The sequence below is a fragment of the Nostoc sp. UHCC 0870 genome (assembly GCF_022063185.1).
Classification (GTDB): Bacteria; Cyanobacteriota; Cyanobacteriia; order Cyanobacteriales; family Nostocaceae; genus Trichormus.
In genome coordinates, this window is record NZ_CP091913.1 from 1,412,559 (window position 1) to 1,470,229 (window position 57,671).

The 57,671-nt window shown below is 38.7% G+C and carries 48 protein-coding genes, 1 tRNA gene and 2 pseudogenes (2 of these 51 cut by a window edge); 15 read left to right on the plus strand and 36 right to left on the minus strand.

Annotation, left to right across the window (positions count from 1 at the left end; translation table 11 throughout):
- Both L6494_RS06310 and L6494_RS06315 read right to left on the minus strand, forming a co-directional pair.
- Positions 1 to 304, minus strand: partial view of a tetratricopeptide repeat protein gene (locus L6494_RS06310; protein ID WP_442947006.1) — the 5' end (the start) only. Its footprint begins 2,006 nt before the window's first position; the window shows 304 of its 2,310 coding nt (coding positions 1-304); it begins with the start codon at positions 302 to 304; the stop codon falls past the left edge of the window.
- 72 nt (positions 305 to 376) lie between these two features.
- Positions 377 to 835, minus strand: a complete 459-nt coding sequence (locus L6494_RS06315; RefSeq protein ID WP_237992605.1) for a hypothetical protein — start codon at positions 833 to 835, stop codon at positions 377 to 379.
- 376 nt (positions 836 to 1,211) lie between these two features.
- Between L6494_RS06315 and L6494_RS06320 the strand changes: the two genes are divergently transcribed.
- Complete coding sequence (locus L6494_RS06320) at positions 1,212 to 2,549, plus strand: hypothetical protein (RefSeq protein ID WP_237992608.1); 1,338 nt, start codon at positions 1,212 to 1,214, stop codon at positions 2,547 to 2,549.
- Between the two features lie 305 nt (positions 2,550 to 2,854).
- Here L6494_RS06320 and L6494_RS06325 read toward each other — a convergent pair whose 3' ends face one another.
- Positions 2,855 to 3,562 (minus strand): ROK family protein, encoded by a 708-nt coding sequence (locus tag L6494_RS06325; protein ID WP_237992610.1) that lies wholly within the window; start codon positions 3,560 to 3,562, stop codon positions 2,855 to 2,857.
- Between the two features lie 253 nt (positions 3,563 to 3,815).
- Between L6494_RS06325 and L6494_RS06330 the strand changes: the two are divergent.
- Positions 3,816 to 4,614: pseudogene (locus L6494_RS06330) on the plus strand (creatininase family protein).
- Positions 4,615 to 4,639: 25 nt separating this feature from the next.
- Here L6494_RS06330 and L6494_RS06335 read toward each other — a convergent pair.
- Entirely contained in the window at positions 4,640 to 8,155 is a 3,516-nt protein-coding gene (locus L6494_RS06335; protein ID WP_237992612.1) for a choice-of-anchor Y domain-containing protein, read from the minus strand.
- 574 nt (positions 8,156 to 8,729) lie between these two features.
- On the opposite strand from L6494_RS06335, the gene L6494_RS06340 reads away from it, so the two are divergent.
- A complete protein-coding gene (locus L6494_RS06340; RefSeq protein ID WP_237992622.1) occupies positions 8,730 to 9,233 on the plus strand; it encodes a 2TM domain-containing protein in 504 nt (167 codons plus the stop codon).
- Between the two features lie 64 nt (positions 9,234 to 9,297).
- Here the strand turns inward: L6494_RS06340 and L6494_RS06345 are convergent, their stop codons facing one another.
- Positions 9,298 to 10,488: an MFS transporter gene (locus L6494_RS06345; protein ID WP_237992624.1), complete on the minus strand. Its 1,191-nt coding sequence runs from the start codon at positions 10,486 to 10,488 to the stop codon at positions 9,298 to 9,300.
- A gap of 126 nt (positions 10,489 to 10,614) precedes the next feature.
- Entirely contained in the window at positions 10,615 to 12,465 is a 1,851-nt protein-coding gene (modB, locus tag L6494_RS06350) for a molybdate ABC transporter permease subunit (RefSeq protein ID WP_237992636.1), read from the minus strand.
- Between the two features lie 473 nt (positions 12,466 to 12,938).
- Here modB and L6494_RS06355 point away from each other — a divergent pair, with 473 nt between their 5' ends.
- Positions 12,939 to 13,256: an RNA recognition motif domain-containing protein gene (locus L6494_RS06355; protein WP_237992638.1), complete on the plus strand. Its 318-nt coding sequence runs from the start codon at positions 12,939 to 12,941 to the stop codon at positions 13,254 to 13,256.
- Positions 13,257 to 13,541: 285 nt separating this feature from the next.
- Here the strand turns inward: L6494_RS06355 and L6494_RS06360 are convergent, their stop codons facing one another.
- The gene (locus L6494_RS06360) at positions 13,542 to 13,988 is read right to left on the minus strand and encodes a TOBE domain-containing protein (RefSeq protein ID WP_237992640.1); all 447 of its coding nucleotides are present in this window, start codon (positions 13,986 to 13,988) and stop codon (positions 13,542 to 13,544) included.
- 98 nt (positions 13,989 to 14,086) lie between these two features.
- Between L6494_RS06360 and modA the strand changes: the two genes are divergently transcribed.
- The 3 genes from modA to L6494_RS06375 all read left to right on the plus strand — a co-directional run bounded on the left by modA (position 14,087) and on the right by L6494_RS06375 (position 19,275).
- A complete protein-coding gene (gene modA, locus L6494_RS06365; RefSeq protein WP_237992642.1) occupies positions 14,087 to 14,884 on the plus strand; it encodes a molybdate ABC transporter substrate-binding protein in 798 nt (265 codons plus the stop codon).
- A 176-nt stretch (positions 14,885 to 15,060) separates the two neighbouring features.
- Entirely contained in the window at positions 15,061 to 15,840 is a 780-nt protein-coding gene (locus L6494_RS06370) for an MBL fold metallo-hydrolase (RefSeq protein WP_237992644.1), read from the plus strand.
- Between the two features lie 489 nt (positions 15,841 to 16,329).
- On the plus strand, positions 16,330 to 19,275 hold the full coding sequence (locus L6494_RS06375) for a PAS domain S-box protein (protein WP_237992646.1): 2,946 nt from the start codon (positions 16,330 to 16,332) through the stop codon (positions 19,273 to 19,275).
- A gap of 211 nt (positions 19,276 to 19,486) precedes the next feature.
- On the opposite strand, the gene L6494_RS06380 is transcribed toward L6494_RS06375, so the two are convergent.
- Positions 19,487 to 21,349 (minus strand): response regulator, encoded by a 1,863-nt coding sequence (locus tag L6494_RS06380; protein WP_237992655.1) that lies wholly within the window; start codon positions 21,347 to 21,349, stop codon positions 19,487 to 19,489.
- Between the two features lie 553 nt (positions 21,350 to 21,902).
- Positions 21,903 to 23,849: a serine hydrolase gene (locus tag L6494_RS06385; protein WP_237992657.1), complete on the minus strand. Its 1,947-nt coding sequence runs from the start codon at positions 23,847 to 23,849 to the stop codon at positions 21,903 to 21,905.
- Between the two features lie 325 nt (positions 23,850 to 24,174).
- Between L6494_RS06385 and L6494_RS06390 the strand changes: the two genes are divergently transcribed.
- The 6 genes from L6494_RS06390 (at position 24,175) to L6494_RS06415 (ending at position 30,727) form a co-directional block, all read left to right on the plus strand.
- Positions 24,175 to 25,218 (plus strand): nitrilase-related carbon-nitrogen hydrolase, encoded by a 1,044-nt coding sequence (locus L6494_RS06390; RefSeq protein ID WP_237992659.1) that lies wholly within the window; start codon positions 24,175 to 24,177, stop codon positions 25,216 to 25,218.
- Between the two features lie 131 nt (positions 25,219 to 25,349).
- Complete coding sequence (locus L6494_RS06395) at positions 25,350 to 26,768, plus strand: aldehyde dehydrogenase family protein (protein ID WP_237992661.1); 1,419 nt, start codon at positions 25,350 to 25,352, stop codon at positions 26,766 to 26,768.
- Positions 26,769 to 26,846: 78 nt separating this feature from the next.
- Complete coding sequence (locus tag L6494_RS06400; protein ID WP_237992663.1) at positions 26,847 to 27,293, plus strand: DUF3598 family protein; 447 nt, start codon at positions 26,847 to 26,849, stop codon at positions 27,291 to 27,293.
- Positions 27,294 to 27,543: 250 nt separating this feature from the next.
- Positions 27,544 to 28,932 carry a histidine--tRNA ligase gene (gene hisS / locus L6494_RS06405; protein WP_237992665.1) on the plus strand — a complete coding sequence of 463 codons (1,389 nt, stop codon included), beginning with the start codon at positions 27,544 to 27,546 and terminating at the stop codon, positions 28,930 to 28,932.
- Positions 28,933 to 28,954: 22 nt separating this feature from the next.
- Positions 28,955 to 29,785 carry an alpha/beta fold hydrolase gene (locus L6494_RS06410; protein ID WP_237992667.1) on the plus strand — a complete coding sequence of 277 codons (831 nt, stop codon included), beginning with the start codon at positions 28,955 to 28,957 and terminating at the stop codon, positions 29,783 to 29,785.
- Between the two features lie 24 nt (positions 29,786 to 29,809).
- The gene (locus L6494_RS06415; RefSeq protein WP_237992670.1) at positions 29,810 to 30,727 is read left to right on the plus strand and encodes a DUF4437 domain-containing protein; all 918 of its coding nucleotides are present in this window, start codon (positions 29,810 to 29,812) and stop codon (positions 30,725 to 30,727) included.
- A 1-nt stretch (position 30,728) separates the two neighbouring features.
- Here the strand turns inward: L6494_RS06415 and L6494_RS06420 are convergent.
- Positions 30,729 to 31,379 (minus strand): annotated as a pseudogene (locus tag L6494_RS06420) (amidohydrolase family protein); the annotation flags it as partial.
- Between the two features lie 100 nt (positions 31,380 to 31,479).
- On the opposite strand from L6494_RS06420, the gene L6494_RS06425 reads away from it, so the two are divergent.
- Both L6494_RS06425 and L6494_RS06430 read left to right on the plus strand, forming a co-directional pair.
- The gene (locus L6494_RS06425) at positions 31,480 to 32,481 is read left to right on the plus strand and encodes a zinc-binding dehydrogenase (RefSeq protein WP_442946983.1); all 1,002 of its coding nucleotides are present in this window, start codon (positions 31,480 to 31,482) and stop codon (positions 32,479 to 32,481) included.
- 12 nt (positions 32,482 to 32,493) lie between these two features.
- Positions 32,494 to 32,892 (plus strand): nuclear transport factor 2 family protein, encoded by a 399-nt coding sequence (locus tag L6494_RS06430; protein WP_237992674.1) that lies wholly within the window; start codon positions 32,494 to 32,496, stop codon positions 32,890 to 32,892.
- 16 nt (positions 32,893 to 32,908) lie between these two features.
- On the opposite strand, the gene L6494_RS06435 is transcribed toward L6494_RS06430, so the two are convergent.
- From L6494_RS06435 to L6494_RS06560, 26 genes are all read right to left on the minus strand, one after another.
- Positions 32,909 to 33,373, minus strand: a complete 465-nt coding sequence (locus L6494_RS06435; protein ID WP_237992677.1) for a hypothetical protein — start codon at positions 33,371 to 33,373, stop codon at positions 32,909 to 32,911.
- A gap of 151 nt (positions 33,374 to 33,524) precedes the next feature.
- Positions 33,525 to 33,597 (minus strand) — tRNA-Ala (locus L6494_RS06440).
- A gap of 174 nt (positions 33,598 to 33,771) precedes the next feature.
- Positions 33,772 to 34,137: a hypothetical protein gene (locus tag L6494_RS06445; protein ID WP_237992679.1), complete on the minus strand. Its 366-nt coding sequence runs from the start codon at positions 34,135 to 34,137 to the stop codon at positions 33,772 to 33,774.
- A gap of 54 nt (positions 34,138 to 34,191) precedes the next feature.
- Positions 34,192 to 34,584, minus strand: a complete 393-nt coding sequence (locus tag L6494_RS06450) for a hypothetical protein (RefSeq protein ID WP_237992681.1) — start codon at positions 34,582 to 34,584, stop codon at positions 34,192 to 34,194.
- Between the two features lie 49 nt (positions 34,585 to 34,633).
- Positions 34,634 to 34,912, minus strand: coding sequence for a hypothetical protein (locus L6494_RS06455; RefSeq protein WP_237992683.1), 279 nt, complete (start codon positions 34,910 to 34,912; stop codon positions 34,634 to 34,636).
- Between the two features lie 28 nt (positions 34,913 to 34,940).
- Complete coding sequence (locus tag L6494_RS06460; protein ID WP_237992685.1) at positions 34,941 to 36,050, minus strand: hypothetical protein; 1,110 nt, start codon at positions 36,048 to 36,050, stop codon at positions 34,941 to 34,943.
- Positions 36,051 to 36,062: 12 nt separating this feature from the next.
- Positions 36,063 to 37,202, minus strand: a complete 1,140-nt coding sequence (locus L6494_RS06465; protein WP_237992695.1) for a phage tail protein — start codon at positions 37,200 to 37,202, stop codon at positions 36,063 to 36,065.
- 27 nt (positions 37,203 to 37,229) lie between these two features.
- Positions 37,230 to 38,558, minus strand: coding sequence for a hypothetical protein (locus L6494_RS06470; RefSeq protein WP_237992697.1), 1,329 nt, complete (start codon positions 38,556 to 38,558; stop codon positions 37,230 to 37,232).
- 29 nt (positions 38,559 to 38,587) lie between these two features.
- Positions 38,588 to 42,400 (minus strand): phage head spike fiber domain-containing protein, encoded by a 3,813-nt coding sequence (locus L6494_RS06475; protein ID WP_237992706.1) that lies wholly within the window; start codon positions 42,398 to 42,400, stop codon positions 38,588 to 38,590.
- Positions 42,401 to 42,406: 6 nt separating this feature from the next.
- Positions 42,407 to 43,030, minus strand: a complete 624-nt coding sequence (locus L6494_RS06480) for a phage tail protein (RefSeq protein ID WP_237992708.1) — start codon at positions 43,028 to 43,030, stop codon at positions 42,407 to 42,409.
- Between the two features lie 2 nt (positions 43,031 to 43,032).
- On the minus strand, positions 43,033 to 44,214 hold the full coding sequence (locus tag L6494_RS06485; protein ID WP_237992710.1) for a baseplate J/gp47 family protein: 1,182 nt from the start codon (positions 44,212 to 44,214) through the stop codon (positions 43,033 to 43,035).
- 13 nt (positions 44,215 to 44,227) lie between these two features.
- Positions 44,228 to 44,560, minus strand: coding sequence for a GPW/gp25 family protein (locus tag L6494_RS06490; RefSeq protein ID WP_237992712.1), 333 nt, complete (start codon positions 44,558 to 44,560; stop codon positions 44,228 to 44,230).
- A 348-nt stretch (positions 44,561 to 44,908) separates the two neighbouring features.
- Positions 44,909 to 45,640, minus strand: a complete 732-nt coding sequence (locus L6494_RS06495; RefSeq protein WP_237992714.1) for a hypothetical protein — start codon at positions 45,638 to 45,640, stop codon at positions 44,909 to 44,911.
- A gap of 5 nt (positions 45,641 to 45,645) precedes the next feature.
- Entirely contained in the window at positions 45,646 to 48,651 is a 3,006-nt protein-coding gene (locus L6494_RS06500) for a peptidoglycan DD-metalloendopeptidase family protein (protein ID WP_237992716.1), read from the minus strand.
- Positions 48,652 to 48,671: 20 nt separating this feature from the next.
- Positions 48,672 to 49,133, minus strand: a complete 462-nt coding sequence (locus L6494_RS06505; protein WP_237992726.1) for a LysM peptidoglycan-binding domain-containing protein — start codon at positions 49,131 to 49,133, stop codon at positions 48,672 to 48,674.
- Entirely contained in the window at positions 49,133 to 49,930 is a 798-nt protein-coding gene (locus L6494_RS06510) for a hypothetical protein (RefSeq protein WP_237992728.1), read from the minus strand. The genes L6494_RS06505 and L6494_RS06510 overlap by 1 nt, the downstream gene beginning before the upstream one ends.
- Positions 49,931 to 49,988: 58 nt before the next feature.
- Positions 49,989 to 52,028 (minus strand): hypothetical protein, encoded by a 2,040-nt coding sequence (locus L6494_RS06515; protein ID WP_237992730.1) that lies wholly within the window; start codon positions 52,026 to 52,028, stop codon positions 49,989 to 49,991.
- Positions 52,029 to 52,243: 215 nt separating this feature from the next.
- Positions 52,244 to 52,657, minus strand: coding sequence for a hypothetical protein (locus tag L6494_RS06520; protein ID WP_237992731.1), 414 nt, complete (start codon positions 52,655 to 52,657; stop codon positions 52,244 to 52,246).
- A gap of 20 nt (positions 52,658 to 52,677) precedes the next feature.
- Positions 52,678 to 53,139 (minus strand): hypothetical protein, encoded by a 462-nt coding sequence (locus L6494_RS06525; RefSeq protein WP_237992733.1) that lies wholly within the window; start codon positions 53,137 to 53,139, stop codon positions 52,678 to 52,680.
- A 32-nt stretch (positions 53,140 to 53,171) separates the two neighbouring features.
- On the minus strand, positions 53,172 to 54,653 hold the full coding sequence (locus L6494_RS06530; protein ID WP_237992750.1) for a phage tail sheath subtilisin-like domain-containing protein: 1,482 nt from the start codon (positions 54,651 to 54,653) through the stop codon (positions 53,172 to 53,174).
- A gap of 5 nt (positions 54,654 to 54,658) precedes the next feature.
- Positions 54,659 to 55,273, minus strand: a complete 615-nt coding sequence (locus L6494_RS06535; RefSeq protein ID WP_237992760.1) for a hypothetical protein — start codon at positions 55,271 to 55,273, stop codon at positions 54,659 to 54,661.
- Entirely contained in the window at positions 55,270 to 55,746 is a 477-nt protein-coding gene (locus L6494_RS06540) for a hypothetical protein (protein ID WP_237992762.1), read from the minus strand. Before L6494_RS06540 ends, L6494_RS06535 begins: the two co-directional genes overlap by 4 nt.
- Positions 55,747 to 56,061 (minus strand): HK97 gp10 family phage protein, encoded by a 315-nt coding sequence (locus L6494_RS06545; protein WP_237992764.1) that lies wholly within the window; start codon positions 56,059 to 56,061, stop codon positions 55,747 to 55,749.
- A gap of 4 nt (positions 56,062 to 56,065) precedes the next feature.
- The gene (locus L6494_RS06550) at positions 56,066 to 56,413 is read right to left on the minus strand and encodes a hypothetical protein (RefSeq protein ID WP_237992766.1); all 348 of its coding nucleotides are present in this window, start codon (positions 56,411 to 56,413) and stop codon (positions 56,066 to 56,068) included.
- Between the two features lie 20 nt (positions 56,414 to 56,433).
- Complete coding sequence (locus L6494_RS06555) at positions 56,434 to 57,390, minus strand: phage major capsid protein (protein WP_237992775.1); 957 nt, start codon at positions 57,388 to 57,390, stop codon at positions 56,434 to 56,436.
- 31 nt (positions 57,391 to 57,421) lie between these two features.
- Positions 57,422 to 57,671, minus strand: the final stretch of a protein-coding gene (locus L6494_RS06560; RefSeq protein WP_237992777.1) for a hypothetical protein. It continues 371 nt past the right edge of the window; 250 of the gene's 621 nt are visible here — the last part of the coding sequence; its start codon lies beyond the right edge, outside the window; it ends in the stop codon at positions 57,422 to 57,424.

Below are 57,671 nucleotides of genomic sequence, written 5' to 3' on the forward strand. Positions count from 1 at the left end.
TACCCTCACGCCAATTCCGCCAGCAGTATTGTACTTGTGCAGGTAAATCAACATCTTCTGGTGGGTTTAAATCAAGCTGAGTCCTGGCAAACCGCACCAATTGAACGCCCACATCCTCAACTTTCGCCTGTAACCAGCACAGTCCACCTTTGTAGTTTTCGCGCTGTGTCATGGCATATTGCAAGGCGAGTTCTGTTTTACCCAGTCCACCCATTCCCAAAATAGCCGCAATAGCTACTTGGTTATTTTCCTGCAATAGTTCATGGAGTTCTTGCAGTTCTTCATCACGTCCCACAAATTTCACCACCCCACTCAGGGGTAAATTTTGCGGTATTTCAGGATTTGACTTTACCCGTTCCTGTCCGGGCGACTGTAGTCAGTTGTATGTGTTGTGCTGTTCCCCAATTGTGATTTGTTGAGCAACCATTGCCCCTTTTTCAGCTTGGATACTTTCTGCTAACTTGGCAAAGTTATTAACAATTGATGGCTGCGCTTGAATTTCTGCGGCTAATTTTTGAATCTCCTCAGCACTCTGGGACTGATCTTGATTGATTGTTGCTTCTACTTCCCGTACTGATTGAGCAATATCGTCATCTGTATCGGCTGCGGCTTTCAACTCCAACACAGCTTTACCATAATCTAACGCCTGCTGTGTGTTTTCCTGTGACGTATTCGCTAACAAGGGCAGCTTATTTTTCTGGCGTAGCTTTGCGATTAACTCGTTACTTTTTTCTAATGCTGCTTCTCCCAGCTTTTCGCCTGTTTTTTCTAAAGCCTTAGTTAAAACTATAGTAGCGATCGCAGTTCCTACGGCTGTTAATGTTACTGCTTCCATAAGTTAACAATAATATTACGAGATTATACTGATTTTTCTCAGCATAACAGTTTTTGAACAGAGAAAAAAGCACAAATTATAACGGTTTGCAATTGAATGGAATACAGACCTAACCCCTTGCCTACAATGGAAGGGGTTGGGGGTTAGGTTTCACGTTCACTTTTCCACATAACATGAAAAGTCAGATAGATACCCCTACACCCCTACACCCCTACACCCCTACACCCCTACACCCCTATTTCAAACTAGAGGGGTGCGGAGATTTTATACTACAGGGTTAGGTTGAGTTTCTCCCGCACGCTGGAAGAGGTTTAATGCCTGGTCAAATGTGCTATTAATACATGACAGAATTATACATTGCAAAATTTTTTGAATTATGAGTATTCTATTCAGCCAAAAACTCAGGGTGACAGTAGGGATTGCTGCATTGTTACTGGTAGGTTTAACTGGTAGTCATCTATATAATCACACCAAAAATCAAGAGCTAGCTAAAAAATCTCAGGATGTTGAAAGTTTACCTGTAACCCAGCAATTAAATAATCCTATTAGTGCATCACGCATTTCTCAGACTTCTCTGCCATCTACGGCTGTTAATGTCAATTTTTTGCAGAGAAACGATGAACAGGTAAATCAATATAATATATCTAAGTCTGACCAAAATCTAGCGACCACATCTGTCAGTTATCCCATTGTTGATGAATGGCGAAAATATAAATATAGTGTCAATGGTAATCAAGTTTTATCAGCAGCAAAACTACCAACCACTAACGTTAAATTTAATCAGTCAGATTTATTAAGCGTACTTGTAAATACGAGAAAATATTTCCAAGAACACGGTGCAGCAGATCCAGATATTTTAAGACCGGGATTGCTAAGTACGCAAAAAGTTACTACAGCAGATATCCTAAAAACTCTAGATTTCATGATTGTAGTTCTTAGAGAGGATATTGCTAATAAGCGCACTACGCGGTTACAAAACCCCGATTTTATCAATAGAAATTTTCGAGTAATTCGATGGACAGCCTATAAACCAGAAGCCCCTAAACAAAAGCAATTACGCATTACTAAATATGCTGTATTTACCCATCCAGGGACACGTAAAAAAACATCAACCTACAATACGCCTATCTACAGTTTAAAAGATAATGCAGCTACAGATAAATTCTACACAAAATATACAAAACAAGATGTTTTATCAGGAATTTATGAACCTGGGGGCAAAGAATTTGGCAAAGTTACACCCTTAGCTTATTTAACCCGCAATGGTTTAGAAGAAGCCTTGATGCAGGGAACAATCCTGATTAATTTTCTAGATGGTTCTCAGGCATTTTTTAACGTCGATAGAAATAATGGCATATCTTACATCCGGGGTTTAAAAGCAACAGCCCAAAAGCGTTATTGGTATTTTAGACAAGTTGATGCCATTAAAGGTTATGGATACAAAATAGATGCCAAGATTTCTATTAAACCAGGAGTAACATTTGCTGGCGATGTCTTGAATATTGGTTTAGGCAGAGTCGTTGTCATTGAACACACTCAAGGCGGACGCAAACAGCTACAAATGGGAGTGATTGCAGATACAGGCGGAGCATTTTTACCCAACCTGTATCAACTAGATTATTTAGCAGGTATTTTCCCTGATCAAAAATCATTCCGGCAACATATCAGTAAACTACCAGAATATGCTAACGCCTATTTTTTAGTTAAGAAATAATGCAAATGGGGCATGGGGCTAATCAATTCAAAATTCAAAATGACGCTCTCTACGAGACGCTGCGCGTTAGCGGAGCTTTCGCTTTAGCGATACGCGGACTCGCTCTAAGCGAAGCTATGCCGTTGGCGAAGCCTCTCGAAGAGAAGGCTTTACGCTGCGCTAACAAAATTCAAAATTAAAGACAATTAGTGGGAAGTTGTAGCTTGCTTGTCGTAGGCTACTCACCACTAATTGTTCGCGTAGCGTCCCGTAGGGAAGACCGCCAAATCATTTTTCACCTGTCACCTGTCACCTGTCACCTGTCTCTACTCTCTCCACAAAGCAATACCACCAAGTAACCCAGTGATATTAGGAATGAGTCGGACATTTAAAGGTAGCTGAAAATTTACTTTGACTGCTTCACCGCCGCCAATATAGAGATAATCATAATTAAACAGCTTTTGCAAAGATGCGATCGCCTTTTCTAAACGACGATTCCATTTTTTTTGCCCAACTTTCTCTAAAGTCGCCCTTCCTAGCTGTTCTTCGTAAGTTTCATCTTTCCGAAACTGATGATGTCCCATTTCCATGTTCGGTACTAATTTACCATCCACAAACAAAGCCGAACCAAAGCCTGTACCTAAAGTAATCACCAATTCTACACCTTTACCTTTAATTGCCCCAAAGCCTTGCATATCCGCATCGTTAATCACCCGCACAGGTTTATTTAGTTGTTGTAACAATGCTGTTTCTAAGTCAAACCCAATCCAATATGAATGTAAGTTGACGGCTGTTTCTGTGACACCACAGCGCACTACACCAGGAAACCCCACGGAAACCCGATGGAATTCACCTTGGGCAGCTGCTAATACCATAATGGCATTGATGACTACCTCTGGTGTTGCAGGTTGGGGTGTATCCACACGCGCCCTTTCTGTCACAGGATTTCCCGCAATATCCAACACCATCGCTTTCACACCACTACCGCCAATATCAACGGATAAAGTACGAATTGAACCATTATCTTCAACCATTGATTATCCTCCTGGTGAATGTTTAAGATTTGGTTATTATGCGCTGAATTAGGGGTTAAGGGATAGAGGACAGGTGATAGGTGACAGGTGACAGGTGATAGGGGATTGGGGACTGGGGACTGGGGATTGGGGATTGGGGATTGGGAAGTAAAAAGGTAAAATGGCAAAGGTGAAAGGTATCAATTCCTATTTCCTATTTTCTGTCACCTATCACCTGTCACCTGTCACCTCTTCCCTGTTCCCTTCCATAAAAATGCACAGTTTTATTCCCCCAGAACGGTTTTTTTCCCTACCTTACCTGGACTGAGATTCAGGCTATGCCAAATAAGGAAAATGTGGTCATCATTCAACCTGTGGGGGCAATTGAACAACATGGGCCTCATCTCCCACTGATTGTTGATGCTGCTATTAGTGTAGGAGTTTTAGGTAAGGCTTTGTCTAAGCTGGATGCTAATATTCCCGCCTATGCTTTACCCACTTTATATTATGGTAAATCTAACGAACACTGGCACTTTCCCGGCACGATTACCCTCAGCACAGAAACACTCACAGCTACAATCATGGAAGTAGCAGAAAGTATCTACCGTTCGGGATTTAGAAAGCTGGTATTGATGAATTCCCACGGGGGACAACCCCAAGTTATGCAAATGGCGGCGCGGGATTTGCACGTTAAGTATGGTGATTTTTCAGTATTTCCGCTTTTTACTTGGCGTGTGCCTCATATCACTAAAGAATTGCTGACACCGAAGGAAGCAACTCAAGGGATGCACGCCGGGGATGCGGAAACTAGTATTATGCTGGCGATTTTACCAGATCAGGTGAAGTTAGATCAAGCTGTAGCTGAGTATCCGCCAGAACAGCCTGAAGGTAGCTTATTGAGTTGGGAAGGGAAATTACCTGTGGCGTGGGTGACAAAAGATATTAGTAAAAGTGGTGTAATTGGTGATCCTACCACGGCGACGAGAGAAAAAGGCGATCGCATTTTAGAATCTGTCTCTGATGGTTGGGTAGCGGTGATTAAAGAAATTTACGCTTTTCGTCAGCCTGGTTAGAAGTAATCGCCCCCAGTGCAGAAGACTAACTTATACTAGTTATACTTAAATCAACTTTAACAATCACGTCATTGTAGTCTTTATCGCCCAGATTAGGTAAATCCTCAAAACCAAAGATATTATTACCTAACAAGCGAATATGGTCACTCTTGTCGGAGTTAGCACCCAAAAAGGGGAAATAAACCGCCGGATCATTACTGGTGTTACTATCTAGTAAAGCTTCGGGTCTACCATTGACAATAATAAATGGAACAAAAATCCCCCCACCCGAAAAAGAACTATTATAAGTGGCGGTAGCTTGGTTATTCACTGTTAAATTTATCCCTGCAACCCGTTGATTGATAGCAGCTTGGATATAACCAGCTTGTCCAGGGAGAATATCCTCTACACCATCATTATTAGTATCAATGCCACCATTAACACCAGTCACCTGATAAAAGCCTACAAAACTGTCATAGGATGCTTCTCGGTAAACGCTAAATTCTGCATTTACAGTACCACTAATCCCCCTTAAATCAATCATCTCACCTTGAGAATTATTTTGCAGCCCTGTACCCAAGGGTAGGAGATTATCTGTAGCTTGAACATTCACCACCAGGTTATTAAATTCACTGACATTGTTATTAGAACTATCCCGCCAACCCAGAGAGAAGACATTATTTCCTAAATCTGTAATCTTTTGGCTAGAGGTATTAGAGAATATGATATCTGCAGAACTGGCAGAACCAGCTTTAACAGCATCAAAAGTATTATTTTTGATCAAAGCAAATCTGAATTTTTCATTGGTAGAAAATTCTAGAGTTCGAGTCAAATTGTTACTATCAAATCCGTTGGGAATATTCGCAATAGCAGAGAAAATTACTGCACTTCTGGCTATAGCTGCTTGAATGTAACCTGCTGCACCGGCAGCAATACCGTTGATTGTGCCATTATCATCATCAACAGTAAACACTGCCAATTCATTCACTAATTGAGAATTTCGTCCTGTGAGGGAAACTTGCAATTTAGTAGTCTTTTGGAAACTACTGATTTGGAAGATATCATTAGTGCTATTAACTAACTGTGTAATTTGGAGTGGTGCAACTGTCAAAACAAACACATCCTCTACAGAAGCATTAGCCTGATCTTTGGCAGTTACTTTGATATTGAAATTACCAGCAGTGGGAGGTGTGCCGGTGAAGTTGCGTGTATTGGAGTCAAAGGTTAACCAATTGGGTAAGGGGTCGCCATTTTCTAGGGTGGCGATGTATATGAGGGTGTCCTGAATATCTACATCATTGAAAGTGTCGGCAGCAAAGGTAAAGTTAAAGGCTGAACCTGCGGTGGCTATTTGATCGGCTATACTATTAGCGATCGCAGGCGCATCGTTGACTGAGTTAACTGTGATGCTAGTAGTCTGAGTATTACTACTAAAAGCTGTGCTACTTCCATTAACCGCAGCATTTACTCCTGTCGTACCGCTTGCAACTCCATTGGACTCATCCCAGGCGCGGAAGGTAAGACTAGCTTGGCCGTTATAGTCAGCGTCGGGGACAAACCTAACTCTGGTTTTTGTCTGTAATTCTATCCGTGTGAGTTCACTAATCGCTGTTGCAGAGGTAGTATTATCGCCAAAGAAAATGAAATTAGGTGTTTCGTAAGCATCGTAAGGTAGAGAATTAATTGGAGATGGTGCGCCAGTAGTATGATTAAACGCACTGTAATCACGGAGATTACCACTCAAAATAGGGTTAGATGAACCCGCAGCGAATAGCGTATAAGTGTTGTTTTCAATGACTAAATCATAACGGGTGGCTGGGGTAGTAGTTGTATCTCTAAATGCCCGTTCCGTTGTGCTGTGGGTAAATAGTGGGGTAGCTGTCTGCGCCCAAATTTCATCTGTCCAGAAGCCAAGTTCAATTGCTTTAGTCTTGTCTTTGGTGACAACAATGACGCTAAATCCAGCACGGTCTATAATACTGTCACCGTTATCATCACTGGTGTTTTGGTTACTGTTAATTTTAACATCAAAGCTAACCGTAAAGCCCTTAACAGGGTCAAGCTCAGGAAAAGATTGGTTAAATAGAACTGGGGTGTAAGAATTATAATTGCTGTAACCAGATGTCCCACTTAATTGTGTGAATGGGGAAGCAGCTGTTGTGTTGCTGTTTAACTGAGTACCACCACTAATCAGAGATTGAATACCGCCAACGCCAAGTAGAGGTGCAATAGCAGCCGAAGTGCCAAACTTAAGCCAGCCTTGGGGAGTGGGTAAACTATTTAATGAGCCGTCGTAGAGTTTTACCCTAGCACTGAGGACTGTAGCTGAGTTATCGGAGACTGTACCAAAGTCTATCCAGTTAGTACCGCCATCTAGAGAGTATTGCCATTTGCCATTGCTGTTGTCTACCCCAGTGACAGCAATACCTTGGGGGTCTGGGTCACTGTCGCTAATTAAGCCATTTATTAGGTCAGCAAGTGAGCTACCCTTGTTACTGATAAGGGGTATATCCTCATCAATATTTTGTAGAGTGGGAGTACCAGCAGTCAGGTTTGGTGCAGTGTCGTTAACGGAAGTAACGGTAATTGATGCTCCTTCGTAGGCTGTACTGAAAGCTGTTGTACCACCTGTACCAGCCAAAATATTCGCTGTGCTACCTGCTATACCTGTTGTTTGATCCCAAGCGTAGAAGTTAATCTCAGAAGTGCCACTGAAGTTGGCGTTGGGAAGAAAGCGAATTTTGGTAGTAGCATTTGCCCCCAGCAACCGGGCTGTAACTAAATTGGGAGTGCCGAAGCTATTCCAAGTAGTGCCATTGAGGGTATATTGCCATGTACCGTTGCTGTTATCGACGTAGGTGACAGCGATGCCTTTGACAGCATTTGTATCAATGTCGCTAATTACACTGTTAATGATGTCAGCAACTATATCTCCTGAGTTATTGTCAGCAAGCACGTCTTCTGTAATTGCTGTGAAGGCTAGATTTCCTGTGTTGTCTAGTATTGGCGCATTGTTAACGATAATTAGGACATTTGGATAATTTTGCTGAACTTCTGGCTTGATCGCTAAACTAGATGATATCAGTCCAATTCTTACTACTAATTCCCAACTTCCCCCCTGTTGGCTATTACCTACTTTCCCTGGGGAGGCGGCGATATTTGCCCCTGTAAGTTGGTGTAGTTGGTTTAAAAAAGTTTTTCCCGTTTCTGCGGCTGCTACTTCACATCCATAAATGAGGATGTCTGCTACTTGCCATTGCTTTAGTTGCTGTTGGTAGGTGTGGAGATTTTCTAAGTTTAGTGCAGTGTTACCTAGTTGCAAGCTGCCAGAACTACCATGTGCTATCAGTTGTAAGCTGGTAATACTGTTTTTATAGATAGCTGTTGTGATTTGAGTAATGCCATCTTGTTGGTTATCCAAGATGATGACTTGTGCTGCTGGCTCAATACCCTCCATTAGCAGTTGATAGTCATTCACTGCTGAGTCAATGACGACTAAGATGTTGTCACGATTGTCTTGGCTTGAGACTGGATATGAATTTAATATTGTGGGAGATGCCATATTTATAAACTGGTTTGTGTTGTATTAAGTAGCTAACTGTGGTTTTTGTAGCAGCATAAAATCTTCTTCTGCCTGCCTAATCAAAGCAGTAATTTATGAAAAAAATAAAGGTTCAAAGCCTCGCCTCTAGTGGGCAAAAAAATCTTTGTTTCCCTTGGCGCAGGCTCTGTCTACGACACGCTCCGCGAACGTAGATAAGGTAGGTATAAACCCCACCCCTTGTGGGTAGCCGTCTTTAATTTTGAATTTTGAATTTTGAATTTTGAATTGATTTATTGCTGGTTATAACTGAGGCATTGTGAAGCGTCAATATAAAAAATAAGTAATTTTACGTAATGCCGCTTAATTTTGTATAAAGCTTTTCGCTCAAAGCCATAGCTTGCTCTTGCTATTGATCAATAATTGAGTTGAATCTATCAAAGCGGATTACTATATAGTCATGAGGGTGTAGAGAAATGCCCATATCTAATGGAGGTACTCCGTTAAATATTTGTTAGTGTAGAAGTAATGCAACCTAGCTTATAACTAGCGGGCGATCAATCTTGATTAAGAAAATACCTAAGAGATAGCAACTATGACGGCCTTTGATCCTCAAAACAACCGTTCCTATAGCCAAGACGATATACAAAAAATTTTACAGCTGGCGATCGCCCGTCAAGCTGACGACCAAGATAAAGAGTTTAGCTATGAGCAAATCTTAGAAATTGCCCAGGAGTTAGATATCTCCCCTGAGACTGTAAACTTAGCAGAGAAAGACTGGCGATCGCAACACAACGAAATCCAGCAACGCCAAGCATTTAATACCTACCGTCTCACACGATTTAAAAAACGGTTGGGCAATTACACGATTTTTAATGCTTTTTTAATCTTGGTAGATTTTTTAGGTGGCGGTACTATTTCATGGTCGCTTTACCTATTACTATTCTGTGGTTTAGCCGTTGGGCTTGATGTTTGGAATACTTTTCTCACTCAAGGCGAAGAGTATGAAATGGCTTTCCAACGCTGGAATCGCAAACATCAAATTAAGCAAACTATTAATACTTTTGTTAATAAGTGGTTTAAAGCAATACAGATTTAGTAATTGGACATGGGGAAATGCTGTAAACATCTCCCCTATATGTCTACACCCATAAATGTCTGTCTTATACTTCTTTTGTCAGCACTATATTACTACTATCAGCCTGTAATTTCACCCAGGTAAAGAAGACTATTGCTAACAGTTGAGTAGCTGAAGAAAAGACTATGAGCATAGTAATTGCATGGTCATATAAAACACCCATCAAGGTACTACCTAAGAACCAAGCTAGACCATAACCAGTGCTGAAAATACCGTAGGCTGTGGCGCGTTTGTGCTTGGGAACTATCCCTGCGATCGCTGCTTTTAAAACTGATTCTTGCGCCCCCATACCAATACCCCAAAATGCTATTCCTAAAAGCGCAAGTTGGGTGTTTCCTAAAAATACTAATGGCGCAAATAAAGACGACAGCAAAGCAGCAATAATTAACACAAAAATGCCAATGCGGTCAAAGTAATAGCCAAATATTAATGCTGCTACTGCGTCTACTGCCATCGCCAAGGCATAGAACAGAGGTATGGTTTGCCCAGTCGCAATACCTTGTTTTTGAAAATGAAAAGCAATCAAAGGAAAATCTGCATACCCGGCGGCGATAATTGCCACAGCACCGAGATAAATCCAAAATATACGGGGTAATTTTTCCTCTTTGGGACTCTCTTCAGTTTCTTCTTCAAAATCACTAGGATTAGGATAAATAAATTGCAAAACTCCTAGTACAACTAATCCCAAAACCGCAGGCACAATTAATACTGTAAAACCGTTGCGATATTCTCCCTGAAAATAAACCATCGCCGCCACAGCTAAAGGCCCCATGACAGCACCAGTTTGATCCATTGCTTCATGCAAACCGAAGCCAAAGCCTCTACCAATCTGACTCACGCCGTGGGAAAGTAGCGCATCTCGTGGGGGAGTACGAATAGCTTTACCGGTGCGTTCAACCATCATTAAACCTGCGGCTACTTCCCACCTACCAGCTAAGGCTAACAGTGGTACAACGGCAGTATTCACAAAGTAACCCAAAGTTGTGATTCCCCAATATTTACCTGTTTGGTCGCTGAGATAACCAATTACTAAGCGAAAGCCATAGCCAATCAGTTCTCCAAAACCAGCTACCAAGCCCACCACAGTGCCGCTAGCTCCCAAAACTTCTAAATAAGCCCCCGTGATACTACGCGCTCCTTCATAGGTCGCATCGGCACAGAGGCTAACAAAACCCAATAAAATGACAAACCTTAAAGCGGCTGCTTTCTGTGGCATACTCCATCACATCATTAAAATCGCTTTCATATTGAAGCATAGGATTTTGGGGACTGGGGATAGGGGACTGGGGACTGGGGGAGAAAAACTAATTACAATTACGAATTACGAATTACGAATTACGAATTACGAATTATTTTGACTGTCCATCAAAATCAGGCGGAGGGGATCTAATCGCACATACCAGGGAAAAGGTTGATCTTTGATAGTCACCCATTTCTCTTTGAAGACTTCTGCTTGCAGGTGGTAATCCTGTGAATGATTGGCTGGAGAATTGAGTTTTAAGAACAGTGTGATGCGGTGGGGTGTTTCACTAGTTCGTGTTAACCAGCAAGGAAAGGTATTGGCTTGGATTGGGTCTTTGGTAAATATAATATGATGGGCGCGGATGCCAACATGGCTGATTTCTTGGGGAATTTGTTCCCTCACTTGCAACCGACAACCCCAATCAACTGCTTCTATCTCTTGCGATGAGTGAACGATCGCACCAGAAAAATTCTTACACCCAGTTATTTGGGCTACACTCACAGTAGCTGGATGCTCAAAAATATCATATTTAGAACCATGATGGACGGCTCTACCATGCTCCATCACCAATAAATTAGGGCAAACTCGATAAGCTTCTTCCATATTATGGGTGACAAATAAAGTCACACCTGGATATTCAGCTAGAGTTTTGGTCATTTGCTGTTCTAGTTGACTACGCAGATGTGTATCGAGTGCAGAAAAAGGTTCATCTAAAAGTAAGGCTTCTGGAAGACTTGCTAAGGCTCTGGCTAAAGCTACTCGTTGTTGCTGTCCGCCAGAAAGCTGGTTTGGGTATCGTTCGCCTAATCCGTTTAACTGTATGGCTATCAGTAACTCTTCAATTTGTGATTGCACTTTCCCCTTGGAAATTCCTTTGGGTAAGCCAAAACCGATATTTTGCGCCACTGTCATATTCGGGAATAGAGCATAATTCTGCACTAAAAAACCGACCTGGCGATCGCGGCTAGGTAGATTAATGCCTTTTTCTGAATCAAATAACACTCTGTCATTTAAAACTATACGCCCTTTCGTGGGTGTCTCAATTCCCGCAATACAGCGCAAAATCATACTCTTACCCGCTCCTGAACCCCCCAACAATCCCAAGGGTTGCTCATCAGTATTAAATACCACCTTCAGATTAAAACTCGGCAATCTCTTCTCAATATCCACAAACAATTTCACGTCCCCAGCCACAGGCGACAACACAGAAATTTCCTTTCCCTGTCCCCTGTCCCCTGCCCCCTGCCCCCTGCTCCCTGCACCCTGCCCCCTGCCTCCTGCCCCCTGCCCCCTTCCCCTCAATTCCTGCCAAAAGTTAACAGCAATAATCCCCGATAGCGAGACAATCATAATCGCCAGTGACCAAAACCAAGCCTCATCTGTCGCGCCTGCTTCCACAGCAAAATAAATCGCCATCGGGATTGTCTGGGTTTGTCCGGGAATATTACCAGCTAACATCAACGTTGCACCAAATTCACCCAAGGCGCGGGCAAAAGCCAAAGATGCCCCGGCGACAATCCCAGGGAAGGCTAGGGGCAAACTGATGCGCCAAAAAATTGTAACCTCATTAGCACCAAGGGTTCTGGCTACCTGGAGGAGACTACTATCAATCTGTTCAAACGCCCCCAAAGCAGTTTTATACATTAAAGGGAAGGAGACAACTGTAGCTGCGATCGCTGCCCCATACCAAGTAAATACTATACTTAAATCAAAAGGCTGCATGAGTTTCCCCATCGGGCCATTTTTGCCAAAAAACAGCAGCAACAAAAAGCCGACAACAGTAGGGGGTAAAATCAAGGGAGCTACAAACATCCCCTCAATCAAAGATTTAGCCTTGCCACGATATCCCAACATCCAATAAGCAGCCCCAATTCCCAAAAAGAAAGTAATAAATGTGGCAAATAAGGAGGTTTTGAGGGATATCCAGAGAGGTGAAAAGTCCAGTGGCATGATAATTCTAGACAAGAGTTAATGTGAAAGTGTTGGCTACTCAAAAGAGCCTCATCAAGATTCCTATTTGTTGGTAATTAAAACTATACCAACTTTATACCAATAAAATTGGTATGTAACTATAAATGACTGAATAATGCAGCAAAGCTAGTTTGTAGTAAGGACTTTACTCCTGCTCATCTTTTGGCGTAAAAATATTTGTTTAAAATAATACCAAAGCAGTTATAATTCAGTATTATTGACTACATATTTAACCCAGCTTTTTCAGTACAAGTATGTTTATATTTCTTTCCATAACATTTTCTCAAGTTTCTCCCTCATAACAAAAAATGTATGTTAGGATATGCTCTGAGAATTATATTCGGTTATAGTGTTTGTTTTTAGTATTGACAGGCTTTTCCCTTTTGGTATTTGCAGACCATCTCCGAAATCTAAATCTCTACAAACTGACTGATGATTTTGGAGACATATAAATGTCAATTTATGTAGGCAACCTCTCTTACGACGTTACACAAGACAGCCTGACTGCTGTTTTTGCAGAATATGGTACTGTAAAGCGCGTTCAAATACCTACTGACCGCGAAACAGGTCGTTTACGTGGTTTTGCCTTTGTAGAAATGGATTCTGAAGCGGAAGAAACAGCAGCCATTGATGCTCTTGATGGTGCTGAATGGATGGGTCGTGATTTGAAAGTAAACAAAGCCAGACCCAAAGAAGACAGAGGCGGCTCATTTGGTGGTAATCGCGGCGGCGGCGGTGGCGGCGGCGGCTACAATCGTAACCGCTACTAAGCTCGATAAAATAAATTAAATTGAGTGAATGCTTAAGCTGTGATGCTTGAGCATTTCTTTTTTGGTAGTAGAGGTGCAAATTATTGCGCCTCTACAAACTTATTTTTATCAAAAAGTGAAGGTTCAAAACCGTACTTCTCTCCGAGACGCTGACGCGAACGTCCCGCTCCGCTAACGCCCCTGGTGGGCGAAACAGTCCTTGTATCGCAAGGTAGGTAAAAACCCCACCCCTTGTGGGTGGCTTAGTTTAATTGCGAATTGCGAATTGCGAATTGCGAATTGGTTTTATTCTCTGGCAATCACAATATCATTTGATTTAATGACCGCATAAGCTTCTGCACCTTCAACCAGTCCTAATTCTTCAGCTGACATTTTGGTGATAATAGAGGTTAACTCTACTCTGTGAACAATCTCTAGAGTCACTTCACTATTCACAGCACCAAAGACAACTTTTTTCACCACACCTTTAAGAATATTGCGAGAGCTAACTTTTAAGGATTTTTTAGGAACATTAACTTCTAATTCCAAATTCTGAGTATCTTTTTTTTCTACTTTGTCTTCCTCTGTGGTTGGTAATGATTTTGATAGTGCGGGTTGCTGATGAAGACCACGCACAAGTTCCCTCAAAATCTCAGTTTTAGTACGCTGAGACTGTTGACAGAAGTCTTCTAGAAGTTTGCGCTCGTCTTCCGATGTTTGAAAAGTGATCCATCCTTGTTCTTTTCGTGGCATAATCTTACCAATTTGGTTGGTAAATATCGAATTTATACAGGTACGATCCTACCAAGCCTCAATTCTTGGAGAAGAATCTATCTAAACCTAATTTTCCTATGAAACGAAGACAAATTCTTGCTTTTATTGGTGCGGCAGTTGCTAGCTGTGTGATAGCAGTTGGCTGGCCTTTTATGACACCATCCCCTGTAGTAGCGCAATCTAATGTTAATTTGCTGGTATCGGCGGCTGCCAGTTTGAAAGATGCACTAGAAGAAACTAAACCTCTTTATCAAAAGAATCATCCTAATATTAATATTAGTTATAACTTTGGTGCATCTGGTGCTTTGCAGCAACAGATTGAACAGGGTGCGCCAGCAGATGTGTTTATTTCTGCGGCTAAAAGACAAGTAGATGCTTTAGAGCAGAAAGGGTTGTTGCTTCCAGGTACAGGAGCTATCCTAGCAAAGAATCGCCTCGTTTTGATTGTGCCAAAAAACAAGACTGGCGTTACTAGCTTCTATAATTTGAGAGATGCCAATATCAAGCGGGTTGCGATGGGTGAACCGAGGAGTGTACCCGCAGGACAATACGCTCAACAGGTGTTGCAGAAACTGAAACTATTAGCAGATATCAAGCCAAAACTAGTCTATGGCAATAATGTGCGTCAGGTCTTATCTGTGGTGGAAAGTGGCAATGCAGATGCAGGTCTAGTTTACTCAACTGATGCTAAGATTTCTGACAAAGTAAAGGTTGTAGTAGCTGCTGATGAAAAATACCATTCGCCGATTATTTATCCCCTAGCTGTGGTCAAAAGCAGTAAAAACCCTAATGCAGCTAAGGAGTTTATTCAATTTTTAACTACTGATAATCAAGTCAAGGCGGTACTGCGGAAGTACGGGTTTATTCTGCCTTGAAAGTGCTGAGTTGTGAGTGCTGAGTTGTGAGTTGTGAGTTGTGAGTAATGAGTAATGAGTGCTGTTAGCGCGGCGTTTAGTCGGTTTTGAGTGTTGATACCTCCAATTCCCCATGCTCAATGCTCAATCCTCGATAATGTCACAATGAAGGCAGGTGTTATTTTGAATCTTTGACTATGTATTTAACTTGGTTAGACAGCAACAGTTGGCTGTTGGAAATTGGTCAACATAAAATACTTATAGATCCTTGGTTGGTTGGTTCGCTAACTTTTGCTAACTTAGATTGGCTATTCAAAGGTTCACGGACTAAAGAGCGTCCTATACCAGAGAATATTGATTTAATTGTGCTGTCCCAAGGTTTGGAAGACCATGCTCACCCACCGACACTAAAGCAGCTTGACAGAAATATTCCGGTGGTGGCTTCTCCTAATGCGGCGAAGGTGGTGCAGGAGTTGGGTTATACTTCTGTGACAACTTTGGCGCATGGGGAAACTTACAAGTTAAATCAGCAATTGGAAATTACTGCTGTTCCTGGTTCTCCCATTGGACCAACGTCAATAGAGAACGGTTATGTTTTCAAGGAGTTGGCAACAGATTTAAAGCTATATTATGAGCCTCACGGCTATCATTCTCCCCAACTGAAGCAGTTTGCACCGATAGATGTAGTAATTACCCCTCTGATTGATTTAAGTTTACCTGTGGTGGGGGCGATTATTAGAGGACAACAGAAGGCTTTGGAAGTTGCAGAGTGGTTGCAACCGCAAGTGATGCTTCCTACCGCGTCCCCAGGTGATGTGATGTATGAGGGATTGCTGGTGAAGTTTCTCAAGGCTGTGGGTAGTGGGGATGAAATGCGATCGCAATTAGCAAAACTTCAACTCTCTACTCAGATAATTGAACCACAACCAGGCGATCGCTTTGAAATACCCTTACAACAGCGTCGCTTAACTGTTTAAAGGTGAAGTACCCCTTTTTACTTTCCTGCGGAACGCTAGCGCGAACGCTGAAAAAGGGGCTTCCATGTCAAAATTAATACTAATTTGTGTTTAAGCATAATATTTTTACTGCCTACTCCCAAGCAAAAGTAAGTAGAACGACTTGAAAAAACCAAACTATGTAAAGTAATGTAAAAAAAATTGCATTTAGTTCGTAGTAAGGACTTTAGTCCTCTCATAAGGACTAAAGTCCTTACTACAAACCTTTAATTATTTACACCGTTCTACTTATCAAAGAAATTTTAATATTACTCAGATTTTCCTCATTTTTCAATTTTAAATTAGATTATCTAGTAGTTAATACTGCATATAAATACATTTGGATTATAAAATTAGATTCAATAAATTTACTTAAATGCTTCAAGTATGGTAAAAACATATACTTCAAACAAGCCTCAGTATAATCAAAACCAACAGCAATATCATATATCTACAGAGTGTAAAATCTCAATGTTTAACGCTATATCTGACGCGATTTTTGTGAAAAATCGTCAACATAGATTGATATTAGTTAATGATGCCTATTGTCAGTTAATGGGATATAGTCGGGAAGAATTAATTGGTAAAACTTATGATAATTTTCTGCCAGAAATAGAAGCTGATATATTACGGAAAAACGACGAATTAATTTTTACACAACATATTAATTCAGAACAGGAAGAAAAGTTGACTGATGCTTATGGCATGACACACTGGGTAGTCACTAAAAAATGTTTATTTCAGGATAAAGCAAACAATAAATTTCTGGTTGGTACTATTCATAACATTACAAAATATAAGCAAATATCAGATGAACTCCACGCTTCCAAACAGCTATTACAAGCCGTAATGGATGGTATTCCCCAAGGGATTTTTTGGAAAAACCGTGATTCTGTATATTCAGGCTGTAACCAAAAATTTGCTGAGGTAGTAGGGATAAGTTCCCCCAGTGAAATTATAAATAAAAGCGACTACGAACTACCTTGGATCACAGAAGAGGCTGATTCGTTTCAGAGATGTGTACGCCTAGCCTGTGCAAAAGACTTGCAGTCATTGATGTATTCTCATACTGCCGAATCTGAGATTGTCGAGTGTCAACAGCCAGTCGATGGCAGACCATTGTGGTTAGAAACTAATAAAATCCCCCTCAAAGATACTGAAGGTAATGTTGTAGGAATTTTGGGGACAGTCCAAGATATTACTATACGTAAACAAGCAGAAGTGGCATTAACTGAAAAAGCATCTTTAGCAGCTTTTCGGGTGGAGATAAATCATGCAATCACCCAAAGTTACAATTTACAAACAACTCTCAAGTGCTGTACCGATGCAATGGTACAGCACCTAAATGCTGCCTTTGCCCGCATTTGGACACTGAACGAACTAGAAAACGTGCTGGAACTCCAGGCTAGTTCGGGAATGTATACTCATATTGATGGCGCACATGGTCGTGTTCCCGTGGGTATGTTCAAAATCGGATTAATTGCCCAAGAACGCCAACCTCACCTGACAAATGAAGTTTTAACAGACCCCCGCGTAGGTGATAAAGCCTGGGCAAAACAGCAGGGTATGGTTGCTTTTGCCGGATATCCTCTAATTTTGGATGGTAATTTGATTGGTGTAATGGCGATGTTTTCTCGTCAAGCTTTGCCAGAATCAGTTCTAGACGCATTAAATTTAGCTGCTAATGAAGTGGCTTTGGGCATTAAGCGTATACAGACTAAACAAGCTTTACAAGCAAGTGAAAGCAAGTATCGCAACTTGGTAGAAACCTCACAAGATGTGATTTGGTCAATAGATGCTCAAGGATACTGGACATTTGTAAATCCAGCCGTGAAAAACATCTATGGTTATGAGCCAGAAGAAATGATTGGTCGTCATTATAGTGAATTTGCGCCATCAGAAAAACTTCATAATGACCTAGATATTTTCCCCCGCCTATTAGCAGGAGAGTCATTATCTCAATATGAAACCGTTGTGTTAGCAAAAGATGGTAGTACGCTAAATCTACTATGTAATGCGATCGCCATCAAAGATGAAAACGGCAGTATTATAGGTATAACTGGTACAGCAACTAACATCACTGAAATTAAACAAGCCGAAGCAGCTATGCAACGGACTAATGCTGTACTGAAAGCACAACAAGAGGCTTCTATTGATAGTATTTTGGTGATTGACGAAAACCGCAACATCGCCTCATACAATCAGTGCTTTCGTCAATTATGGCAGATTCCTGGGGAGTTAATGAACACTGGTTGCGATCGCCAAATTTTAGGATGGGTATTAAACCAACTGGAAAACCCAGAGGAATTTTTAGCTAAGGTAGAGTATCTATATGAACATCCAGAAGAACGTAGTCATAATGAAATAAAGTTAAAGTCGGGAAAGATATTTGAGCGATATTCAGCACCTGTATATTCTAGTGCAGGAGACTATTACGGCAGAATTTGGTATTTCCGTGATATTACTGAACGCAACCAAGCAGAAGTAGCCTTGCGGGACTCAGAAGCCCAACTCCGCCAACAAGCGCGACAACTTAAGCAAGCACTCCAAGAATTACAACATACCCAAACTCAGTTAATTCAAAGTGAAAAAATGTCTAGTTTGGGTCAACTAGTTGCAGGGGTAGCACATGAAATTAACAACCCCGTCAATTTTATTTATGGCAATCTCAATTGCATTAATGATTACACACAAGAGTTACTTTTATTATTGCAACTCTACCAAAAAAATTATCCCTCCCCTGTCAAAGAAATTGAGGATTTCACAGATTTTATTGAACTAGAATTTTTAATATCAGATTTACCGCGAATGCTAAAATCTGTCAAACATGGAGCAGAACGTATCCGAGACATTGTGTTGTCTTTACGAACTTTCTCCCGTTTAGATGAAGCCGAGATGAAAGCTGTTAATATCCATGATGGTATTGATAGCACTTTGATGATTCTACAAAGTCGCCTCAAAGAAAACCATCAACACCCAAAAATTCAGATAATTAAAGAGTACGGTGAGTTCCCTTTAGTTGAATGTTATGCTGGGCAGCTAAACCAAGTGTTTATGAATATTCTGGCTAATGCAATTGATGCTTTGGAAGAGTCAAGCATCAAAAATACTGCACAATTAGCTATAGACGATGAAATTTTAAATCAACCACAAATTCATATTCGCACGCAACTAATAGAGTCAAATCAAGTCAAAATCAGCATTACAGATAATGGGTTAGGGATACCAGAAGCATTCAAACAGCAAATATTTGATCCTTTCTTTACTACTAAAGATATAGGGAAAGGTACAGGTCTGGGGTTAGCAATCAGTTACCAAATTATTACAGTAAAACATGGTGGTTCTTTGGAATGTTGCTCAACCCCAGGAGAAGGGAGTGAGTTTGTCATCACCATCCCTTTAAATCAACATAAGTAGAACGGCGTAAATAATTAAAGGTTTGTAGTAAGGACTTTAGTCCTTATTTTTTACATTACTTAACATAGTTTGGTTTTTTCAAGTCGTTCTACTTATTTCTCCTGGTAATTTGTAACCATAAAAAGATAATCTATGATTGATGTAGAAAAAGCATACTCTGACAGAGAAGCAAGCTACAACATGACAAAGAAACAGAATTTTCAAACATCCTCTAATGTTTATTTTCTAATTTCTGTCTGAGCCGTGACCGTTCTAATCGATTTAAGACACGAGAAATTAATTCCGGTTCTACAATTGGTTTCTTGATGTAGTCATCGCCTCCTACTGCGTAAACTTGATAGAGAATTTCTATATCTGTATGAGCCGAGAGAAACAGCACAGGTAAGGGACTCCACAGATGGTCATTACGTACTGCTTGACAAATTTCTATACCATTGAAATATGGCATCTCTATATCTAAAATCAACAGTTCAGGTCTAGTAGACTCTAATACCTCCCAGAATTTTTGAGGACTTGATAATGTTGTTACTTGTAGTCCCCAAGGTGATAGTAAACTACTAACCTGATTGAGGATTGTTAGATCATCATCTACGATGAGAATTTTAGTATTAGTTGTGATGGTATTTTGATTGAGTGCTGTGTGGACAGCAGTCAGCACTTCAGCCCCAGACATGGTTTTTTGTAGGAAGCTATGCGCTCCTAAACGTGCGGCTTCTATCCGCTTAGATAATTGATTGTTGCTAGTAAAAACCAAAACAGGAATTTCCGGTTGATTCTGACTCAGTTCTGCTAAAAAGGTTAAACCACTTTCATTGTCATCAGCAAAAGATAAATCTAATAAAACAACATCAGGGCAATTTAAGGCTATTAAAGTTCTGGCTGTTTTGGGATTTGCTGCGACCTCTACGTGAAAACCCCAAGCTACGGCCTCTAGTCGAAGTCGTTCAGTTAATACCCTGTCATCATCAATAATTAGCAGTCGGGCTGATGTCATGGTAGATGGCTGAGGTGTGACAGGTGAAAAAGGTTGTTGCTGCAATGTTTGTTTGAGTAATTTGACTAACTCTGCCAACTGCACAGATGTATCCTGCGATGACAGAGTGTGTTTTTCTAATAAATACTCCATCTCCCGTGCTATTTTTGAACCTTCGGGGTAGCCATAACACCCTAACGAACCTGCTAGGCGGTGTGCTTCCATTTGGGCTTGTTGAATGATTTGCTCTTCTGGGATGACACTTGCTAATTGAACAATTGCCAATTCTAATACCTGAAATTTTTCTCCCAAGCTTTTCAGTAATTCTTCCCGCATCTCTGCTACTATCGCCATAATATTGGCTTCAGCTTGGCGTTTTTTGACTAAATCAGAACTAGAAATTGTTTGAATATGCAGTGTGGATTTTTCTTCTTGCTTGAGCCGATAACCTAAACCATAAACGGTTTCAATCAAATCTGCGGTCATGCCTATTGCTTTTAACTTTTGCCGCAAACCCTTAATTTGGGTTGTCACAGCTTCTTCTCCAGGAAATTCCCCAGATGACCAAATTCTGTCTAGCAATACACTTCTACTAAATATTCTGTGGGGATTTTGCAGAAAAATTTCTAATAACCCATACTCTTTAGGAGTCAGGTGCAGACGCTGATGTGCATAATTGACTTCTTTGGTATTGGTATCTAACTGTAACTTTTCCCAGGTGAGAACTGTTGTTAAAATAGCTCTACTACGGCGCAGTAATGCCCGAATGCGTGCCATGAGTTCTGAGACATCAAAAGGTTTAACAATATAGTCATCTGCACCAGCTTCTAAACTGGTGACGCGCATATTGGTGTCTTCCTTGTCCGTCAGCATGAGAATGGGGCTTTGATACCTGTCTTGTCGCAGTTGGCGACAAATTTTAATTCCATCTAATATGGGCAGCATTACATCTAAAATCAACAAGTCATAATTAAATGTTTTTGCTAACTCCAGTCCAGTTTGACCATCTTTGGCTATCTTTATTTGGTAATTAAAAGTTGAAAGTGCTTCTAAAAGTAATGAAATTGTATGTTCGTCATCTTGTACCAACAGAATTTTCACTTTATATATTCCGGTTTTTTAGTATAAATTTTAACTTTAATTTAAATATTAACTCATCAAAGTTAGCATACAGAACCCCAGTTTCTTGAAGAAACCGGGGTTCTGTATGCCTAAATTACGGGTGTAGGGTTGTAGGGTAAAAAAACTAGAACTCCACCCCTCTAAGAGGCAGCGAGGAAGGGGCTATTATATACCTCATGTGATTAGGAAACGCTATCGTACTTATGCTGAGAACCTCCGGCTTCTAGCCGGGGGATGAAAGCTAATTGTCTAATAAATTAGACAACATGATAAAATCAAATAGCGTGAATATAGGATGAAAAACTCCGTAACAAAAACGTATTCACGCATTTCACCTAACATTCAAGTAGCCATACAACTAGATTTAATCTAGTCGAGGTGGGTAGGGCATTTTGACAGTGCCAAAGCTAATTGAGTTATTTAACAATCAATTAGTAAACGTTGCGGAGAGGGTCTTTCAGACCCCGTAGCAACATCAGTTTAGAATCCTCCTGACTTCCAGTCGGAGGAGATGTCAAATATACACCTATGTTTAAAACAAATCAAAGGATGGCCAATTGGTGACTTTGCTTTTAATTTGCCACATAAGTTTATCGAAGTCACTGCCGAAGCCTGATTTTTTACTGCGAGTATTAACTAGCACTGCCCAAGAGAACCCATCGTTAGTATTAACCATCAATGCTTGCTCTCCTGGTAAACTGCCGCCATGCCAATGGTTGTTGGACTTGTTCACAGACCATCCTTTGGCGTAACCAGAGTTGACACTTGAGCCTTGATACATAGTAGCGATCGCACTAGCACTAAGAATATCAGGTTTAGGATTTAAACCATCTACCCGCACAGACAAACGAACTAAATCAATCGGTTTAGCAATCCAGCCGCCGTGGGCATCCATGCGTGCTACTTTCATCCCATAGGGATTTTCGTCATTTTGACCGTAATAGGTAACTTCGTCGGCTTTTTTCTGGGCTAGGGTATCGCCGCTAATTTGCACATCGGTGACACCGGATGGCTTGAGGATATTAGTTTTCACATAATTTTCGTAGGTTTGTCCTGTGACTTTTTCAATTACTCGCCCCAAAACACAATAGCCAAAATTAGAGTAAGCATATTTAGTTCCAGGCGCGTCATCTAAAGGACGGTTATCTAATACCCAACTAATCAATTGAGTTTGATTCATTGAGGGATTAGAAAACATCGGGTCATTACTACTGTTAGACCAACCGCCAGCTAAATGGCTGAGTAAATGTTCTAGGGTGATTTTATCGATATTGGTCTTATAGGGTGTTGTGCCGTAGGTAGTGCCTAAAATGCCACCTTGACCGAAAATGCGATCGCTTAATTTTAGCTTGCCTTGCTCCACCAGTTTCATAATTGCGATCGCAGTGATGGGTTTTGACACACTAGCAATGCGGAAACGGTGACGGGGTGCGACTCTTTCTTTTGTAGATTTGTCAGCCAAGCCGTAGGTTTTAGCTAATACCAAGCGACCATCTTTAGCTATTGCTAAGGAAAGACCAGGAACATCATAATTTTGCATAAACTGAGCCACAGTTTGATCAATAGCTTGCAGTTCTGAAGACTTATAACCGTTTTTGCTTTCCCAGATGGCTGCATATCTGTCTTCACCATTGACAGTGTAACCATTTACCGACACCGGACGATAGCCTTGATAAAAGTAGCGTTCAAATTCGTCTTGATATTCTTGGGAATTCATCCCATGACGCGCTACCCAAGCACCACTACCAGATTTTTCCCAAAGGGCTGCATATCTATCTTGACCGTTGAGGCTATAACCACTGACTTTAATTAAGCGGTAGCCTTGAGATGTGAACTTGTTAAATTCACTTTGATATTGCGCGGAAGTCATTCTGTGACGTGCTACCCAAGCCGGCGCATTGGCTGTTTTTTCAAAGATGACAGCATACAAGTCTTGATTGCCCACAGTGTAACCGCTAACGTCTACAGGACGATAATCTTGGGCTGTATATTTATTAAATTCACTTTGATATTGTGCCGAAGTTAACCCGTGACGCGCCACCCATGCGGGTGCATTAGCTGTTTTCTCAAAGATGACAGCATAGCGGTCTTGATTACCGACAGCATAACCACTTACCTGCACCGGACGATAACCTTGGGCGGTGTATTTGTTAAACTCACTTTGATATTGTGCCGAAGTTAACCCGTGACGCGCCACCCATGCGGGTGCATTAGCTGCTTTCTCAAAGATGACAGCATAGCGGTCTTGATTACCCACAGTGTAACCACTTACCACCACCGGACGATAACCTTGAGCAGTGTATTTATTAAACTCACTTTGATATCGTGCCGAAGTTAACCCATGACGCGCCACCCATGCAGATGATGCTGCTACTGCTACTGAGTGCTGATTGGGTAATAAATCACCCAATACTATTGCGGCTGAACTCATCCCCATCAACTGCATAAAGCGACGACGGCTTTTTATAGACAAAACCATATTGAATATCTCCTGAAATAAATCATTTATACGTAAAGCCTGATCATAAAAGCTTGTCTACTATACAGGCTATTTAGTAGAAACTACTGAAAGTTTAATCATTGAATTCTATCTCTGAATATTTATATGGCGTAAGTCCAAGATTTATGCAGTTGTAAATTTAACAGTTGAGTAGATACAGCAGAAATAATTAGAGAACTTCCGACACAGGCGAGATGTTAGGTAAAGAATTAGCCGATAAACTGGTGCGATCGCTCTGCGGTAGAAAATAATAAGTTGAAAATAATACCAATCATCGTGTCTCTACTCCCCACTCACAAACAGCATGGCAGATCAAACTCAACCTCTAGACTCATTTCGGGCTTTAGCATTGCAAGTTACTTGTCACGCCGTCAATCAAGCAAGCGATCGCCAGGAGGTCAGCGTACTAATGCAAAAAACTATCACCCGCCTGACAAAGCAAATCGCCGCGAGTCTTGCATTTATTGGTTCTGATTGTCGGTTAATTGTCTTACCAGAATATTTCCTCACGGGTTTCCCGATGGGGGAATCTGTGGAAGCCTGGGCAAATAAAGCTTGTATAGAAATTAATGGTTATGAGTATGAATTACTCAGTAAAATTGCTCAAAAATATAATATATTTTTAGCTGGAAACGCCTATGAACTCGACCCCAATTTTCCGGGGTTATACTTTCAAACCTGCTTTGTCATCGATCCAAGTGGTGTAGTTGTCTTGCGTTATCGGCGGCTAAATTCTATGTTTGCGCCTACACCCCATGATGTCTGGGATAAATACCTGGATTGCTACGGCTTAGAGGGAGTTTTCCCCGTAGCAAAAACTGCGATCGGTAACTTAGCGGCTTTGGCATCAGAAGAAATTTTATACCCAGAATTAGCGCGGTGTTTAGCCATGCGTGGGGCGGAAATTTTCTTACATTCCACCTCCGAAGTTTATAGTAAAAATCTCACCCCTAAAGACGCAGCTAAAATCACCCGCGCCGTCGAGAATATGGCTTATGTAGTCTCAGCCAACACCGCCGGACTAGCTGATAGTCCTATACCCATCGGTTCAGTAGATGGTGGCTCAAAAATTATCGATCATCGCGGCATAATATTAGCCGAAACAGGCGCAGGGGAGAGTATGGCAGCCTTTGCAGAGATAGATTTAGTAGCATTAAGACGCGATCGCCACCGTCCAGGGTTAAATAATATACTTTCCCGTCAGCGATTTGAACTATACGCCCAAAGTTACACCCAATCAACATTTTATCCAGCCAACACCATGTTAAACCAACCAGTAGACCGCAAGCATTTTATGGAAACTCAGCAGAAAACCATTGAACGCCTCAGTGAGTTAGGAATAATTTAAAAGATAGGGATTTGGAGAATAATGAAAAGTGCTGTTAGCGGTAGCGCGGCGTTTAGCCGGTTCCGTTAGCGGTAGCGCGGCTTTTAGTCGGTGCTGAGTTGGTAAAAAATTACGAATTACGAATTAATAAAATGACAAATCCTATAGAAGTACGTAATCCTCGCACGGGGAAATTTGACTATGTGATTATTCCGCCGCCGCCTCGGTTGCTAGCACAACAATGTAACCGGGTGCGGAGGGCGCAAACTCATTGGTATCAGTTGGGTGTAGAAGGTAGAATTGCAGCCTTACAGGAATGGAAGCAAGCGATATTATCTACACGCCAACAACTCACAGACGCGTTGGTAAATGATACCGGCAGATTATCTATATCTATATTAGAAATAGATTCTTTCTTAAGCAGCATTGACCGTTGGTGTGATTTAGCACCAGATTTACTGCAAGAATCCGCTAAAAATACCAGCATTCCCTTTATCGCCCTGCAACAAGCCTCTGTACCTTACTCTGTAGTTGGGGTAATTAGTTCGTGGAATTTTCCCTTGTTGCTATCGATGATTGATGCTATCCCGGCGTTGCTGGCGGGTTGTGCTGTTGTTGTGAAACCTAGTACAACTACACCTCGTTTTGTTGCACCTTTATTGACAACACTGAATAATATTACTCATCTACGGGATGTCTTAATTTTTATTGAGGGAACAGGCGAAACGGGGACAGCTTTAATTGATTATGTAGATTTAATTTGTTTTACAGGTAGTGTCGCCACAGGGCGAAAAGTGGGAGAAGCCGCAGCTAAACGCTTTATACCTGCGTTTTTAGAATTGGGAGGCAAAGATCCCGCGATCGTTTTAGAATCAGCAAATGTAGACTTAGCCACCTCAGCTATTTTATGGGGTGCAGTCGTTAACACTGGTCAGTCATGTGTGTCTATTGAAAGAATTTACGTTGCTGAAGCCATATTTGAAGAGTTTTATCATCAACTAATAGCCAAAGCACATCGTCTTCAGCTAGCCTACCCCACCCTAGAAAGTGGGCAAATTGGGCCAATTATTGCCGAAAGACAAGCCGCAGTCATCAGTGACCATCTCTCGGATGCAGTAGAAAAGGGTGCAGTCATTCACTGCGGCGGTAAAGTTGAGGAATTAGGCGGTGGTTGGTGGTGTCGTCCCACGGTGTTAACCCAAGTCAATCATTCCATGAAAGTGATGACCGAAGAAACTTTCGGCCCTATTATGCCTGTAATGCCATTTCCCAGTGTGGAAGAAGCATTATACTTAGCTAACGATTCCATTTATGGACTAAGTGCAGCCGTGTTTGCTGGTTCAGAAGAGGAAGCCTTAGCCGTTGGTCGGCAAATCAATGCTGGTGCTATTAGTATTAATGATGCGGCTTTAACTGCCATGATGCACGAGGGAGAGAAAAACGCCTTCAAATTTTCAGGACTGGGTGGTTCACGCATGGGTACAGCAGCAATAAAGCGATTTCTGCGAAAACAGGCATTTTTAATTAAAACTAATTCTGTCAATGACCCCTGGTGGTTTGATCATACGTAATAACTCATTTTAAGCAATAGCCCAAGTCATTCAAAAAATCACATAGGATTGCTATAGTTAATCGATAGGAGTCGCATCATGCCTAACATCCGTGAAGGAATGCCTGTACTCGTCCGTCATGAAGGTGATTGGATTGGTACATATACTGTAGTTGATACATCAGGAAAAATTATTGACCAGCATGAATCCCATTTAACTTGTCAATTTCCCGACAATAGCCCCTATCCCTACTACCAAATTAACCGTTATAAGTGGGCTGATGGTAAACAAGAAGAACATCAATTTCCTGGCACATATCATGATCAAGCCCTTTGGTTTGATACAGAACGGGTTCAAGGAAAAGCTTGGGAGATAGATGAATCTACCATAATTTTGTGCTTTTCTTACAAAACAGTACCAGAAATATCTTTATCGGAAATGATTTATATTAGTCCAGATAATAACCATCGCGCCCGCACTTGGCATTGGTTTAAAAATCATCAAATATACCAACGTACTCTAATTCAGGAAGAAAGACTAAAATAAGAAGCTACTATTTTCAGCATTAAATGTAGGTTGGGTTAAGCGCAGCGCAACCCAACATGAATCTCGGAAACCCGCATGGATATGGGTGTTGGGTCTACCTTACGTCAACTCAACCTACAATTTTTGCTAATAGAAACTCAAAGTATTTGAACCCGCGCAGGCGGGTTTTGCTTGTATAGTCGCGACTTCCATTCGCATGGGTACAAAATATCAGTTATAATTTCAAGTCGCAACTTGAAAAGGTAGACTTATGGCAAAAGGTGACAAAATAAACTTTTCTACTCCTAGTGGCTTTCCTGAATTTCTGCCCAGTGAAAAACGCTTAGAATTATATTTATTAGATACCATCCGTAGAGTTTACGAAAGCTATGGATTCACACCTATTGAAACTCCCGCAATCGAACGTTTAGAAGTATTGCAAGCTAAAGGTAATCAAGGGGACAATATTATTTATGGTATAGACCCTATCTTACCGCCAAATCGCCAAGCTGAAAAAGATAAATCAGGGGAAACAGGTTCAGAAGCAAGGGCTTTAAAGTTTGACCAAACTGTGCCTTTAGCGGCGTATATTGCTCGTCACCTCAACGAATTAACCTTTCCCTTTGCCCGTTACCAAATGGATGTAGTTTTTCGAGGGGAAAGGGCAAAAGATGGTAGGTTTCGTCAGTTTCGTCAGTGTGATATTGATGTTGTGGCGCGGCGTGAACTCAGTTTGTTATATGATGCCCAAATGCCTGCAATCATCACAGAAATATTTGAGGCAATTAATATTGGTGACTTTGTAATTCGCATCAATAACCGCAAAGTTTTAACGGGATTTTTTCAATCTTTAGAAATATCAGAAACTCAAATTAAATCTTGTGTTGGTATTATCGATAATCTCGAAAAAATTGGGGAAGCTAAAGTTAAACTAGAGTTAGAGAAAGAAGGGATTAATCCAGAACAGACACAAAAGATTATCGATTTTGTCAAAATTGATGGTGATATTGATGAAGTGTTAAATAAACTTAAGAAGCTCTCTCAAACCTTGCCAGAATGTGAACAATTTAGTTTAGGTGTTAGCGAATTAGAAACAGTAATTGCCGGGGTGCGGAATCTGGGAGTGCCGGATAAACGTTTTTGTATTGATTTAGCGATCGCTCGTGGTCTAAACTACTATACAGGCACAGTTTACGAAACCACCCTGATCGGGCATGAGGCTTTAGGTAGTATCTGTTCTGGTGGCAGATATGAAGAATTAGTAGGGATGTTCTTGGGTGAGAAAATGCCAGGAGTGGGTATTTCCATTGGGTTAACTCGCTTAATTAGTCGTCTGCTAAAAGCTGGTATTCTCAAAACCTTACCTGCAACGCCAACACAGGTAGTAGTAGTGAATATGCAAGAAGACTTAATGCCAACTTATCTAAAAGTTTCCCAACAGTTACGCCAAGCTGGTATTAATGTTGTGACTAACTTTGATAAGCGTCCTTTGGGTAAACAATTTCAAGCAGCAGATAAACAAGGTATTCGTTTTTGTGTAATTATTGGTGCTGATGAAGCCGCAGCAGAAAAATCATCCCTCAAGGATTTGCAAACAGGCGAACAAATAGAAGTAGCTTTAGATAATTTAGCAGAGGAAATAAAACTCAGACTTATGTAAATCATAAATTTATCAGGGTGCTATGAATAAACCAATCAAACGAGCTTTTTTAGATACAGAAGATGGGCAAATCCTTTATAGATTGGGCGGTGAGGGAGAACCTCTATTTTTGCTGCATCAGAACTTCAGAAGTAGCGATGAATTCCGCGAGTTAATGCCAATCTTTGCTCAAAAAAGACTAGTCATCGCTATGGATTTTTTAGGACTAGGAGATTCTGATAAACCGCCGAGAATGTATTCAATTGAGGACTATGCAAAAACTGTTATTTTGCTGATGGACGAATTAGGAATAGAAACTACTAGTATTCTTGGAAATCATACAGGTGCTTGCGTAGCAGCAGAAGTAGCAGCAGCTTATTCTGGGAGAGTTAAAAAAATTATCTTATGCAACATAGATAACTTTAGTGAAGAGGGAAAAGCTGCTTTATCGCATAAATTTGCAAATCTTAAGATAAACTCTGACGGTTCTCATCTCATACAAAGATGGTTAGCAAGAGCAAATTATATAGGTTCTGCTGAGTTAAATCATCGTTGGGTTTTAGATGATTTAAAATGTTTCGGCTATCCTTGGTATGCACCTTTGGCTGTTATCGATTACTGCCAAAGAATGGAAGAAAGGTTACGTTTAGTAAAAGCTCCAACTCTCATATTGTCTGGTACAGAAGATGTAAAACAGTTAGAAAGACTCGGTTTTGCTAATGCAGACAATAGAGAATTCATTGTAAGATCAATTCCTCATGCCAAAATGATTGATATTCAAGGTGGTACTATCTGCATGATGAACCAAATACCTGAAGAAATATCAAAGATAGCAATTGAATTTCTAGATGAAAAATCAGTTGATTTCAGGTAGAAAATATATAAGGGAGAATATGAAGTGGAGAACGAACAAAATAGCGATTTTAATCACGCAGATAAACACAAAATTAATGATTTTCTCTCTGTATTTTCTGTAAAAGAAGATTGGGGTGGAGATGGTACAGGACGTTTGAATTTATCAGGAAGAAGAGTAGCGATATCTAAAGAGTATATACCTCGCAAGTATCATTTTTTTAATACAAATGCTGTGCCTGAAGAAGAAGGATGGCGAATCAATGGAATGCCAGATTATACACTACCAGGCAAACGAAGATTGCTGACTTGGCATGACTGCGGTGCATCTACTTCTAGGGTAGTGCTACCACCACAATTTGAAGCGCCACCTGGTATCTTTACAGCCGATTTGGAAATTTTTATTCTTGCTGGTAAGATTCAAATTGGTGAATGGAGACTAGATAAACATTCTTATTCCTTTATTCCCGCAGGGTTGAAAGTAGAATACTGGAAAGTTTTAGGTGAAGAGGAAGTAGAGATCCTTTGGATGGAAAATGGGCCTGTTCCACTTCAATACCAATATGCAGAAACAAATTATCCAGATGCTAGATTAAGTGAATACATTCCAGTATTAGATAGCAAATTGTTGCCTTGGGGTAAAACAGAGACAGTTCAATTTGAAGTAGCAAAAAAGAAGTTTTTAAGGAAACATAATAACGGTGGTGGAACTTGGCTACTTGCTATCTTGCCACATTATGATGGTCACTATGGAATGATTCAGCAATATAATGAAGAAGCATATGCTATAGCTGGATATTGTGATATAGGAAATTATCAGTTTGCAAAAGATCACCTAGGTTACTGTCCCAGTAATAGCACTTTCCCTAGACATAGAACTGTTGATGGGGGTTTATTTTTTGTCAGAGTTGATAGAGATTTATCAAAAGTTAGTACAGTTTTGTCCTATGCAAATGGGGATTAATCTACCGTCTTTTTAAATAACGCCCACAAGGTGAACCTAAAACTTGTGCATTGTCATAAATCAAATTTCCCCGCAAAAAGGTACTCTTAACTCTTCCTGTTAACTCCATTCCTGCAAAGGGGGTTTAACCTTGTTGTGATTCTGATTCAGCAGCTTTAACCACAAAGCTTTCATCGGGGTCAACTAACACCAAATCAGCATCGTAACCAATAGCAATATCACCTTTAGTTAATAACCCAAAACGCCGTGACGGATTCCAAGATAGTAATTTAGCCATGTGGTTATAAGACATTTCCCGCTTACTACCTTCACTGAATACACCCGAAAGTAAATATTCTGTACCACCAAAACCAGACTTGGCTAACCAAATATTATTCGGGTATTTTGCACTGATTTTTTGTTCCGCAGCACAGCAAGCATGGTCACTAACTATCCAATCTACTTGATGGTTGAGTACCGCTTGCCATAAGTATTCCACATCAACACGGGGACGAATAGGGGGGTTAACTTTTGCCCAAGTCCCATTAGGGGTATCAACATCTAATAGTAAATGCCCAACAGTAACTTCTCGCCGAAAATTAATATGAGGAAAAGCAGTTTGCATAGTTAAAGCTGCTTCCATTGCTTTACGGGAACTCAGATGCAATAAATTATATTAAGTATGGTTTGGCGCATCAGTTGGAGTGGGATAAGGCTTTATGAGTGTTTTTAACGCAGAGTGGCGCGGAGGTTTTTTTTGAGGGTGTTTGAAGATGCAAAGTTATAGGAAGTTGGTTGCTAAACGTCTGGATAAGGATTTTAGTTCGGCTGTGGAGGTTGTGGAAGTTGGTTTTGGTGCAGTGGGGAAAGAGGAGGTTTTGATTTGTAATAAGTTTGCGGGGGTGAATGCGGGGTTTGATACTTTACTCTGTCGGGGTGAAGTTCCTTATGTGAATTTAATTCCACCTTTTGATTTGGGTGTGGAAGCGGTGGGGGAAGTGGTGGCGGTGGGTGCAAATGTCTCTGATTTTCAGGTGGGTGATGCTGTTATCACTACTTTACGGGGTGGGGGTTATCGGGAATATCAGGTGATAGATGCTAGTTTGGGGGTGAAGGTACGGGAAGCAACGCCGGAAGTTCTTAACCTTGTCCCGACGGGTGTATCCGCTTTGGTGGCTTTAGAACAAGTAGGGGAGATGCAACGCGATGAGGTGGTTTTGGTGACGGCTGCGGCTGGTGGTACTGGCCATATTGCGGTGCAATTGGCGAAGTTAGCAGGTAATCATGTGATTGGGACTTGTAGTTCTGAGGCGAAGGGGAAGTTATTAAGGGAATTGGGCTGCGATCGCATTATCAATTATCATAGAGAAAATCTCCATCAAGTCCTCAAGCATGAGTACCCCAAGGGGATTAACTTAATTTTTGAGTGTGTGGGTAAACAGATTTTTGATACCTGCGTTGATAACTTAGCTATTCGGGGACGGTTGGTTAATATTGGCTACATTTCTGAGTATGCTAAAGATGTAGAACGGGTGATGCAACCGCGCATTTATCACCAACTATTTTGGAAGGCGGCTTCCGTGCGGGGGTTTCTCATGCCGCACTATAAAGAATATATCCCAGAAGCATGCGATCGCCTGTTAAATCTTTTCTATTCAGGCAAACTCAAAGTATCTGTTGACTCCACCCCATTCCACGGTCTAGAATCTATACCCACGGCGGTAGAATATCTGCTAAGTGGTCAAAATTGTGGCAAAGTAGTTGTCAGGTTTTAGTATTGTAAATACATGACACAAAATGCGGAAAATACTTTAAAAGTTGCTCACCAAGCATTTGAGCATTTTACCCACGGTTTAGCCACGGGGGAATGGCAAGCATTTCTGGATATGCTGACAGATGATTTTACTTTTTGGTTTCCGGTAGGTAAGTTCCACGGGTTCAATCAAGGTAAAGAACGCGCCAAGGAGTTTTTTGAATATGTCTGTGCATCCTTCCAACCAGGAATCAAACTAGTATCTCTAGACCACATTACCAGTAACGAGACTACTGTAGTCTTTGAATTTCGGGATGAAGGACTTTTGTTAGGACAACCTTACAAAAATCGGATAGCCGTTTCCTTTGATGTGCGAGAAGACAAAATTTGTAGCTATCGAGAATACTTTGGTAGCGATGGTAAATCTTACTAAAACCGATTTACCAAGTTTAATTATTTTGAGCTTTTAATGCTTGAATTTCTTTGCATTTAACTTCAGCCGCTTTATAAGCTTCTAAATATTCTTTCCCTCCCAACATGACATCACCATAATAATCGTAAGGTGCATCACCGTAGATAGGTAATGGATCATCTTCTGGATAATCTTCTTTTGATTCTTCTATCACAGCTTTTAACTTTTTCATACTCAAGCTTTGGGCTGCAAAATACCACATCTCTTGGGAGTTTTTGGGCAAGTACGGTAGAGTCGGATCGATGATTTTATCCTCTATTTCAATCCAACTGTGTTCTATGGGCTTGTGTGGCTTACCCCAACACACTAAAAATCCTTGCACATATTTAGCTCCCTCTGTCGCCAATGCTGCTTTATAAGCATTATTAAAGGGCTTTTTAGCTTTGCTTTTGATGCTTTCCGCAATTTTTATGGAAAGTTCTTCATCCAATGTTTTGTTCATTTACGGATGGTATTGAGAACAGCGACTTTAATATGGTATCACTTTCACACAACACGAAGCTTGAATTTTACAGATAAATTCTTAATGCTTGTTGCACATTTGGCTATTTATATGTTATCCGCAAAATTAAAAACTAAGTTTATCAATAAAATGGAGCTAAGCGGAATCGAACCGCTGACCCCTTCAATGCCATTGAAGTGCTCTACCAACTGAGCTATAACCCCAGACCCTTATATAGCAAGTCTTTCAGCTTCCTGATTAACTCTACAACAGTGCCTCCACTTGTATTTAGTATGCAAGTTTATGCAAGTTTAGTCAAGACAACTGGATTAAGAAATGTTAAATCAGCAGAAAACCTAGTCAGATTCCCCAGGAAGGTGGGTATAATTTGTTTAACGTTAGATACTACCTGAAAGGAAAAACAATAGACTATCCTTCTCCCTGGAGCTTAACCTGGAGGTCTCTTGAATTAATTCTTTAGCTTGATTAAATGTTAAGAAATCCTCCACAAAGGTATCTCCTTCTTCCTCTGAAAGAATAAGGGAATACTCAATGATAAACTTATATTTATTTTTCAATTTCTCCCAAGCAGAGAAAATATTTTTATAATTAAATATTAAAACTAAATCAAGGGCATTGATATATCTGCCTATAATTTTACCTCTTTTATCTGTAGGGATAGCAAAGTGAATAGGATATAAATAATGATTTTTATCAGTAAAGAATTCTGTAAATTCACTAGCAAGGGAAATAGATTTTAACATATTAATTATAAAATTTATTTTAGGGGATTTAATTATAGAAGACTGGACAATAGATTAATTACCCAGTCTTCTCTCAATGTCTCTTAAAGCAGGCATAACATCTTCCTTTATAAGGCTCTTGACCTCTCCAACTTTGTCCAGGATATCTTTATGATCCTTGACATACTTATCATGGTTAAGGTCTAGCTCTTTTGATACTTGATGGATGCTAGTAGCTAGGGAAGTTAGGGATTCTGTACTCTTATCAATTCTCTCTAGAAACTTAACAATAAAGGTTCCTAGCCCCAGCCACTTTGCCATTAGTACGCTAGATATTAAAGATATGAGGATTCCCAGCCCTATTCCTCCACTTTGAATTAGTATTTGTTCTACTACTCTATCCTGCACATTAGGAGATATATTAATTTGAGTTTTGGGCGTAGTTGTTTGATTATTCTCTTGTAACATAATTTTATAGAAAAAACCTAGATTAATGTTTTCTAGGTTTTTGAATTAATTAAATTTCTTCTTCAACTTCGTCTTCTTGAACAGCAGCTTGCATAAGAACTAACTTAGCTTTGATGCTTGTAAACTCAGGTAGAAAACCTAATTCTTCAGGAGTGCCTTCAATTGAGGGTAACTGTTCTACTTTGTACAGTACACCTTCTGCATTCCTATACTCTCTTTGCATGAGTAGTTGGAGTTTAGCAGTTAAGATATCTCCACCCTCTACATCCCCTTGATAACGCCATACTACATCAGTAGGGGTTAATGTTACAGTAATTTGATTAGACATAATATTTATCCTTAATTATTTATTTAAATTACCAAGTTGTTAATGCTGAACGTTTCCAAACATTATTTGCTACACACACATAAATATAATCAGCATCAATTCTTATTTCTCCTAATGTCCCTGTATCTGTTGCACTAGCTGGTGCTGTGTTTAGTGCTGATAGTCTGTATTGTGTGGCTTCTGCTGTACCTGCGACTCTGAGTTTGTTACCATTATCTGTGGTAGTCCCTATTAGGAGGTTTCCTAGCCCAGATAGGCGCATCTTTTCAGTTATGTTTTGAAAAGATGTGCCAGAACTTCCTACATCAGTCGTTGAAAAAGTAATACTACTAGGCGTAACATTACCTGTACTTTGTCCTGGTCTTATTTGTAGATTAGTAGCAGCAATATTTGTGCCAGAGACACTCCTTCCTACTAAAATATCGCCAATAAAGCGGTTGCTAGCATTAATAAAAGGGGCGTTAACAGTACCACCAAACCAACCATCACCAGTAACACCAATTCCCCCCACAAAAGTAGCACAACCCGTAGTAGTTGATGTGGCGGGTGTTGTTCCACTAACTCTTAAGTTGCTTGCACCTGGGTCACTGGGGGATGCACCAATGTGAACTCCGCCACTAGGATAAAAAGTAGCAGCAGCACTTGCACCAGAGAAATCAACAGTAATAGCTGTATTTGCTGCAAACTGCCTAATGATAGAAACCCCACCAGAACTAGCAGTAAAAGCGAAAGTGTGCCCAGTTCTTATAGTAGCTCCAGCAGTAATTGAACGGTAAGAACTAATTCCACCTTTACTCACAAATGACCCGTTAGTGTAGTTTCCTGATTCAGTTGTATCTTCTATTAGAAGTCTGTTATTAAAAGTCTTTATACCGTTAATACTCTGGCTGCCTGTAGTCTTTACAGTCTCGTTATCTAGTTCTTGAATAGCTGCTTGAACATTTGTTGCTGCAATATTTCCAGTGGGGGTGAATATAGTATTGGTAGCAGTTGAAACAATAGGATTACCATCAATATCAACAGGTAAAACAGTTTGAGCATATCGACCATTAGGTAGAGGAAACATTCCACCAGTATCTTCATCAGCAGCCACAATTAAATTAGCATACTGACCATTATTTAAAGCAATTTTTGACATAATTAATTTGATTTATATTTTGATAATATAATTTACTACAATACTTGGTTGAATATTATTATGTGAACCATTACCACCTTGAGAATTAATAGAAATCCCTGTACCAGATCCATTAAGGCTGACACCAGTTTTACTTCCACCAATACCTATACCTGTTCCTGAACCTGCTACTAAATGGACTCCATTAGCATTACTATTGATGTATCCTTTACCCCCAACATCTTCACCAGTAATAGCAACATTAGAAGTTTTAGCTAAGAAACCATCAGTTCTATCTCGTTGATCATTTCCCCCATCAGTTGTATTAGCAAAGATATTATGAGCATGACCAGGGTCATTTAATGCGTGACCATGTGCGGGGTCATTAACACTATGAGAGTGTCCAGGATCATTTATTCCATGAGAGTGAGAAGGTATTTGAGAAGTAATTAAAGCAATACTTTCTTCTCCAAAAGTTTGACCAAGTAATCTATTAGTTAGCCCTGATCCTTGACCAGCACCAACTCCAACTCTTCCTCTTTTATCTGGTACTCTAAACCTTGTTCCAGACTGTCCATAGGTATATCCAATAGCAGCAAACAGAGTAGGATATTGAGAAGGTTCATATAGGCTACCATCTTGCCATAGCCAACCTGAAGGAAGAACACTCCCCCAGAATTCCATCCCTGAACCTGAAGGGATTAGTTGTTGAACTGGAATAGTTGCAGTGCTTATTCTGTCAACTATCTTATCTCTTAAATCTATTACACTACCTGATAAAGTCCCACTATTTGTAATAACTAAAGCTAAGGGGAAACATTCATTAGGTAATTGAGTTGAGGTTTGGACTACACCATTATTTCCTACAAATATATAACTTGTAGTATTGTTAGGAACTGGAATAGAACCTGGGCTAATGGAAGCTGTACTCCCATCACTTAGTAGAACTATTCCTCCTAAATAAGAAAAAGTTAACCCTGTATTGTGGCTAACTTTTAATCTGTCATAGAAATTATAGAATCTTGATTTTAGTTGAGTAGGAGCATCATCTAAATACTCATCAACTACTTTAGGTCCATGACCTAAGAAATCTGCTCCATCAACTATAGGATACGCAATAGCATTAGCAATCTCAGCAGTGAAGACATCACCGTTTTGTAATACAGGTCTCATATTATAATATTTTATAAATAAGTTAAATTAAATAGGTAATCTAAAGCCCCAAAGAGTGCCAGAACCTCCGTTAGCAATAACGCTGTAAGGAAATGAAGTGCCAAAAGTACGGCATATAATTCTAAGGGTGTCCCCAACATTGAGATAAAACATATGTGGGGTTATAGTTGTATGAGAACCCACACTAGGTAATAAATAAGCCTCAGATACACGCCTACTGGGTGTGCCATTAATATGTATTTCTGCACCTATAACTCTAGTTGAGGTATCATTATTTAGTAAATACAAGGAACCTCCAAACATATAAAACCCAGCTATGGGTACTGTAAATGTGTTAGTGTTCCAGGTATTGTCACTATCCATAAACTCAGTAGTAAAATTCACTAAAAGGTTATCAGCACTACTAGACTGGTTTACACTCATCACTACGTTAAATGCAGGTCTAGAAGAATGCTGTACAAAAGCAGTAGTCGCTAACTTTGTACTATCATCTGTACTAGCAGGTGTAGTGGCAGTAGTGTTAGTTAAATTTGAACCATCTAAATTAGCCTTGAGTACTAAACCAGCATCAACATAAGCTGTATTAGCTGCTCTTGTATTATTAGTATTAGCAGCCTGATTAGGAACAATAACATTTCCAGTAAAAGTAGGACTAATTAAGTTAGCTTTTAAGGCAATACTTGAATTGACAGTTTGAATAGCATCATAGACTGCATCCTGTGAGGTAGCTAATCCTGAATCACTCCAGGCAACTCCATAAGGAGTATCATCCCCTAGTATTAGAGTTCCATTAGGCTCAACTGGAATGTTCATCCAGTAGTTAGTATCAGTAGGCAATACTCCTGTGATTGGAGTAATACTTTTAGAAATGTAAGTTCTATTTAGATAATTAACTAAATCTCTATAAATATAGGTTGTACCAGCAGACCAATTACCTTTAGGAAAAGGTCCACCAATGTTAGCAGCTAAGTTAGGATTAGCTGAGATAATTCTAGCTACTCTTAACGCCCCTGTATCTAATACATCATTTACCATTCCTGTAGGAGTTAGGGAGGCAAATTGAATAGGGGATAAGTTGGGAACTAAAGCATAGAAATCTAAAAGAGCAGGCTCAATTAAGTTATCATCTACATCAGTTTCAAAGAATTCAAATCTGTAGGTTACTTTGGAGGTTTCTGATTCATCTAAGTCTATATCAATTTCCCCATCTTCAATATCAAAAAGGTGGGGTTTAGTTAGGTTAATTGAATCTGGGGTATCAATATCATTTACCAGTGTTCCTGTAAGGGAAACCCTCAACTTTCCAGTCAAGGGAAACCCAGCAGAATCTAGTAATGTTCCTAGAATCTGACTCATAATTTATTATTTTAATTAAGTTTAAATAATTAGTTGACTATGCTGTAAGATACTACCAAGTTGCCATTTAAGGCTGCTGAAGCATCCATATTTCTAATAGTGACTGTGATAGTTCCACTTCCAGGTACAGCCCTTAAGAGAACTGGAACACCTGTAGTATTGGTTCCTCCAGTAATGGTTGCTGTGATGGCTGAAGTTGAGGTGACTACAGAGTTAGTAATAGTTAGGGTGTAAGTTCCACCTGCTGCTGTGGTTAGGCTTTCTGTGGTAACTCTACCTATTCTTGAACTTAAGGTGGCTGCACCAGCAGTAGCAGTAGCAGTTCCTACAGTAGGGGTATCTCTACTTACTACAACCCAAGCCCCACCATTACTAACTAAAGTAATGATTTCTCTGTTAGTAGTTAATAAATATGAACTTTGTCCAAGAATATTATCTGTGGTACTAATAGTTACTATGTTGCTACTACCATCTGATTTTCTAAATGTATAAATTACATTAGGGTTAGAGGCTGCTGAGGGTAGGGTCATTGTAAATGCCCCAGAAGTGGCATCACAATCAAATAAAGTACCTTCATCAGAACTTAACACTATATAATTAGATGTTCTGTTTATAATCCTAGATGTTAGAGTTTTTAAATTAGTTTTAGCGGTGATTGTATTAGTTAAATTGGAAAGATTATCTTCGGCATTAAGAAGTGTTCTGGTAACACTAACTCCGTCTTTATATTGAAGAACATTATTTAATCTCCATAAAGAACCAGGATCACCATAAATAGTGGTACTTAAAACTAAAGCTCCTCCTAACTCAACTCTCTTAGTGTTTCTATCTAACTTAATAACATCCCCAAGAGAATTACCTGCATCATTATATGCTCTAAAAGCTAAGTCAGATCCTTGTCCATCACCTGTCTCAACATCTTCGGTTTTAAAAATAACCCAACGTCTTAGTCCAGAATCATTGTTCCATCTAATTTCAGACCTTTGACCACTACTACTATTTAAATTAAGTGGGTTTGTATTAGTAAAAGTTTTAATTCCACTTATAGTCTGATCACTATTAGTATCAACAATTGAACCAGATACATTAGTTAGGGAAGGTATGTACCTGGAAACTACAAACCAAGAATCAGAACCATTACTCATCAAAGTAACAGTTTCTCTAGGTTCAATAAGTATGTAACTTGAAGCACCTAATACATTATCACTACCAACTCGTTGAATAATTACATTATTAACACTACTCGCTGTTTTTCTGAAAGAATAAAACAGTGGGCTTACAGAACCCCCTGCATTAGCTGGAGGAAGGGTGATTATTGCATTACCTCCAGAGGTTGTAATCTCATAATGACTACCTTTCTCTGAAGAAGGTACAGTGTAGTTTCCTGTTCTAGCTATGCGAGTACCTAAATAGTTACCTTGCCCCAAAGAAGAAATATCATCAACATAATCTGTAGGAAAATCTCCTTCCTCAAACTTAATTCCATATAAATATATTGTGCAAGCTTGAAGGTTAGCCCCTAACCCTAATTTAATTCTCCAGTTAGTAAACGTACCTGCCCAAAAATGAGTTAAGGTTACACTATAACGTTTCCAGAAAGTAGTTAATTTAAATTTTCCTGGTTCACTTACTCCAAAAGGAGATAAATCTTGTTGAGTGGAGCAATTAATTATAATTCCATCTACAGAAGATTTAGCCCAAAAAGAAATACTATGTGGTTTGTTATTTCTACTTGAATTAAATGGTAGTAATTGATAAATTTCATTAGTATTAGGTAATCCAGGAGTACCATTATGAGTAAGTGTTAAACTTTGTCCTGTGCAAGTAACATCATAAGGAATAATACCAGAATTACCTAATGTACCTTGATTAGAACCTGATTGTACCCAATTAGAAGTAGTAGTCCAATTTCTTAAAAGATTGGGGCGGATAATTTTGTTGCTAGAAGTTATATCATTAACAATCCTATTAGTTAATAATCTATACCCTTCTGTAAAAGATCTCTTCTCTTCAGGACTATTTAAGTCAAGATAATCGAACTGAGTAGTGTTTTGTTTATTATGAAAGAACCAAGTGTAATAAGCTAACCTTGGAAAGTCTTTTAAGGCATCAAAAGCATTATAAACCCATTGAGGTTTATCTAGAATGATAGGGGTAGCCGTGATGCTAGCCCCACTTCCCCCACCTGGATCTGAAATAACTACTGTAGCTGTAGTGTAATTAATACCTCCATCCACTACATCTACTCCAGTTATTACTCCAGAAGTAATTATAGGAAATATGGAAGCTCCTGTACCATCCCCGTTGATAGTTAAAGTAGTTTGGTTAGTATACTCAGAACCACCATTATTAACAGTGAAACTGATTGGATAGAAATAACCACTACTTAAAACAGAACCTTCAGATATACATAAAGGATTTCTACTAAATCTAGTTGTTTGTTGATAAAAATTCTGAATGCGTTCTCTAAAACTTCTATCACTTAAGGTTGATCTACCTGGAACATTATAAAGACTTAAACCAATTAAATCTACATAGTCATCTCCAGGGTAATAATCAAAGTAATCATTTTGATTGGTACTGGAGCTACCTGTAGTCCATAAAGGCATTACTTGCCATTCAAATAAAACATTAGGTGCTATATTTCTGATTAGATTAACTACATACTGGTAAGCTGGCACAAAGTCAGCAGGATTGTTAGAAGTATTATTAGTTCCTGAATAATTTAAAGCCCAAGAATAGACTGAACTATTGTTAAATTCATGAAGGATTGTTAAATAAATAGGTTTGCCTAAACCAGCTAAAGTATTAGCCATTCTAGTTAGTTCAGTATCAAATTGCCCATTAATTATTTTACTTAAATTAGCTTCTCCAGAAGGGTCTTTTAATTCACAGTTATATAATACTTCTCTATCTTCTAAAAGGTGTCTTTTAATAGAATTTAATATAGAGGGGTTATCAGTAACCCATGCTGAAATATTAGAGAATAATCTACGATGATTAAATTTAACTCCTAATTCATCTTCTTTAGCTTTAGTTGTACCAGTCTCTAAAGAAACCCCTATAGAAACTGAAGCTAAATTAGCTCTAGAATTATTATAGAGCTTAATGGTATTATCCGCAGCATCAATTTGTTTATTCTCTAATCTACCTTTTGATTTATCATAATCTACAGTAATTTGATTAGGGATATCACCTCTATCTAATCTGGGATTAAATAGAAAGAAAGTACCAATTACTCCATTATCTCCTACTCTGATTTCATAACGACAATCATTATAATCTTTAGTAGGAGTAAAGGTAAAAGAATATCTCTTCCATTCAGTAGTAAGTAATTGAGATTGAGAACCTACTGTTTCTTGAGTAGGGTTTATACTCTTCAGTAAACAAGTAATAATTAAATTAGGAACATTACCTTTAGCCCAAACACTAAAAGTATAATCTTGGTCATCTTTAATAATGCCAGCAGGGATAGCTGAATAAATTAAATTAGTATTAGCATTAGCTGAAGTTCCATTATGGGTTAAACTAATACTGTAACCCGATTGAGAATTGGGAATATCTTCTGAAGTGGATAATGTTCCTACATTAGAACCATCTGTAAACCAAGCAGTAATTAGGTGAGATTCAGGGAGTAAGGAACCAGAGATACTAGAGTTAAGAAGACTATTAAAATCTTCTTCTGTTACCATTCCTTCTTTAACTTTAGAAATAGTAGACTTACCAGTTACTCCATCTTGAAAAACAGGGATATTAGCTTCTCCTTTTAGAGTTCCTACACTGGGTAAGCTACCTATTTTTTGAATAAAAATCTCATCACGAGATAAAATTAAATCTGCCATATTTTATTAAATACCAATTATATTATTATCTTCAGTTCCTAATACAGTGTCCTCAGACATACCAATCACTGTGAGGTCTTTGAAGTATTTATCCTCAAATTTAATCTGGGATTTACACCAGCAGGGTCCAAATAATCTATTTAACTTTTCTGTTAATTTAACTTTGTAGTTGCCAATATAAGCAGTAGGGAGGTAAATAGTATATTCCCAAGGTGTAGACCCTAAAATGTCACCTACTTGAGAGGTTCCTAGAATAAAGTCACCCTCACTTAAGATTACGTGCCTAATGCTAAAGCAATTTAATACAAGGGATAAGGTGTCTTGACTTCCCTTATTTGACCAGATGTATTGATAGGAATAAGTTAGTAATCTTCTTTTAGCTAAAGTAGTCCATCCCCTATCCCAGTACTCTCCTGTGAATCCACAAAGAGGGGCAAGAAAATCTAACCAAATGGGGTCACAGGTTTGAGGATTAAGTTGCCTAGGAATATCATCAACTTTAGCTTTAGTTTCTGTTAATAATTCATCAAAGTGTATAGTTAGACAATCTGCAACTTTGTTTTCTTTATAAATCTCTGGGAGTCTACTATAAATAGGTCTATTTGAAGCCCAAGCTTCTTGAGTTTGCATATTTAATATTCACCCCCAAAAACTTCTGACTCGCCAGCCCCAAAGACAGTTTCATAAACTGAACCATCTTCATCTACCAGTTTTATAAATAAACTATAAGGTGTAGGGAGTGTATACCCATTTACTATAGGTATATTTAGAGGCTGTCCATTTAAGGATAGGAATTGAATATCTTTTATAGCCCCAGTTAACCTTAATTGGTACTCTACCTCATTAAGAATAATGTCTTGACCAACTGGATAGGTAGATGGATTTAAGTAGCCTTGATAAGCTTCCCAGAGGTCACTCATAGCTTCTTCTACATCTAAACCAGGGGTTACTTTAGCTATCAGTTCAGCACTAATATTAAGTAATTCCATAGGGCTAGCATATAGCTGAGTTCCTAATTGAATTCTTGAAAGTAAGCTATTTCTAATTTCTGAAGTTTGAGCTAAATTAGCTGGTTCTTGGTTAGCGTTTAGAAGGAATAAATGAACTGCACCTAATTCCTCATTTATCTTATTTTGACCAAGTAAACCTATAGCTTTACATACAGAACCTTCTCCCATTAATTCTTCAGCAGCCTGTTCATAGTCATCTGCTGATACAAGGTTTCTAACTCTTAATTGAATCAATCCTCTATTAATAGCTGAGTCTACAGATTCTTCATCTGTGCCTCCAGTAGAGGGTTCAACATTAGTAACCTGGGATAGGAAAGTTAAGGGTTGAGTTATACCTGTAATAGAGTAAGAGGGTAGGTTATAAATACTACCTACTTTCTCAGCAGTTGCGGTAACTGAACCTGAAGTTAAACCTGGGGGAATTTGTAAGGTAGCATCAGTATAAAATATATAATTACCTGACTCATCTGCTACTTCAAAACCTTCAGGGATAGTAAAAGCAATACCTTGAGGATTAGATAGGGTAAATGTTAAAGTAGTTTTTGCTTGAGTTCCTAGACTTCTAACAACTCCAGTTAATTTAAGAAAGTCAATTACTAGAGCTAGGGGTAATTTATTAACATAATAAAGAAACTCTGCTGCCGCAAATGCTTGACCTTGAATTAAGGCAGCTACAGGAGAGTTTTCACTAAAATCATTTAATAGACCACCTGATTCATTGAAAACCCTAAGTTGAGCTTGTTCTAGGATGCTTTCTTCATTTTGTTCATCAATTAAAATTGACGGGATAAGTTCTTCAGCCATTTAAAAATCTCCATCAAAGTGTAAGGCGGATTGTGGGTTGCTCTTCATCTTCAAAAAGCCAGTATATAGAAATCTCAGCCTCACCTTGGTCATTGATATTTCCAGTGACCTCTAGTTGAATTTCAGGAACATATTGTTGTAAACCTGTTTTGATATTGGCTGCTATTAAAGTAATGTCAGATATAGTTTCAAAAAGGTAATCTTTTAGTCCGTACTGAGGTCTCATTACTCTCTCACGTAACTCAGTTTGTAAGAAAGATAAAATGTGAGCTTTATAGAGATTTCCATCAGTAACAACAGAAAGATTTCCATTTACTATTTGTAAGGGAAAGTTTAAACCATTCATATAAATAATTAGTGTCCAACATGAGGATTTAGAATATAGAAATCTAAACCTAAAGTTTCCTATAAGCCCTAACGGGCAATCAGAGAGAAAGGATTACTACATCCCTGGTTAAATGAGGGGGAATTAAGGGGCTGCTCTAGTGTAGGGGGCTAAATCAGGTTAACTAAAAACCTAAATTCATCCCTAGTTTCTCAAGGGGTGTGACAACCTTGTGTCTAGTTTATATATATAGGAAAAGGTTGTCACAGTAAACTTTACTCTATGATAACTTTACTTTTTAGTTTACTTTATCTATGGTAAACATTAGGTTAGGAGGTAGTAGGTTACTTCTTTCTGCTAGAGGGGCTCCTACCAACCCTTGTCTACCAGTACATCTCCATCAGAGTCTGTAGCCCCAACAACTGAGATTGCTTTACTATTAATATTCATAGTGCCAACATTCACGAAGTTCAGCCCATACCCCCCGCAGTCTATAGTTAGCACTCCTCCACCCATTTCAGTAACACCAGTTGAGAATATTTTAATGAACCAAACCCCTGCTTTTAACATTACATATTGAGCAGCTTGTAAGGTTAATGCTTGAAGTGCATTCATTAATATATTCTGCTTAACTTCTAGTTTAAAATCCTCTTCAGAATTAAACTCAATATCCCCACCATTTGCGGTTATTTTACCCTCCACAGTCTTAGTATCATCCCCTTTGATAGTTAGCTCATTGTTACCAGGAATCTCTCTAGAACAGTCTTTTAGGGGGTCTTCTTTATCCCTTGGAGGATTGACATCATTAGTTAAGGGAAGATACCACATATTTGTATCAAGCCCATCTACATAGAATATAAGAACAGTTTGTCCTATAGCTACAACAGGGTTATCACAATAAGGAGTTACATCAAGTCTTCTTACCCAATCTGACTGTATGCTGGGATTTGAAGGTAAGGCTACTTTAATTCTTCTTCTGTTTTGGTCATCAGCATTTTGCACACAAACTGCAAGTGTGGGATAGGGAGACCTACCTGCTTGATCTAAAGCTACTTGATTTGCTCGTTGACTATTTAATAAGATTTCAAATATTTCTTTCATATAGTTTAAAGAATTGTACTCATTAAAGATGGAAGTTTTATAACAGAAGAAGGGTTAATCTTCCTACCATTTTTTAATACTTCCCAGTGTAGGTGAACTCCATTACTGCCCCCACTATTACCCATAGTTCCTATTAGTTGACCTTGAGTAACCTGAGTATTATTTTCTATATTTATTTCACTTAAATGGGCATATATAGTTTGATAACCATTAGCATGAGTGATAGTAATATAATTACCAAATCCTCCCCCACAACCTCTGTTAATTTTATTATTTCCAGATGGGGAGAACTCACACCCAGATTGATTTATAACTGCTGTACCTGATGCTGCTGCATAAATAGGAGTCCCTAACTTATTAGCAATATCTATACCATTATGGTTTCTCCCTCCTCTAGGTCCAAAAGGAGATGTATATATTCCTTTAGTTGGGAATATAAAACCAACTACCCCATAGAATCCAGCAACATTATCAAATACTTGTCTTACTGCTTTACCAACTGGATTATTGCTATCAGTTTTAATTTCACCATTATTAATATCAGCAGTATCTTTCTTATTTGCTATAGGACTATAGCAACTTAATTTAGTTGATAACTTACCACCTTCATACTCATGGGTTATTGTATCCACTACCCAGAATCTGTCCAAGACAGTTGAGATACCTTCAGTCTTAAAAGGAGTATCAGGGTCAAGTGTTAAAGCTTCTGGAGTAGTAGGGAATTCAGCATTAGCTATAATACCCTTAATTCTGTCTTCATTAGCCTTTCTTTGGGAATCTGAGGCATTAGTATCTCCAGTAGTTTTAGGAGCAGGAAGGGGTAAAGGAGAGCCTGTAGTAGAGGCATCTAAACTATTACCTGTGCCTGTAACATTCTCTTTTCTCTTTTGTTTAATCTGCCCAGAGTCAGGGTCAATTTCAAACTTTCTTTCTCCAGTTGAATTGTTACTCCCTGGTTGAGAAGACCTAGCCCCACCTTTTGAGTCAGTAGAAGCTTGATGAGTAACTTCAAAGAAAGTCCCCATATTCTCCCCATATTGGAGAACAAATATTTGTTGATTAGGGTCAATACCTTTTCTAGGTTGAATGTATAAAGTTGCACCTTTGGTATAAACTCTATAACCAATTCTTCTAGCTTCAATTAGTAAAGCCTCATAATCTGTCTGACTTCTCTGAGGGAAGTATTCATAGAGTGGACCATCTTCAGGCATCTCTAATTTCATCCCATAAGATGAGGTAATTTTCTCAGCTAACTTTTTAAAAGTAATCTTTTGATATGCTGTATTTTTAACTCTTTGAGTTAACACCCAAGAGGCAGATTGACCAGTAAACTCTAAAGCATGAGGTTCAAATAGAGAGTATCTTAGCCCTACATGAATGAAACTGGTAGCGGATATAGTCTTGCCCCCATAACCTAACTCAACAGTTATTTGAGCACCTGTTAGGGTTTTAGCAGCAGAGGTATTCTCAACTTGAGGGGACTTGGCACTATTCACAGAAGAGTTAGCTGCTTCATTACTAACAGCTACACCAGAGGTTACTGTAGTTAAGGCTGCTGCTGCTTTTTGGGCATAAGGTCTGAGAGCATTTCTTAAAGCTTGATAGTTGTTAGTAGCTATAGCACTATCAATTAAATTAGTTAAAGTGCTATTTAAGGGGTCTAACTCTAGTAGTGTTATTCCTCTTGCTGGACCACCTAAAGATTGCCTATGGTAAAAGGAGAATGTACCAAAACTTCTACCCAAAGCTACATCCATTACATTTAAAGAATTACCACTAGAATCATACTTACCTCCAGGGATTACTCCTGATTTACCACCATTAGGGGTATCAAAGTGTAGTTCTAAAGCATAAGCCCCTGTGCTTTCTTTTAGCTGTTTAATTTGCTCATAGTAAGCTGTTCTAGCTGCATTTCCTCTGGCTGAAGGTAATGTAGGGGCATTAATAATAGTAAAACCAGCTTTAGTTAATTCTTCTTTAAATAACTCTACTGATATATCATTAGCTACAAATTCCTTTATTCTGGATTCACCTTTATAAGTTACAGGAGAGACTCCACTTGTACCATTAGTTCCACCTCCTCCAGTAGTATCAGCAGCATGACCAGGGAATACAATAATACTTTTAGTAGCCCCAACTTTAGGGGTAGGCCAGTCTCCTATTTTAAAAGTAATAAAATCAGTTAAAGTTTTCTGAGCTTTTTTAGTTAAGTCAGCAACAATTTGGCTCTTTGGTTGAGGGGTTTGGGAGGCAGTTGTAGATGAAGTAGTTGTACCTGTTTCTAACCATTCAATCTTTACATTAAGTATTCCTGGGGGTTCCTCAGTTAAAGCTTTCCAAGCTCCAGGTGTTAAATCAATCTTTCTATCAGGATGAGGTCTAAGAGGTCTTGCTGCTCTTCCATCAGAACCTAGTGCAAAAGGACCTGTAGTAACTACTGTAACAATGGTTGATTTTTGATTACTTAAATTAGTAACCCTCATTTTTGCATACTTATAATAAGTACGCCATTTCTCAGAGTCAGCAGCCCCTGCCACATAGTTAGGGTGAATCATTGCAGCATACTGACCATTGAAGTCTATTGTGTCCCCATATGCACCTAATGTTCCTCCTTGAGTAGCTTCACCATACCCAAAAGTAGAGGCTATTGTTTTCTCGTATAAAACTTTACCAGAGTTAGAACCATCATCTACAGCAGAGTTAGTAACAGAACTAATTGTAGGGGTTTGTTCTTGGGTTTCTGGAGGAGCTTCTAAAGGAGTTAATCCTCCAACTGATTCAATATAGGCAATATATTTATCAGTCAACTTTTGCTCAGGGTCAAGAACAGTAAATCTACAGTTAGATTGAACTTTACCTTCCCCTAGGGTTACACTTACATTCTTTAAGCGTCCATCACCTATTTCAAAGACATCAGCTTCCTTTGAACCTATACTACCTATAGTCACTTTGCAATAAGGGGAGAGTAAATCCTGACCAGGATTAGGATTCTGATTATTAATATTAGCCATAATTTATTCAATTTAGATATTTATAAAATCCACGAAATAAGATTCCACGCTGGGGTGTCAGTATTATTATTTTCAATGTTAAGAGCTTTTCTTAATCTCTCTTCTTTAGTAGGAGTAGCTAGCCCTTTTGATAAAGAGGATAAGTCCAAGTCTTTTAATAATTGTTCCCTATCTTTATTATCAAAACCTATAAGTTTACTTATTATTTTAGCTTCCCTAGAATCTAATATTTCTTTAACCCTAGTCTGGACAGTTTCATTAACACTTAATATACTTTCAGCCCCTAGATTCTTAAGTTTTCTTTCTGCGGTTTGCTTATTAGGAACTGTTAAGTTTTGACCTATTTCTAATGCTTTAAAAATATCTATATCATTAATAGTAGCTATATCTCTCCAGCCTGAAGAATCCCCTAATACTTCATAAGCAATTTTACTCAAGGAGTCCCCAACCTGAACATTTATTTTATTTGGAAGAATACTCATTAGTTAACCTTCTTTAGTAAAGTTGTTTTGGAAGTATCAAGCTTCCCATCTTTGTAAGTTCCTACAGTTCCTAATACCCCACCTTTATCAGTAAAGATATTGATTACTCCCATAGTTGATTCTTGGGAATATATTGTTAATTTATATTTATTAGAGTTTACTGAATTACTGATATCATCTCTTAACTTCTTTCTATTCTGAATTAGCCAAGTTTTAGCCTTAGCAAGCCCTTCATCCTTTTGTCTGTCTGTTAGTACCTTTGATTTATTTAAGGCAGCTTGTAGACGATTCTCAGAGGACTCTATTTTAGCTTTATTAGGTAATTGACTCTCAGGTATTTCTAATAGGGTTAAATTAACTCTAGCTGATGCTACTTCTCCAGTAAGCCAAGATGTCTCAGTCCAGGAAATATTAGTAATCACAGCAGGTCCAAAAGAATCAGTACCCCATTTAAAATAAACAGGAGAAGGTGTATATTGTCCCTTACTTGGGTCAGCCACCATTAAGGATTGTAATCTCTGTAGTAATAATTTACAGGACTTACCTTGGTTGTAGGTTTCAAGTATTAGATTAGATAACCCAAGAGTTAAACCTGTGGTGTGTTTATAATATTGAGAAGAAATAGAATTTAGTGCAGTAATCCCTTCATCATAATTAGCTGTTCTAGAAAAAGATTTCTGCTCAGGATTATATAAAAATGTGAAAACTGATTTACTGTTTTCATCTACTAAGTAAGCATATATATCACTTACTTTATTGGCATTATTTAGCCCTTCAATAACTTTAGTATTAGGCATATTTATTTAAATAAAAAATAAGACCCCACTAGAAACTAGTAGGGTTAGAATTTATGTTTTAGTTTACTGGTGCAGTTATATAACCTTGAGAGAAGTTATTGTATTCAGAGACAATAGCTCTCATAACATCTCTGGCTATACCTTTAGCATCAGTAGCTTGAGTATGGATATTGATAGAGCCTATACTTAGCCCTGTCCCTCTCCTACCTAAAGAATTAACTAAAGCAGATTGTTGTTGTCTGTTAAGAATAGCTTCTGAAGTATTAGCAACTACTAAACCAGACCCAGGAGGAGAGGCTTTACCTTCTCTAATGGCAGCAGCTATCAATCCATCTACTCTACCCTCTGCTGAGTTAGGTATTAGAGCCCCAAAACCAGGGATAAGCCTAGCTCCAAATTTTAAGGCACTCCCAAAAGTATTAAGTGAGTTACCCACACTCTGTTTCAAAAGTCCAGGATTCTTAGCTTCAGCTTTAGCAACAACTTCCCCAATAACAGGTATTCTCCTAATTATTTCAACAAAGAAGTTTTCTATGTGAGTTTCTACATTATCCCAAAATTGAGATATCTTACCAGTAAATGATTTAATACTATTAGTTAAGTTCTCCCAGTTAGCTGCTACTATTGCTGTTACCCCAGCTATAAGCCCTGCAATAGCTAACCCTAACGTCCCTATACTAGCAACTATTGGGGCTACTAACATAGCTGTAGCTACAGCTACAACACCTAATAAAGCATACCCTATTAATTTACCTAGAGTTAATAATAAAGCTCCCCAATCTAAATTAGATAAGAACTTTCCTAACCCTATAAATAATCCACCAAGGGCTTTTAGAATTACATCTCCTATTTTAACAAAATCTAATTTAATTATAAATCTAAATATTTCATTAAATAATTCAGCTAACTTAGTACCTACAAATCCAAATACTGAACCCCAATCTAAATTACCTAAAAAATCTAAACCTTGATTTGTAAATGCAGCTAATTTAGTTCCTAATCCTTCAAAGTTAAATATTTTACTAAATAATTCCCTAAGCTTTTCCTCTCCATTAACATTGAAGATTACACTATTATTAAAGGATTTTAGAAAATTATTAATTTCTTCTACTCTTTTATTAAAGCCCAGGATTCCATTTCTTAATGTTACCATTGGGTCCCCTAGAGAGATTCCTAATCTACGCAAGCTTACACCCACTGTATTTAGTAATCCATCTTCACCTAATATACCTATTAGTCCATCATTAAGTGCAGTAAAAGCTGACTGAGTACCCTCATCATTAGATAAATCTTTCATAAGCCCAAAGACACCAGTTTGAGGATCAAGTAGAGTGGATTTAAATCCTTCTATTAAACCTGATATTGATGTGGTTGAAGCTTTGATAACTTCGTCTGGAACTTTAAGTGCTCTTTTTAAAACTTCTACCCTTTCTCTAGCTGTTAAATCTTCTACACTTTTACCTAACTTTTGAGCCTCTTGTTCAATAAAAGCTAATGTTGCAGGGTTAGCTTCAAAGAACTTAAGTTTTGTAAGGGAGGCAGTAGAAGCTCCTCCAAGGAATTTACTAATACCTAAACTAGCAAGAGATGTGTCTACTTTTGAGGTGGCAGCAAGAAATCCGGCATCCTTGGATATTGAGTTTAGTGCTTCCTTATATGCTTCCTGGTCAAATGAACCATCTAAAGCTTTAAAAGCAGGTACTAGGTTATCCATAATACCTTTCCCTAAGTTTACATAGTCTGAAGTTGCCCCAGGTAAGGAAGCAGCCACCTTTGACATAGTATTAGAGAATTCATCAATGAAGGAAGTAGCATCTTTAAAATTTAAACCTACAAGCTTCATTAAGGTTCCAGCCGTGGATATGTTCTCTTGCTGAATATCCATTGCATCATTTAACTTACCCCCAATCCCTGTGAGTAAGGAACCTATACTATTTAAACCAGTAGTAATGGCACTGGTCATTAAGTTAGCCCCTAATGTTGCTCTACCTAATGATTTAGTTAATCCATTATCTAATTGAGAATTTAAGTTCCTAATTACTACACTAGCCTGATCATTTGCCTGTAGGGTGATAATTACATTGTTATTACTCGCCAAATTCAATTCCTCCTGTCATTCCCCACTCATGTAGTTTATTTTCAGGAGAGGGTTTTTGTTTTTTATTTAGGTCAATGAACACATATAAGTGATATAAACATTCAGATATTTCCATATCTAAGAATTGAAAATAGGAGGGATTGATACTCCCCCCACAGGCTAGAATTAAGGATTGAAGTAGTTCAGTACAAGTTAATGCTGGTTGAGATTGAACACTAAACAGAAGTTGATTTTCTTGCCAAATATTCAAGCTTATCTCGAAAGCAACTTAAGCTAGCTGCTACCCTCTCTATATCTTCAACTTCTAAAATATCCAAAAGTTCATCAAAAGAAACTTTATCTTTATCCCCAAATTTAGTCATACACAGTGAAGCTAATTTTAAGGCAATAAATGATTCAGTTTTATAATCTTCATCAGCAGACTTTAGAAAGCTTTCTAGTAAAAGAAACTGACGGGATTTAGGAGATTTCATTTCAACAGGAGTTCCATCAGTTAATATAAACTTAACTGTTCCTTCTTCCTGGTTAAACTCTACTTGAAATTCAGAAGAGTCTACTTCTTTAGGTAAGGAAATAGATTCTACAGGAGCTATTTCTTTTGCTTCTTCAACTATTACTTTTCTAGCCATATTTTCCTTTTATTTAATTTTCAACTAAATTCCGCAGTCTCTACAGAGAATTCAATCTGTAGCATTACTGTTTTAGTACCATCAGCAGTATCAATACCATCAGCACACATCCAACTAGATATCTTACATCCAGTTAGTCTCCAGGCTTTGTTACCCCTGAAGGTATCAGTACCTTGGGCATTGCTTACTCTTTTAACAGGTCTTAAGGTTAAATCAAAGTTAGTTCCACCTTCTTTCTGTTTAATAAAGTCAAACACTGGACCATCTGTTTCAGGGTCATGAGGTTTAGAAATGGTTACTGTCTGGTATTCTTTATTTCCACCCTCAGTAGTGCGGGTAGCATTAGAAAGACCATCATTAAAAGTAGACCTTTTGAAACTAGCTTTTACACCAGAAAACTGTGTCCAATATACAGAACTTAAACCTTCAATAGTAATTAAGAAATCTGCATTGTTCACAGGTGAAATTGGATTAAGTCTCATAATTTTATTATTGTTTATTCTTAATGTTTAAATTAAACTACCTGTCCAGTAATCACTTGAGACTCAAGCTGATTTTGGTTTAAGGGAAGAGTGCCAATACTAACTCGTATGGTTGAGATAAGTAGCTTCTCTAAGGCAGGAGCAGGTACAGCATAGACTTCTAGCAATACATTACCTTGCTCTAATTCTTCTGGAGTATTGTTTTCAAAATCACATTTAACTTCAAAAGCTTCAGCTTCAGTTGCACCAAATAGTGCTTTACCTCTCCACAGACGGGAGCAGACTGCATAGGCTGTTTGGGAAATGTTATTTAATAGAATTCCTTGACCATCAATAATAGAGAAGAGTTCATTGTCAAACCCTTTACGTAGTGTTCCATTAAGAACATTCATAATAACTCTAGTATGGACAAACTTATAGAATTCATTTGTGGAGCGAGTTCTCATAGCCCAAACTACAACACCCTTATTTCTCAGGTTTCTAATAACATTAATTCTTAGAGGATTGAGAACATCTTGTTGAGCATTATTAACTTTGGTTACTACATCCTTAACTCCTAGAACTGGGAACTTAGCACCAGCAGGAGGTTGTTGGAAACCTTCTTCTTTGAATGCACGAGTAGCTAAACCAGCAACACCAGCAGAAGGAGGAACAGTAGCATCCTCTAGGTCAGTCAGGTAAGGGTAGTATACGCTGGAGTGTCCTTGTGCAGAAGCATACAAAGCAGCTTCAACTTGAACTTCAGCTATAGTTAAATTAGCCCCCATATCAATTAAAGCTACCCAATCAAAGCTAGCATCAGAAGCCAAAGCTTCCATAGCATTACCCAAAGCTAATCTATCTGACTGAACAGTTAAGGCTTGGAATGCTTGAGGGGCAATTAAGAATCCTTGAGCCCATTCATCATCTACATCAAAAGAGTTTTCAATAGCGTAGATATAATCTACAGAGGTTGGTGTGGTTGGGGTAACTTCAGTAACTGTTATGTTAGATCCAGTAACCACTACAGTTAAGGTAGCTAGAGGATTGTCTGCTCTAACAATTAACTCATCTGTGTCTTCTCCAGCTACAGCACTAACAGCATCAGCTACACTGGAATTATTAATTGCAGCTAGTAAACCTGAAGCAACACTAGCTAAAGTAGGTGTAGGGCTAGCAGGGGCAGTATAGGTAACTGCTGTTCCATTGATTGTAGTAGTGTAAGCTCCAGCAGCAGCAGTAGTAACAGTAATCTTAAATCTCTTAGCAATAGGAGTTCTTACAAAGTAAAGAATCCCTCTTTTATCATTGCGGAAGAATAATTTAACTGATGCTTCAGAAGGGCTAGCACCAAATACATTAGTAAAGTCAACTAGTGAGGTTACTTGGGTAGGATTTAAATAATCACCTGAAGCTGAGGAACCTATCATATAAACAGCTTGATGAGAAGCTAATTCTAATGAACGGTATCCTTGGGTACTTTCTACTACCTTAGTACCCGGCCGTGTAAAGTTTGCGAAGATATTAGTCGTCATATTTATTAAGTATTAATTAAAATAGTAGAGTCTTCTGTATATGTTGAGTTATCAGATGGACTAAAGTTAGGCTTTGCTCTATTTATCCTAATCTGTAATTCTTGTAGAGAAGGTGGATTAGAAGTATCAAAATAACCTGGAGGTTGTAGGTCACTAATATCAGGAAATTCAGTAGTCCTAAAAGTAGCATCAAAAGCAAAGTTTAAGTGAATTAACCAATCTCCATCCTGGTCTTCTGTTCTACTTACTGTAATAGAATCCTCTATATCTGCTGGTTGGAAATACTCTATATCAGGGTCAGGGGACTGAATTAAAGAATATATATGCAAAGTAGATAATACCCCTTCAAATGCCGCCCAGGGAAGCTCATGGTAAGGCATCTGACCAGGAAACATATAAGTTAACCTGTAGGGAAATCTAGCTGTAGTCTTAATTGAGGCTTGCCCATCTTTTAAGTGAACTACACTTTGCACTGGAACTTCAATAGCAGAATTGGCAGGATAGTTTTGGTTATTTACTGTGAAGTAATAAGACTCAGGATAATCTAAATCCCACTGATTAATAGCAACCCTAATAGTTAAGAATTCTCTAATCTTTTGTCTAACTATTTGGATATTCATTTTCTATCTTTATCCTTTGTTAAAATCAAATTCCAGGCTGTTGGATTATTTTCTGATAGGAATATCAATCTATAATAATCAACTGCCCCTAGGTCTTTTGTGGAGGGGCTAGAATAGATAATTTGATTATTGTTATCTACAGGAGGATCAATAACAAACCTTGATTTAGTATTCCCAGATGGGGCTATTAGGGATTTAGAATATACTCTGGGTATCTCTACTTGCATATCATTAATAGATATAAAAATAGAATCAGCACCTTCTACACTAATCTGAAGGTTTGAAAACCTGGGGGATACAGAAGTAATATAGGGTTTAGGGATTATTAAATTATCAACTATATCAATCGTTTTAGTAGTTGTATTATACGTTTGATGTCTAATTAAAAGATGTCTACGTTGAGGTAATCCCAGCTTTTCCTCCACTTTTGCTATCTTATTTTCAACTGAAGCAAGTTGTTGGTAGAGCTTCATTTACTTTAATTTATTTGTCTTTTTAAGTAAAATTTGGTTTAACTGTTCTTTTACTTCTGGAGTTGTCTTAGCTACCATCCCAACTCTTTTTTCTACAAAAGAAGAATAAGATGTGGGGTTATCCAATCTTATAGAAGATTTACTAGGGGCAACATACCATCCAGCTTTTAGTTTACCTGTCTTTACAGGTGTCCTATTTCTTAGTCTGTTCTGAGCCCAATCTGCTGTCTCTTCTAATGCTTCTTGGATAATCTCTTTAGTTATATTCTTATTTTTAAATAAAGGTCCAGATGCCTTAATATGGTAAGAAATCATAAGTTTACCAATATGATGTAGATTTCTTATTGCCAATATACTTATTGTAAATTACATCTATTTTAAGGATGTAAGCCAACTCTTTTAGTAACCTGCTCCCCTCACCTTTTAAGTGTTTTACATGAAGGGAATAGGACAGTTTAGACCCTCTACTCTCAGTTACATAACTGGTTTCCCTAGCTTCTTTAAGTAGAAGGTCAAGACTCTCTATTTCTGTAATTATTTCTAAAGCTCTCTCAACTACAGTTTCTGTATATTCAGAAGTGAGTTGATTACGCACTAATTCAGTAAAGATAGAGTGACCAGTCAACCTTTCAACTAATTCAATTTGACTGGTTGTAAACTGTGCCATTTAATTTAGCCTAAGAATTGTTACTGGGTGATGGCATTCAATGCTGCTGCGCCTTTAGCTCTGTTATGAACCTTCAATTGAGGCTTAACATAGATAACATACTTCTCTGCATCTGGATTGCTGGAAGGTAGGCTCTCAATAGCAACCTGCATTCCTTCTCTAGATTGAGTGTTATTTTGACCAAAAGTATACAAGGTTACTTCAGGTTCATTAACAAAGTAAAGAATGTTATTTGGGCAGTAAGGGTCAGAGATAATGGGACGACCAGCATAAGTTACGCCAGTGTAACCAAGGTCAGCTTGACCAGCAGGTAGTTGATTGATAATACCTAAGTTGGCATTAAACAATTCTTTGTATTTAGCTACAATTTCTGGGGTAGTGTAGATAGCTGTGAAGTTGCCTGCTTTACGTGCAATAGCAGTTTCCATAGCTAACATCAAGGCAGATGTCAAAGCTCTGTTTGAACCATTAGTATTAAAAATAGCAGACCAAAGGGTATAGGTAGCAGGGTCAATACCAGCATAAGCAGCGTTAGCTACAACTGAACCTAAACCTACAACTCCACCATGAGCAGCCAAACCTGTACCAGTGTAAACCTGACCACTTAAGGCTTCCATAATGGCGCGGATACCACTTTGGATCTCATAACCAAACAAATCACGCAAAGCACCTTTACCAGCAGCAGCAGCTTCAGCAATATCTTCTTTTTGCACTTGGAAGGAATGGCGTAGTCTGTGAGTACCAATAGGTAGGGAAGCACCAACTACAGCATCTTCACTGAAAGAAGACACATCTGCTGTGGTAGCTTCACCAGTTACACTAGCTCCACCTGTATTAGCATTCCACTTAATAACTCTCTGACTAGTAATTTTCTTGGTCAGACGGCTCAACATAGGATATTGATTAAGTTGTAAAGAAGCAATTTCCTCTTGTACAACGAGCTGCAAACTTTTAATAGGATCAACAATAACTGTCATATTTTATATATTTAAATTTTAAAGTTTATTCTTAACTGAAAGCTTGAAATAAAGCATCAGCAGTATCAATTTTTTGAGTAGGGTTAACAGGAGCAGGTTTAGTTTCAGTAGAACCTGAACCATTAACATTTGAAGGAGGTAAGTAAAATTTACCTTCATCTGAATTTAAATAAGAGTTCAACGCATCCTTTAAAGGAGAAATAGAATCATCACCTTTGACTACATACCAAGTACCATTCTCTTCTTTTAAATAATCCCCAAATTCTAAATTAAGTAACTTT

What these genes read in the sequence shown, in the direction of transcription:
- L6494_RS06315 (WP_237992605.1), bottom strand. Translation starts at nt 835, where the DNA reads ATGGAAGCAGTAACATTAACAGCCGTAGGAACTGCGATCGCTACTATA.
- L6494_RS06320 (WP_237992608.1), top strand. Translation starts at nt 1,212, where the DNA reads ATGAGTATTCTATTCAGCCAAAAACTCAGGGTGACAGTAGGGATTGCT.
- L6494_RS06325 (WP_237992610.1), bottom strand. Translation starts at nt 3,562, where the DNA reads ATGGTTGAAGATAATGGTTCAATTCGTACTTTATCCGTTGATATTGGC.
- L6494_RS06335 (WP_237992612.1), bottom strand. Translation starts at nt 8,155, where the DNA reads ATGGCATCTCCCACAATATTAAATTCATATCCAGTCTCAAGCCAAGAC.
- L6494_RS06340 (WP_237992622.1), top strand. Translation starts at nt 8,730, where the DNA reads ATGACGGCCTTTGATCCTCAAAACAACCGTTCCTATAGCCAAGACGAT.
- L6494_RS06345 (WP_237992624.1), bottom strand. Translation starts at nt 10,488, where the DNA reads ATGCCACAGAAAGCAGCCGCTTTAAGGTTTGTCATTTTATTGGGTTTT.
- modB (WP_237992636.1), bottom strand. Translation starts at nt 12,465, where the DNA reads ATGCCACTGGACTTTTCACCTCTCTGGATATCCCTCAAAACCTCCTTA.
- L6494_RS06355 (WP_237992638.1), top strand. Translation starts at nt 12,939, where the DNA reads ATGTCAATTTATGTAGGCAACCTCTCTTACGACGTTACACAAGACAGC.
- L6494_RS06360 (WP_237992640.1), bottom strand. Translation starts at nt 13,988, where the DNA reads ATGCCACGAAAAGAACAAGGATGGATCACTTTTCAAACATCGGAAGAC.
- modA (WP_237992642.1), top strand. Translation starts at nt 14,087, where the DNA reads ATGAAACGAAGACAAATTCTTGCTTTTATTGGTGCGGCAGTTGCTAGC.
- L6494_RS06370 (WP_237992644.1), top strand. Translation starts at nt 15,061, where the DNA reads ATGTATTTAACTTGGTTAGACAGCAACAGTTGGCTGTTGGAAATTGGT.
- L6494_RS06375 (WP_237992646.1), top strand. Translation starts at nt 16,330, where the DNA reads ATGTTTAACGCTATATCTGACGCGATTTTTGTGAAAAATCGTCAACAT.
- L6494_RS06385 (WP_237992657.1), bottom strand. Translation starts at nt 23,849, where the DNA reads ATGGTTTTGTCTATAAAAAGCCGTCGTCGCTTTATGCAGTTGATGGGG.
- L6494_RS06390 (WP_237992659.1), top strand. Translation starts at nt 24,175, where the DNA reads ATGGCAGATCAAACTCAACCTCTAGACTCATTTCGGGCTTTAGCATTG.
- L6494_RS06395 (WP_237992661.1), top strand. Translation starts at nt 25,350, where the DNA reads ATGACAAATCCTATAGAAGTACGTAATCCTCGCACGGGGAAATTTGAC.
- L6494_RS06400 (WP_237992663.1), top strand. Translation starts at nt 26,847, where the DNA reads ATGCCTAACATCCGTGAAGGAATGCCTGTACTCGTCCGTCATGAAGGT.
- hisS (WP_237992665.1), top strand. Translation starts at nt 27,544, where the DNA reads ATGGCAAAAGGTGACAAAATAAACTTTTCTACTCCTAGTGGCTTTCCT.
- L6494_RS06410 (WP_237992667.1), top strand. Translation starts at nt 28,955, where the DNA reads ATGAATAAACCAATCAAACGAGCTTTTTTAGATACAGAAGATGGGCAA.
- L6494_RS06425 (WP_442946983.1), top strand. Translation starts at nt 31,480, where the DNA reads ATGCAAAGTTATAGGAAGTTGGTTGCTAAACGTCTGGATAAGGATTTT.
- L6494_RS06430 (WP_237992674.1), top strand. Translation starts at nt 32,494, where the DNA reads ATGACACAAAATGCGGAAAATACTTTAAAAGTTGCTCACCAAGCATTT.
- L6494_RS06435 (WP_237992677.1), bottom strand. Translation starts at nt 33,373, where the DNA reads ATGAACAAAACATTGGATGAAGAACTTTCCATAAAAATTGCGGAAAGC.
- L6494_RS06445 (WP_237992679.1), bottom strand. Translation starts at nt 34,137, where the DNA reads ATGTTAAAATCTATTTCCCTTGCTAGTGAATTTACAGAATTCTTTACT.
- L6494_RS06450 (WP_237992681.1), bottom strand. Translation starts at nt 34,584, where the DNA reads ATGTTACAAGAGAATAATCAAACAACTACGCCCAAAACTCAAATTAAT.
- L6494_RS06455 (WP_237992683.1), bottom strand. Translation starts at nt 34,912, where the DNA reads ATGTCTAATCAAATTACTGTAACATTAACCCCTACTGATGTAGTATGG.
- L6494_RS06460 (WP_237992685.1), bottom strand. Translation starts at nt 36,050, where the DNA reads ATGTCAAAAATTGCTTTAAATAATGGTCAGTATGCTAATTTAATTGTG.
- L6494_RS06465 (WP_237992695.1), bottom strand. Translation starts at nt 37,202, where the DNA reads ATGAGACCTGTATTACAAAACGGTGATGTCTTCACTGCTGAGATTGCT.
- L6494_RS06470 (WP_237992697.1), bottom strand. Translation starts at nt 38,558, where the DNA reads ATGAGTCAGATTCTAGGAACATTACTAGATTCTGCTGGGTTTCCCTTG.
- L6494_RS06475 (WP_237992706.1), bottom strand. Translation starts at nt 42,400, where the DNA reads ATGGCAGATTTAATTTTATCTCGTGATGAGATTTTTATTCAAAAAATA.
- L6494_RS06480 (WP_237992708.1), bottom strand. Translation starts at nt 43,030, where the DNA reads ATGCAAACTCAAGAAGCTTGGGCTTCAAATAGACCTATTTATAGTAGA.
- L6494_RS06485 (WP_237992710.1), bottom strand. Translation starts at nt 44,214, where the DNA reads ATGGCTGAAGAACTTATCCCGTCAATTTTAATTGATGAACAAAATGAA.
- L6494_RS06490 (WP_237992712.1), bottom strand. Translation starts at nt 44,560, where the DNA reads ATGAATGGTTTAAACTTTCCCTTACAAATAGTAAATGGAAATCTTTCT.
- L6494_RS06495 (WP_237992714.1), bottom strand. Translation starts at nt 45,640, where the DNA reads ATGAAAGAAATATTTGAAATCTTATTAAATAGTCAACGAGCAAATCAA.
- L6494_RS06500 (WP_237992716.1), bottom strand. Translation starts at nt 48,651, where the DNA reads ATGGCTAATATTAATAATCAGAATCCTAATCCTGGTCAGGATTTACTC.
- L6494_RS06505 (WP_237992726.1), bottom strand. Translation starts at nt 49,133, where the DNA reads ATGAGTATTCTTCCAAATAAAATAAATGTTCAGGTTGGGGACTCCTTG.
- L6494_RS06510 (WP_237992728.1), bottom strand. Translation starts at nt 49,930, where the DNA reads ATGCCTAATACTAAAGTTATTGAAGGGCTAAATAATGCCAATAAAGTA.
- L6494_RS06520 (WP_237992731.1), bottom strand. Translation starts at nt 52,657, where the DNA reads ATGGCTAGAAAAGTAATAGTTGAAGAAGCAAAAGAAATAGCTCCTGTA.
- L6494_RS06525 (WP_237992733.1), bottom strand. Translation starts at nt 53,139, where the DNA reads ATGAGACTTAATCCAATTTCACCTGTGAACAATGCAGATTTCTTAATT.
- L6494_RS06530 (WP_237992750.1), bottom strand. Translation starts at nt 54,653, where the DNA reads ATGACGACTAATATCTTCGCAAACTTTACACGGCCGGGTACTAAGGTA.
- L6494_RS06535 (WP_237992760.1), bottom strand. Translation starts at nt 55,273, where the DNA reads ATGAATATCCAAATAGTTAGACAAAAGATTAGAGAATTCTTAACTATT.
- L6494_RS06540 (WP_237992762.1), bottom strand. Translation starts at nt 55,746, where the DNA reads ATGAAGCTCTACCAACAACTTGCTTCAGTTGAAAATAAGATAGCAAAA.
- L6494_RS06545 (WP_237992764.1), bottom strand. Translation starts at nt 56,061, where the DNA reads ATGATTTCTTACCATATTAAGGCATCTGGACCTTTATTTAAAAATAAG.
- L6494_RS06550 (WP_237992766.1), bottom strand. Translation starts at nt 56,413, where the DNA reads ATGGCACAGTTTACAACCAGTCAAATTGAATTAGTTGAAAGGTTGACT.
- L6494_RS06555 (WP_237992775.1), bottom strand. Translation starts at nt 57,390, where the DNA reads ATGACAGTTATTGTTGATCCTATTAAAAGTTTGCAGCTCGTTGTACAA.